We start from the raw sequence: 57,671 nt of genomic DNA, 5'->3' as shown, positions 1-57,671 counted from the left end.
TTCTAATCTCGGTTGGAGTTCCGTTCTTTGAAATCAGCAAAGGAATTTCAACATTTTCAACAGCTGTCAGAACTGGTATAAGATTAAAAAATTGGAAAATAAATCCCATGTTTTCAGATCTAAAAATTGTTTTTTCCTCTTCATTCATTCTGTCAAGCCTTTTCCCAAGAACTTCAACTTCACCTGATGTTGGCTCATCAAGTCCTGAAAGACAATTTAAAAGAGTAGTTTTACCACAACCAGATGGTCCCAAAATAGCTAGAATTTCTCCTTCATTTATTTCAAGATTAACACCTTTTAAAGCTTCAAATTTTTCCTTTTTACCATACACTTTTGTTAAATTTTTTGCCCTTACTATCATTATTTCATCTCCATGATATAATTTTCTTGTATATATTATAACATTAGGAGGGATATAGTGAAGTCAACAATTGTTTTAAATGGTAATATTGATGAAACATTAGTTTTAAACACAAACCATATAATAGCTGTTGATGGTGGAGCAAAGTTACTTAAAAAAAGAAATATATTGCCAGACATCGTAATAGGCGATCTTGACTCTATTGACAAAGAAACGATAGATTTTTTCAAAAAACAATCTGTGAAAATTATTGAATACCCCAGAGAAAAGGACGAAACAGATTGTGAACTTGCTATAAAATATGCTCTTGAAAACGGTTTTAAAGAAATAGAAATAATAAATTTTCAAGGTGAAAGGATAGATATGATATTTGCACTCTATGGGCTTTTAAAAAAATTTGATGCAAATATTTATTTAAATTCTGAAAAGTTAGAATCTGCAATTTTAAAAGAAAATAACGCACTTGAAAAAGAAGTTAAAATAGGTGAAACATGGTCTTTTATTCCTTTGTGTAATGCAACTTTTACGATAGAAGGCTTTAAATACCCCTTCAATGGTAACATGAGTATAGAAAATCCAATAGGTGTAAGTAACGAAACAACAGCTGAAAAAATAAAAATACATGTAGAAAAAGGAGAGGTGATTTATTTCAGATGGAAGAAAAAACCGTTGTAATATTAGGAGCAACTGGCTCAATAGGAATGCAAACTCTTGAAGTAATTAAAAAACTTGATAACTTTAGAGTGAAAGGTATAGCTTTCGGAAAAAATGCTGCTCTTGCTGAAAAAATTATAAAAGATTTCAAAATAGAGTACTTTTACTCCTCTGTAAAATCTAATGTAAGCTCTATAAAAGATATGGTGGCAAAAATCCGCCCTGATATTGTAGTTGCTGCAATACCTGGTTTTGAAGGTGTTCTTGCAACAATTGACTCTATACCTTACACAAAAAGACTTGCACTTGCAACAAAGGAAGCTTTAGTCTGTGCAGGTCCATTTGTAAAAAAAGCATGCAAAGAAAATAACGTTGAATTAATACCAGTTGATAGCGAACATTCTGCAATTTTTCAGATATTTGATGAAAATGTGGTAAAGATATTAATAACTGCATCTGGCGGTGCAGTAAGAGATAAAGAAAATATAGATGATTTATCAGTCGAAGATATATTAAATCACCCTGTTTGGAGTATGGGTAAAAAAATAACCGTAGATTCTTCAACAATGGTAAATAAAGCATTTGAAGTAATTGAAGCTTTCGAACTCTTTGAATTGGAAAATATTGAAGTAAAAATACATCCTACCGGAACAGTTCATGGAGCTGTATTTTTAAAAGATGGAACTGTAAAGATTCATTTTGGATTCCCAGACATGAAAATTCCAATTTCTTATTCACTAAGTTATCCGAATAGATTATACGAAAATAAAAACTGGCCAAATTTTGAAAGTAAAAATTTTATATTTGAAGATGTAAATCCATCAAAATACCCGGCATTTTTCTACGGAAAAAATGTAATTAAAGATCTTGCAAAAAGAATAGCCTTTAATGCAGCTGACGAAATAGCTGTAGAAAAATTCCTAAATGGGCAAATAAAATTTTCAAAAATAGCTGATATAGTTATAAACACATGCGAAAAAATAGATGGAAATATAAATGATTTTAAAGAAATCTTTGAAATAGACAAAATTGCAAGACAAATTGCAAAAGAACAATATTAGTGTTATAATCTATTTACAGGCAACTTAATATTTTCCCTTTCAAATAAGGGAAGCCGGTGAAAGTCCGGCACGGGGACGCCACCGTAACCGGGGACGAAATCCACAAAATGCCACTGGGATATTTCCTGGGAAGGCGTGGAGAGTAGGATGATCCGGAAGTCGGGATACCTTATTTGAAAGGAAAGCAATCCACCTTTGCGGTCCCTAAGGGTGGGCGTTTTTCTTTAAAATATTATATAGGAGGGATAAAGGATGAAAAGATGGGTTATTTTCTTAAGTGTCTTGTTAACTACATTTATATTTGCACTATCTATTGTTGATGATGCTGGAAGATTGGTAAACTTTGATAAAATACCGGAAAGAATAGTTTCTGCTGCTCCAAGTTCCACAAAATTTCTTGTAAAACTTGGTCTTGGAGAAAATATAGTTGGTGTTACAGATTGGGATTCTTTTAATGCTGAAAAAATTGGAAATATGGTACCGCTAAACATAGAAAAAATTATTTCATTAAATCCTGACATTGTAATCACTTTCGGGGGCTTTCAACTTCCAGAAGTTCAAAAGTTAGAAAAATTCGGTATTAAGGCACTTGTTTTAAATCCAACAACACTAAATGACGTTGCAAGAGATGTAATGCTCCTTGGAAATGTATTTGGTAAAGAACAAATAGCATCTGAAATTGCAAATAAAATAAAACAAACAATTTCAGAATATGGTGCAAAAAGCTCAAAAGTACCTCTTGAAAAAAGGCCAAAAGTCTTTTTCACAATAACGGTTCCAAATAATGAAACAAAAGATCTCTGGACTGCAGGAACTGGCTCTTACGTAAATGAATTGATTACATATGCAGGTGGGGTAAATATCTGTGCTCCTTATTCTGGAAATAATGGATGGTTCTCTGTAAATTGGGAATTTTTAACATACAATGATCCTGATATAATAATTGTTGCATCATACATTAGTCCAGATGAAACCATAAAGCAAATAAAATCGCATGAAATATTTAAAAATCTTAAGGCAGTTAAAAACGACAAAGTATTTGTTATTGATGGTAACGACATAAGCTCAATATCCCCAGATATAGTCAAATACCTTGAAATTTTCTATAATTTCTTTTATGGAGGAAAATAATGACTAAAATAAACATTTATAAGGCTGGAAGGATCATCCTTCCAGTCTTGTTCTTCTTAGTAATCCTTATAAACCTTTCTATAGGAACTGTGAAAGTTCCAATTTCTCAAATTTTTAATCCTGAAAATGAGCAAATAAAATTCCTCATATGGAACGTTAGATTCCCAAGAATATTAATGAGCCTTATAGCTGGTTCAGGTCTTGCGCTTGTTGGAAATATCTATCAAACAATAATGAAAAATCCACTTGTTGATCCATATCTAATTGGTACATCTTCAGGAGCTGGTTTTGGTGCTGTTTTAGCACTCTATGTTGCTGTGTCATTGAACAGAACTGTCAGTGTTAACGTATTTTCTTTTGCATTTTCATTACTTGCTTCACTATTAACAATTATTCTTGCAAAAAGAAAGAGAATAATTCCTATCACACACCTTATTCTTTCAGGTGTATTAATTAGTACTATATTTTCATCCGCAACAATCTTACTAATAAATCTCTCACGTAAAACTTTAACAAGCGCATATGTTTGGCTTTTTGGAAGCCTTTCGGGTACGACAATGAATGATTTAATAATTCCAGCAATATCGGTAATTGTATTGTTTTCTATTGCATTAATAAAAAACAGAGAACTCGATGCAATTGCTTTAGGCGAAGAGGAAGCTAAAATTCTTGGTGTTGAAGTTGAAAAAATAAAGTGGTTTTTTTATTTAGCTGGTTCTTTTGTAATCTCTGTGATTGTCTCAAAAACTGGAATAATTGGCTTTGTGGGATTAATAATTCCTCATGCAACAAGAATTCTCACGGGGGCAAAACATAAATATAGCCTTATTGGCAGTGTCCTACTTGGTGGAATTTTTCTCTCCTTTTCTGATACCATATCTAGAACTATAGCTTCTCCCATTGAAGTTCCAATAGGTGTTGTTACATCGTTTATCGGTGCACCATTAATGTTCATCCTTCTTAAAAAACAAAAATAATAGTATAATATCTTTTGAGGTGAAAAAATGAAAATTCTTACAAAGAATTCTCTTAAAAAGTTAGAGAATATTAAGTTATTTGTTCTTGACATTGATGGTACTTTTTCCTTAAGTGGAAAACTTTTTCCTGGTTCAATTGAATTTGCAAACACTGTTTTTAAAGCAAACAAAAAATTTGTTTTCTTAACAAACAATTCAAACAAATCAATTGATGATTATTTATTAGAATTTAAAAATGCTGGACTTTCAATAAATGCTGACCAAATTTTTACTGCTGGGATCGAAACTGCTGAATATTTGCTTGAAAAATTTGGACCCAAAAAAATATATCTTGTAGGAAACAAGGCAATTAAACAAGTATTTGAAAATATTGGACATAAGGTAGTAGATAGTGAAGAACCTGATATTGTTGTTGTTACATTTGATACTACTTTAAACTATGAAAAACTTGCAAAGGCTTGTAGTTATGTTTCAAAAGGAAAGCTATTTGTTTTAACAAACCCTGACCTAAATTGTCCATCAAAAGATGGGCCTATTCCCGATACAGGAGCAATTGCAAGTATAATCACAAAGGCCACCGGGAAAGAACCCGATATAATATTTGGAAAACCAGATCCATTAATTCTTGAAATGATCATGCAAAAAAATAATGTAAAAAAAGAAGAAACATGTGTAATTGGTGATAGACTCTATACAGATATTCTTCTTGGCAAAAGAGCTGGTGTGCTGACCATTTTAGTTTTAACAGGTGAAGCAAAAGAAAGTGATATAAAAAACATAAAACCTGATATAATTGCTCAAGAAATAGGTGAGATTTCAAAATATATTTAGGTGATAAATAATGATAAAGTACAATCTTAGAGGAAAAAGAATAGAAAAACTAGTTGAGCTTGCACAAAGTGGATTAAAAGAAGCACTAGAACTCATAATTGAAAAGTATTATCCAATGGTCATTAAAATTTCATCAAAATATTATGCGCCATGGGCTGAATTTGAAGACATAGTCCAAAATGGACTTATTGGGTTAATTAAGGCTGTATTTTATTTTGATAGCGAAAGAAGCTCTTTTAACTCATTTGCATGGAAAAGTATAGAGGGAGAGGTTCAAACATTTATTACTTATTTAAATAGAAAAAAAAATAAAATTCTCTCAGATTCATCAAGTATAGATGTTTTTGATGAAGAAGAAGGTGGGGAACAAGCCGATTACTCACTCCAAGACAAATCAACAAATATCCCCAAAAAAATATTCATTGATATAATTAAGGAAATAATTGTCAAGCATTTAAAGGACGTGGAAATAGATATTTTTGAAATGTGGCTAGATGGTTATTCATATGCTGAAATTCAGGAGGAATTAAATGTAAACTTTAAAAAGGTGGACAATACAATACAGAAGGCTAAAAGGATTGGGAGAACAAAAATTGATAGGTTTATAATAGAACAAGTCTTTAATAATTAATCTGGTGGAGGCGGCGGGAATCGAACCCGCGTCCGAAGACAAAATCCCCCAAGCTTCTCCGAGCGCAGTCCGTGTTTTAAACTTCGGATTTGGAACGCCCACGGACAGGCTTTCCAAATCCTAGCCTTTCTAAGATTTCGCGACTTTGGACGAAAGGCAAATCCAAAGTCGCTAGACCGGTTATGTCACGCCCTAGCCAGAGCCCCGGTCAAACCCTGGTAGGACGGCAGCTTTTTAAATTAAGCTGCTAATGCTAATTCTTCGTTGGCACTTATCTTTTTCCCGAGTTTTTTTACGAGGAACCCGGAAACCTCGGCTCGCTTCTTGGGGGATTTCATCCCCGTCGAAACCAGTTCGCCCCCGTATATATTTGACTTGTTTTAAAAGACCAAAGTTCAAAAAAAAGGTCCCGCATTCGGGACCTGGTGCCGAGGGCGGGACTTGAACCCGCACGAGCGTTGATGCTCACATGGCCCTCAACCATGCGTGTCTGCCAATTCCACCACCTCGGCTCGCGTAATTTATTATACCACAATTATAAATTTGGTCAAGTACTTTTTATTGAATTTATCTTTCTATTTATATTCGCCATCTCAAGTGCAACCATAGCAGCTTCAAAACCTTTATTGCCCATCTTTGCACCTGCACGATTAATAGCTTGTTCTAAAGTGTCTGCAGTAACAACACCAAATGAAATTGGAACTTTCCCTTCTAAATTTAATTGCATAACAGCTTTTGATATCTCATTTGAAACAACTTCAAAATGATATGTCTCACCTCTTATAATCGCACCAAGTGCAATAAGTGCATCAAAATCTAAATCTACAAGTTTTTTTAATACAAATCCAATTTCCATACTTCCTGGTACCTTTATTATTTCAGTATTTTTGACCCCATGTCTATTGAGACAATCAATTGCTCCATCTAGCAACATTTCAGTAATTTGACTATTAAATCTTGAAACAACTATGCCTATTTTTAAATCCTCACAATTTTGATATTGGCCTTCTAAAATCACTATTCCACTCCTTCCAATTTTAAATTATGTTTCATCTTTTTTGCCTTTGTAAAAAGATATTTTTTGTTATACTTATTAACCCTCCCATAAATATTAACTATTTCTTTAATTTTTATCCCATATCTTTTCAATTCTTCATATTTTTTCGGATTATTAGTTAAAATCTTAACTTCATTAATTTTCAAAGCTTTGAGTATTAAGTATGCTGCAAAATAATCCCTTTCATCATCTTTAAATCCCAGCTTTAAATTTGCCTCTACTGTATCATATCCTTCATCTTGTAATTTATAAGCTCTTACCTTATTATTTAAACCTATTCCTCTTCCTTCTTGGCGAAGATAAATTAACACACCACCTTTTTTAGAAATAATTTTCAATGAATTTTCTAGCTGATCTCCACAATCACAACGAAGTGAATGAAAAATATCGCCGGTTGCACATTCAGAATGAATTCTTAAATAAGGAATAGATTCTTTAAATGGCTTTTTTACAATTGCAATATGTTCTCGAGAATCGTACGGATTCTTAAAAGTATAAATTTTAAAATCTTCATCAATTGCCGTTGGAAGTTTAACTGATGTATCAATAGAAAACTTCTTTTTTACATACTCCTTATACAAATCTTCTATGTCAATTATTTCCAATTTGTGCTTTTTCGAAAGCTCTAAAATATACTCAAAATCATGGGAATCACCACTACTATTTAAGATCTCAATAATTACACCGTAAGGCTTATACCCAAGATACTCAGAAAAAAACACTGAAGCTTCTGTATGTCCCCATCGTCCTTTTCTTGCACCTAAAACATTTACATGACCTGGGTAAACAAAATGCTTAATACTTAACCCTTCTGAAATTTTTTGTATGGTGCAGCATCTTTCATTAACAGATATTCCTGTACCTTTCCCATAGTCTACCGTAATAAAAAAATTTGTTTTGGAACCATTAGAAGGTAATTTAAAAAAGCCTCTATTTAATAGATCATCTTCAGGAGCACTAACACATAAAAGTCCTTTGCCTTTTTCAATAATAAAATTTAAAACTTTTTCATCACAAATTTGAGCAGGAATAAAAAAATCACCTTCTAATTCATTCTTTTTATCAATTAAAATATACGGTTTCAAAACATTCACCCCCTATATCTTGCAAATACATCAATTTCATAATTTACAATATCTCCAGTTTTTAAATACTTTAAATTTGTATTTTCATTTGTAAACGGAATTACTTGAACCTCAAACGAATCAAGAGAAACATTTGCAATAGTTAAACTAATACCATTTAATGAAATAGAGCCTTTTCTCTTTATCGCATAATTTTCTTTAGGCATTGAAAACTTATATAAAATACCAGAATTCATTGCTTTTCTTCCAAGAAAAGTCACTACACCATCAATATGTCCAAGAACAAAATGCCCATTTAATCTATCTCCAATCTTTAAAGCTCGCTCAATATTTAAGTATTTAGCCTTTTTTATATTCGTTTTTTCAATGGTTTCATATCCCAAATCAAAATAGCAAACATCATTTTTTACTTCTTTTACTGTCAGGCATATACCATTTACAGACACACTATCACCAACATTACATGAAAAAGGTAGCTTAATCTCCAGTGTATTTCCAACAATTTTAAAATCCTTAGCTACATATTCAATAATTCCCGTAAACATTTTTTATTACCTCCAAATAAAACTCATTTTTTAATCGTCTTATTTTCCTAATCTTCAAATTAAACTCTTCATCAATGTATTTTTCAAATTCTGAAAATGCAGAAAGTCCTCTTCCAAAAATTTTTGGAGCATAAAAAAGATGGAGTTCATCAGAAAAATCATAAAACTGGGATAGCACACTAGCGCCTCCTTCAATCAAAACTGAGTCAATATTTAAGCTATGTAACCTTTCTAAAATATCCTCAGGGCGGGTTTCAGGATAGCATTCAACTCCATTGTATTTCTCACATCTACTTGAAAAAACAATTGTCCTAGAATGATTATCAAAAACATTAAAATTTTTCCCTGCAAGTTTTCCTTCATAATCTAAAATTATTCTGATTGGATTTCTACCACCATTTCTACAAGTAAGTTGTGGATTATCTTTTAACACTGTATTTGCCCCTACCATAATTGCAGTAAAAAAGTTACGTAAGTTATGTGAAATATTAAAATTACTTTTCGTTATCCACTTAGACCTTCCCAAATTATCGCAGATAAAACCATCAAGACTCATTGCAGCTTTTAAAGCTACATAAGGAGTCTTTTTAGTAATGTACTTTATAAAACCCCTGTTAAGATAACTTGCTTCTTTTTCAAGAAGTCCAACATGAACTTCTATTCCATTTTTTCTTAGAATGTCAATACCTTTACCATTTACTAAAGGATTTGGATCTAGGATGGAGACATAAACTTGAGAAATTTTGGACTCAATAATTAAATCAGTACAAGGTGGGGTTTTACCATGGTGGCAACAAGGTTCAAGATTTACAAACAAAGTACTTCCTTCAAGAGAAGTTTTTGCATTTAAAATAGCGTTCCTTTCTGCATGAAAATCACCATATCTTTTGTGATATCCTGTGCTAATAATCTTGCCATCTTTTACGATAACAGCGCCAACTAATGGATTTGGAGATACTCTTCCTACACCTTTCTTTGCAAGCTTTAGTGCAAGTTTCATGAATTTTTCCAAAATAAATCCCTCCTTTTTCAGGAGGGAGAGGAATAAAGCATAAATGTATTCATTTATGCTTGTCCTCTCCCATCCGGACTATTACCGTCGGCTCCGGAATTCCACCGGATCAACCCTTTTAAGGGCTCGCGGGCTTTCACCGCCGGTCGGGAATTTCACCCTGCCCCGAGGACATTTTCAACAATATTATATCATCATATTAACTTTTATCAACTACTTTAATTTAAATTTCCTAATTTCTTGATTTAACTTAAAGATCATTTCAGTCAAACTTGAAATATTAGTGTATAACATATTTGCAACTTCTTCATCTTCCTCAGAAAATTTCTGTACATCTTCTGATAACTTATACACATTATTGACCTGATTTAAAACCTCACTTGCTGCACTAGACATCTCTTCCACAGATGCATTTTGCTCTTGAGAGTGAGCTGCTAGAACATCAACAATAGAAGAGAGATTATTAAAAGACTCTAAAATTTCATTCAATACACTTGTCAACTTTTCTATCTCTTCTTGTGAATTTTCTATTTCTTCTTTCACTTGGCTTGTTTCATTTTTTATAACATCAGAACTTTCCGTTATCTCTTGAATAGTGTTTGTTATTACATCTGTAGCGCCTTTTGTTTCTTCAGCAAGTTTTCTAATTTCATCAGCAACTACCGCAAAACCTTTTCCTGCCTCACCAGCACGAGCTGCCTCAATTGCTGCGTTTAGTGCAAGAAGATTTGTTTGTTCTGCTATATTACGTATAGTATTAACTATCTCTCCAATATTTTGTGTAAAATTAAGAAGTTCAGATATCTTCTCATCAAGTCCAAGATACTTTGAAACAACCCTATCATTTGCATTTTTTACTTTTTCAAGATTTTCTTTTCCAAGATTTGTAGTATTTAATAGTTTATTGTTAATTTTCATGGTATCAGATGCCGTATTGTTTAAAGTTACTGCATGACTTGATAACTCTTCAAGACTTGCAGTAATCTCTTCAACCGCAGCACTTATCTTCTCAACCGATTTTGTTTGCTCAATTGTACTATTTCTAGTTTCCTCAATTGAAGAAAGCAATTTTTCAAAATTCTTATTTGCAATTTCAGTTACATCTTTAGATTTATATATCGTGCCTTCAAATTCCCTTATAATTTTTGAAATTTCATTAACCATATTTTCTAGATTTAAAGAAATTTCTCTAAATTCATCTAAAGATGAAATGTTAATTTTTCTTGTAAAATCACCTTGACCGTATTTTTTCATACTATTATTAAGTTCTTCTACTGGCCTTAAAATAAATCTAATCACAAAATACACCGTAAATGCCAAAATAACATTCAACGATAAACTGATATATGTTGCATTCCAACTGTTATGTTGATCCAAAATTCCTTTCGTATAAAGATATCTTATAATTATTGGCCCAATCCAAAGAGTAATTGATAAAACAGAAATTAGAATTTTCAAATTAACACCGATTTTAAACTTGTTGAATAAATCCCTTATTTCATCAAAATTAATAATTCTTGAATAAGTAAAAATAAATAATGCTATTATGTTCATATTTATTGCAAATGCTCCATTTAATCTCAATGCCAGTGTTTCACTAGGAAGATCCGTCATTTTAGAAGCAACTAAACCTACAACTGTTGCTGCAACAAAGTTTCCCAAAAATAAGACTATAGATGAAAAGGTTGGAACATTAAATCCTTTCCCACGTTTTACATTTTTCACATTTTTATAAATAAAAAAAGCTACTAAAGCTCCAAATGTAACAACAGCTAAAAGATAACCTATTAATAAATTTGTTACTGGATAATTTTTCAATCCAGAAAATACATAGTATGAAAAAAGAAGCGCAGGAAAATCCAAGACTAATAAAAAAAATAAAACAAGATTTAACAATTTTCTTTCAATTGACATTTTTTCACCTCACAAAAAAATATAGTGATTACTCGATTATCACTCTTAAAAACTTATAACATGAAATTTATAAAATTCAAGAAAATATTCTTTTTCAATTAAAATGATAAAAATTATGTATATGTTACAATTTATTTAAATGAAAGTTCTAAAGTTTTCCAAGCAAGTAAAAAACATTTAATTCTCATTGGATAATCTTTAATACTTTTGAATTCTTCAATCAATCCCAATATCGATTTGTCGTATTCTTCTCCACGCGTCATTTTATATACGTTATCTATTAATATTTTTACCTCATCAATTGATTTATCAATAATATTTTCTATCATCAAGTTAGCCGAAGCTTGACTTATTGCACAGCCAATTCCTTCAAATTTTGCATCTACTATCCTTTCATTTTCAATTTTTAAATATAAAGTTATTTCATCACCACAAGAAAGATTTTTACCTTCTTCTACTTTAGTGGCATCTTCAATCTTTCCCTTATACTTTTTAAGTTTAGAATAATCCATGATTAATTCATTGTACATTAAACCACTCCTTTATCCTTTTTATTCCTTCTATTAATATATCTATATCTTCATATGTGTTGTATATATAAAAACTTGCTCTACATGTACTGTTTGGAAATTGAGACAGTCTACTTTGTGACTTTAAAACATTCATCAAAGGTTGTGCACAATGATGACCGCTCCTTATTGCTACTCCAAATTTTTCATCTAAAAGGTGTGCAACATCATGTGGATGAACTCCGTCAATATTAAAGCTTAAAATACCGCAGTGAGATTTATCAAGTGGACCATAAACTTCTACATTTTCAATATTTCTAAACTTTTCAATAGCATATTTTGTAAGATCTAGAATATGTTTTTTTGCCTCATCAAATCCAATATTATTTAAATATTCAAGCGCATAATTTGCACCAACAATTCCACCAATATTTGGAGTGCCTGCCTCAAATTTGTATGGAAGCACATTAAAGGTAACATCTTCAACACTAACCTTATCAATCATTTCACCACCATACAAAAAAGGTTCAAGTGTTTCCAAATATTGGCTTTTTCCATATAAAACCCCAACTCCGCTTGGCCCAAGCATTTTATGGACTGAAAAACAAAGAAAATCAATATCTAAGCCCTTAACATCAATCCTTTGATGCGGAATAAGCTGCGCTCCATCAACTATTAATATTGAATTAGGAAAAATATTGCGAATTTTTTCTATATCAATTAACTGTCCCGTTACATTTGAATGTCCTGTAACAGCAACCACTTTAGGATTTATATCTTTTTTTAAAAAATCATCGATATTTATGCTTCCAAAACGCAAGCTTGGTTCAACAAATTCTACTCTAAATCCATGTAATTTAGAAAGTCTTAACCATGGGACAAAATTTGCATGATGCTCAACTAAAGTTGTTAAAACTATATCATTCTCGTTCAACATTTTACTTCTTACTAAACTTTCAACTATAAGATTTATTGACATTGTTGTTCCTGATGTGAAAATTATCTCATGTTCACTAGCATTCAAAAAATTTGCATAATTTTTTCTAGAAAACTCTAGCATCTGAGTTGACTCAGATGCTAGAGTATGAACTGCTCTATGAACATTTGCATAATTTTCTAAATAAAATCTAGACAATTTATCAATTACCTGTTTTGGTTTTAATGTACTTGCAGCACTGTCAAGATAAACAATACGATTTCCTTTTATTGTTCTTGAAAGTGCAGGAAAATCACTCAATATATTTTTTAAGAGCATTTTTTACGACCTCCTCAAGGCCAAATACTGAAAGCTCATTAATTAAATTTTCAAAAATACCGTTTAATATAAAGCTTTTTGCTTCCTTTCTATTAAATCCTCTACTCATTAAATAGAATATTGCATCTTCATCAAGTGGAGCAGAACTTGCCGCATGTGATGCAGTAACTTCATTTTCGTCTACTAACAAACTTGGGATAGCTTCCATTTTTGAATCTTTTGATAATAATATACATCTTTCCATCTCTTCTGCTTCACTATTTTTTGCACCTCTTTTTAAATCAAGTATACCACGAAATACTACTTTTGCTTCATCAGAAAGTGCACCTTCTGCCTTTATTGAACCTTTATTTTCAAGTCCTACAAACCTTAAAAGATATTGAAGATCAAAAATTGCATTTTTACTTCCCAAAAAGTAAGGTCTAACATCCACATTACTTTCATTACCGTTCATCTTTACTCCCAAATATCCTGCTACCTTTCCTTCACCAATATATATATCTCTAACTTTTACTTGTGCTTTATCTTCAACTATAATAAAAATATTATCAACCGAAAAAGAATTTTCTTCACTTACATGAATGTTGTAAATTTCAACTTCTGCATTATCATCTGCCACAACTCTCAATGTATTATTTGAAAAATTTTTCGTTTTCAAAATTCTTACAAGAACTAACTTACCATTAACCTTATACACATCATTTGTTATTCTATCAATATATTCAACTTTTACTTCTTTTTCCTTATCAACTTCTATATATTCACCCATAGATGAAAATATATCTGATAACAAAACATATTTTCTATGAGTTCCCTCAAAATCTATCAAATCTAAATCTTCTTCAACACCTTTAAAATATCCCTCATATTTATACTCTGGCAAACTTATACTATTAATTTTCAATCTTTTCCATATAGGAAAACCTACTTTTGTATATTCGCTATACTTTTCCAAAATATGCTTTCTAACAAATTTATTTTCAATACTTGAAAGTGCTTTTTCTAAATCTTTTTCAGTATAGTCACCTTCGAAAAATTGCTTTGGGGCACTCACCACTGCTTTTTCATTATCTAAAAATAATTCTAAATTTTTCTCCATAACTAACACCTCACCCTATTGATGATTCAATTTCCATTTCAATTAATCTATTAAGCTCAAGGGCATACTCAAATGGTAAACTACTAACAATCGGTTCAATAAATCCTTTAACAATCATACTTTTAGCTTCTGTTTCACTTAAGCCTCTTGTCATCAAATAAAAGATTTGTTCATCTTTAATTCTTCCAATTCTTGCTTCATGACCTACATCCGAATCACTATTATATACTTCAATTAATGGAACTGTATCACTTTTCGATTTATTATCAAGCATTAATGCGGTACATTGAACATGAGATTTACTTTTTTTAGCATCTTGTGCTATTCTTAATAGCCCTCTATAAAAAGCCCAGCCGCCACCAACACTGATACTCCTTGCATCAATTGTGGAACTTGTATAAGGTGCAAGATGTACTACTTTTGAGCCTGTATCCATATGTTGGCCTGGTCCTGCATATGTAATACCTAAACTTTCTGCTTTTGCACCCTTTCCTTTAAGGATCGTCATAGGATACAGCATTGTTTTCATACTACCAAGTGATCCTGAAACCCAAGACATCACTCCATTTTCTTCTACTATAGAACGTTTTGTATTCAAATTATACGTATTTTTACTCCAATTTTGAATTGTCATGTATTTTACTTTTGCATCTTTTTTTACGTAAATCTCAACCATTCCTGTATGCAAATTAATAACATTGTATCTTGGCGCTGAACAACCCTCAATAAAAGTTACCTCAGAGCCTTCATCGGCTACAATAACTGTATGTTCAAGCTGACTCATTCCAGGATTACTCATTAAAAAATAAGCTTGAAGTGGCATTGGAACTTTAACACCCTTTGGAACATATAAAAATGTTCCTCCACTCCAAATTGCACCATGTAGTGCCGCAAATTTATGATCATGGGCTGGAACAAGTTTCATAAAGTATTCTTTTACTAAGTCTGGATATTCTCTTACTGCACTTTCCATATCCATGAAAATTACACCAAGACCTTCAAGTTCTTTCTTTATATTTTGATACACTATTTCCGAATCAAATTGTGCTCCAACACCGGCAAAATATTTTCTTTCAGCTTCAGGAATTCCAAGTTTATCAAAAGCCTTTTTAATTTCTTCAGGAACTTCTTCCCAACTTGTCTGCTTGTTAGCCTTTGGCTTAATATATGGAATTATCTTATTCAAATCCAATTCAGAAATATCAACTCCAAATCTTGGATCATGCCATTTTTGAAAAATTTCCAAAGATTTAAGTCTAAGTTCTCTCATCCATTTAGGTTCACCTTTAATCTCAGAAATTTCTTCAATTATTTTTGGTATCAAGCCAGGTAAACTTTTATACTCTGGCTCAATATTAGCAATATAATTAAACCTATCTTCATTCTGTTTTATATCAAACATGTCATCACCCCGCAATTACAGAATAGCCATTTTTTTCTATCTCATCAGCCAATGAAAAATCACCGCTCTTTACAATCTTTCCATCTGTGTAAACGTGAACTTTATCAACATCTAAATAATTAAGTATTCTTTTGTAATGAGTTATAATAAGTATACTCGTCCCAGATTCTCTTATCTTATTAATCTGATTTGCAACAATTCTTAAAGCATCAACATCTAACCCCGAATCAATTTCATCTAAAATTAAAAGTTTGGGCCTTAAAAACCTTGCTTGCAAAATTTCTGATTTTTTCTTTTCTCCACCAGAAAATCCAACATTCAAAAACCTATTTAAGAAATTATCTGAAACAACAAGCTCACTTAATATTTCGTCTATTTGTTTATTTAATTGCGCAAAAGATTCATTATCTCCATGAATTTTTCTATATGCACTTAAAAGAAAATTACTGAATTTTACACCGTCTATTTCAAATGGATTTTGAAAAGTCATAAAAATACCTTTTTTTGCCCTCTCATCAGTAGTTAAGTCAACAATATTTCCACCTTCAAAAATTATTTCGCCTGAATCAACTCTATACCTTGGATTTCCCATTATAACGTTTGCAAGAGTCGATTTTCCTGAACCATTTGGTCCCATAATAGCATGTAATTCTCCATAACCTATATCCAAATTAACACCTTTTAATATTTTTAAGTTTTCTTCTTTCACAGATGCATGCAAATTTCTAACTTCAAGCAATTTTTCCATGATATTACCTCCTTAATTAGTTTTTCCTAATTAAAGTATAACATATTAATTTCAAAAGTCAATAATAAAAAATAAAGGCTTGGAAAATTCAAGCCTTTATTAAAAAAAATTCCCCGGAAAAGTTTCCGGGGAATTTGTCTATTAAAATGATTATTAATATTCTGGCATTTCTGGCATTGGTGCGTTATTCTTTGGTTCTGGTTTTTCAACTACAAGTGCTTCTGTTGTTAACAACATGCTTGCAATTGATGCTGCATTTTGAAGTGCACTTCTTGTAACTTTTGCTGGGTCAATAATTCCGCGTTCAAACATGTTGCAATATTCACCTTTTAATGCATCAAATCCGTATGCTGGATCATCATTTTCAAGTACCTTGTGAACAATAATCGCACCATCATAACCTGCATTCTTTGCTATTTGGTTAATTGGAGCTACCAATGCATCGTAAACAATCTTTGCCCCAATCTTCTCATCACCATCAAGTTCATTTACAACTTTTTCAACAGCTTTTCTTGCGCGAAGTAGCGTAATTCCTCCACCTGGAACAATACCTTCTTCAACAGCTGCTCTTGTAGCACTGAGAGCGTCTTCAATTCTGTGTTTCTTTTCTTTTAACTCGGTTTCTGTTGCAGCACCAACTTTAATTACTGCGACACCACCAGCAAGTTTTGCCATTCTTTCTTGTAATGTTTCTTTTTCGTATTCTGATGTAGTTTGCTCGATTTGCGCTTTAATTTGAGCAATTCTCTTTTTAATTTCTTCTTGATCACCATGTCCACCAACAATTATTGTTTCGTCTTTTTTAACTCTTACAACATCTGCTCTTCCAAGATCGTTTAATGTCAAGTCTTCTAAGTTAATTCCTACTTCTTCGCTTGCTACTATACCACCGGTAAGAATTGCAATATCTTGGAGCATCGCTTTTCTTCTGTCACCAAATCCAGGAGCTTTAACTGCTACTGTATTAAGTGTTCCTTTTAGTTTGTTAAGAACAAGTGTTGTTAATGCTTCACCTTCAACATCTTCTGCAATAATTACAAGTGGTTTTCCAGTTTGTGCTACTTTTTCAAGAATTGGAATAAGTGGTTTTATATTTGAAAGTTTTCTATCGGTAATAAGGATAAATGGCTCATTGTAAACTACTTCCATTTTTTCAGGATCAGTTACAAAGTAAGGTGAAACATATCCTCTATCAAATTGCATACCTTCAGTAAATTCAACATATGTCTCAATTGATTTACTATCTTCTACAGTAATTACTCCATCTTCTCCGACTTTTTCCATTGCTTCTGCGATTAATTTACCAATTTCTTCACTGTTTGCACTGATAGATGCTACATGAGCAATATCATCTGTACTTGAAAGTTTCTTTGATATTTTCTTAATTTCTTCAACACCTGCTGCAACTGCTTTTTCAATTCCTCTTTTTACAAGGATTGGGTTTGCACCAGCTGTTACGTTTTTAATTCCTTCTTTTATCATTGCTTGTGCGAGAACTGTTGCTGTTGTTGTTCCGTCACCTGCTACATCGTTTGTTTTACTTGCAACTTCTTTTACAAGTTGTGCTCCAAGATTTTCAAATTTATCTTCAAGTTCAATTTCCTTAGCAATTGAAACACCATCATTTGTAATTGTTGGACTTCCCCAAGATTTTTCAATAACTACGTTTCTTCCTTTTGGACCTAATGTAATTTTAACTGCATCTGCAACTGCATCTACACCTCTTTCAAGTGCTCTTCTTGCCTCTTCACTGAATTTTAACATCTTTGCCATGCGTGTCACCTCCCTATTAGTCTTCTATTTTTGCTAGAATATCTTCTACATCAATTATTATGTAATCTTCTTCCTCTATCTTAATTTCGGTTCCTGAATATTTGGAAAAGATTACTTTATCACCTACGTGAAGATCAACATCTGCATCTTCCAAGTTACCTACTGCAACAATTTCTGCTTTCATAGGTTTTTCTTTTGCAGTATCTGGAAGAACAATTCCTCCTTCAGTTCTCTTTTCCTCCTGAATTGGCTTAATTAAAAGTCTTGATCCCAATGGAATAACCTTCATAATCGTACCCCCTTTCAAAGTTTTTGTTGTCACTCTTATTCATCGACTGCTAATTTAAGTTTACCAAAAATATCAAAATTGTGAAGTCTGATTATTACCGATTATTACTTTTTAAAAGAAATTAAGTCAAAATAACATATATTTTCTTTTGTTTTCACACTTTTTATATCACAAAAAAAGGAAGGGAGGCATTTTCTGCCTCCCTTCTGGTGGAGCCGATGGGATTTGAACCCACTGCCTCTACCGTGCCATGGTAGCGCTCTCCCAATTGAGCTACGGCCCCTTACAATATATAATTTATCATATTTTCTATTTTCAGTCAACATTTAGCACAAAACAAAATTATATGGTAAAATTGTTAAAAATAGGGGGCGTATAAATTGAACATTTTTGAAAAAATTCATCCTAACCTTAATGTTAATGAACTATCTACAGATAGTCTTGCTTATCTAGGTGATGCAGTGTTCAATCTTTTCGTAAAGGTATTATATTTCAAAAATACAAGTGTAAAAAATTTACACAAAGATTCTCAACTCCTTGTAAACAGAAATTTTCAAGCTACCCTTCTAGATAAAGCCCTTCCTCTACTAAATGAAGAAGAAAAAGCATTTGTAAAAAGAGGTATAAACAGTAAAGGAGCCGGAAGGTATGGAAATGATCCCGCCTACAGAAAAAGTACTGGTTTTGAAGTTCTGGTAGGCTATTTGTATCTAACTAACCAAGAACGTCTTTACAATTTATTAATGGAGGTGTTAAAATGAGTCGCTCTGTAATCATTGATGGTTCAGTTATTTATACCAATTACAGTCAAATCATGGGGCACAGAAAATTTGAAGAACTTTTAAAAGAATTTATAACCATACTCTCTGAAAAAAATAGTCCACTCTTAGAAGCAATTTCACCCTTCAAATTTGGAAATGAATACGACATTAGAAGGTTATCTGAATATCTCCATCTTTTATCTATGAGAAATATTAGAGAATTAATTCACATAATGAATTACGTAAACCCTGAAAAACTTGAAAAATTTATTGAAGGCTTTTACTCATTCTGGAGATCAAAACACAGATTTATGGTAAGGCACGAAAAATACGTAAGTGATTACAATAGACGTGCAAGTATAGAATATACAATGACAATGATTGGTGATCAATTTAAAGCTGTTATTAAAAATTTATACAGACAACTAATTTCAAATATATCAAATGAGTTTCCAAAAGTAATGAGACAGCTGCCAAGCGGAGCTCAAGCAATGTTCTTATACGATTATATTGAGTGTGACGATTTTGGTGCAAATTGGATGAAAAATATTCCAACAATATGGGGTGCAATTTTTGATCCACCTGCAATTTTTTATACAAATTCAAACAAACGAAAAGGAATTATTCCTGTAGAAGAAAAAGATATTTTAGACAAAATAAATCTTTCTAGCAATGAGTGGTTTAGGATTCCAATATACGTAGGAAAATTATTATTCTTTAATTTTGTACATAAAGAATATCTTGCACATGGTGCTGGACTTGCGAATTTGTTTGAAATAGCCTCACCAAAGGATATAAAAAATAAAAAACCTGACGGAATAATAATATTTGGAATTGCTCCAGAAAAAATCCCAGATTATAATGAAAAATGGAAAAACGCAGTAGTTTTTAAAGACAAAAATTGCTACGTCGGTGTGATACCTGGAACAGACGAAAATGATTATTTTGGATACATGAAAAAAACTACCTTGACAGTTCACAATTTGATAATGATAGATAACGAAAGACTTCCAATCCATGGATCAATGGCACAAATAACATTAAAATCTGGGAAAAAAGCAGTAGCTATGTTTGTAGGCGATAGCGGCGCTGGAAAAAGTGAAACACTTGATGCACTAAATAGAATGAAAGAAGTAGCAGAAGTAAATATTATAATAGATGATATGGGAAGTTTAGATATATACAACGATTCCGTTGTAGCATATGGAACTGAGACTGGAGCATTTGTTAGGCTCGATGATCTACCACCAGGATATGCATATCATACAATGGATAGAAGTATATTCATGAACCCTGATAAAATTAACGCAAGAGTTATAGTTCCATTCAACAACTATAAAGATATTATTACCCCAATCAAAATTGACTTTCTATTCTATGCAAATAACTACACAGAAGTCAAAGAAGAAAACGAAAGAATAAAGTTCTTTGAAACATATGAAGATGCCTTAAAAGTATTCTCAGAAGGTAAAAGAATGGCAAAAGGAACAACCTCTGAAAAAGGATTAACTACATCATATTTTGCAAACCCATTTGGTGCAATCCAAATGAAAGAAAAACACGAAAAAATTGCGCAAAAATTCTTCAAAAAAATGTTTGAAACGGGGGTGAAGATTGGTGAAATAAGAACGATGCTTGGAGTTGAAGGGTACGAAAAGGAAGGAACTATGCTTGCAGCAAAAGCATTAATGAAAATCATTGAACAAAAGGGGTGAAATAGTGTTAAATCAATCTTTAATTAAAGATATTATTGGCACAGTATTAAAATATGGGGGAGACTTTGCAGAAGTTTTTGTAGAAAACAAATATGAAAACAGGATAGAACTTACAGATGGAAAAATTCAAAAAGCAAATACTAATAACATCTCTGGTGTCGGTATTAGAGGATTTCTTGGAAAAAAGGCAATATATGCATATACTAATGTTTTTGAAAAAGAAAATTTATTATCTGTCGCAAAAAGAGTAGGAGAAGCTTTATCTGAAGTTAAAATTAATGATTTAACTTTAGATTTTGATAATAAAAAATTAAAAAATAGACATGTTATATATTTATACCCAAAAGACGTTGAAAAAACAGAAAAAGTAAAAGTAATGAAAAGAGCATACGAATCAGCCAAAAATTATTCAGAATTAATTAAGCAAGTTCAAGTATGGTTCTGGGAATACGACCAAGAAGTATTAATTGCAAATTCTGAAGGTGTTTGGGCAGAAGATAGACGTGTAAAAACAAGACTTATGATTAATGCTATAGCCGAACATAATGGTAATATGGAAAGAGGCTTTTATGGACCAGGAGCAAGCATGGGATTTGAACTATTTGATAGAATAGACGTTGAAGAAGCTGCAAAAAGAGCTGCAAGAATCGCTGCAAGAATGGTAGATGCCGAACCAGCACCTGCAGGTAAAATGCCAGTAATTATTTCAAATGAATTTGGTGGTGTTATATTCCACGAAGCAGTTGGACATGCACTTGAAGCAACTTCTGTTGCAAAAGGGGCATCCGTTTTTGCAGGAAAATTAGGTCAGAAAGTTGCCGCTGAATGTGTATCAGCTGTTGATGATGCAACAATACCAAATGCTTGGGGTTCAGCAAATGTAGATGATGAGGGGACACCAACAAGAAGAAACCTTCTTATAGATAAAGGAGTGTTAGTTGGATACCTAATTGATAAATTAGGTGGAAGAAGAATGGGAATGGAAAGCACAGGAAGTGCTCGAAGACAAGATTATACATTTGCTCCAACTTCTAGAATGAGTAATACATTTATATTACCTGGCGATTACCATCCTGAAGAAATCATAGCAGCAACCGAATTCGGTCTTTATGCAAAAGAAATGGGTGGAGGCTCAGTTAACCCAAGTACCGGTGAATTTAATTTTGCAGTTAATGAAGCATATTTAATTGAAAAAGGTAAGATTACAAAACCCGTTAAGGGAGCAACACTTATTGGAAAAGGATATGAAATAATTCAAAAAATTGATATGGTTGGAAACGATGTTGGTAGAGGTCAAGGTGTTTGTGGATCAATTTCAGGAGCTGTTCCTGCAGATGTAGGACAACCTACAATAAGAGTTTCAGAAATAATCGTTGGGGGGCGAAACAAATGACATACAACGAATTTAAAGAAAAATTATTTTCTATTGCAAAAGAAAAAGGATTTGAAGCTCAGATTGATCTATCAGAAAGTTCAGAATTTTCACTAAGATATGCTAATGATGATATAGATCAATATACAGACGCTTCAAAATTTTCAGTTTCTATAAAAATTCTAAAAAATGGAAAGATAGGAAGAGTTTATACAGAACAACTAGAAGATCCAGAAAAATTATTTGAAGAAGCCCTAAAAAACTGGGAGTTAACAGATAGTGAAGATGAAGAATTTTTCTATGATGGAAGCGGCAAATATATTGAAATGGATCTTTACAATGGAAGTTTTGAAAAAACAAGCGTTTCAGAAAAAATAGAATTTGTCAAAAAGCTATATAACAGTGCAAAATGTGATGATAGAATAGTCATGGTTCCATATGCAATTTACAATAATTTCAAAGTTTCTAAAAAAATTTCAAATACTTTAGGGCTTGATGTTTCAACAACCGCAGATGGTGGATACAGCTATGCAATGGCAGTATCAAAAGATGAATCAACCCACTCTGGATTCTGGATGGAAGTTGGAACTAAATTCTCCGACCTTGATCCAGAAAAAATTGGAAAAACCGCTTGTCAAAATGCACTAAGTTTACTTGACGCAAAATCTGTTAAAAGCGGCAAGTACAGAGTAATAATCAAAAATACTGCTTTTGAAGACATGCTCAGCCTTCTTATTAGCATGATTTCGGCAGAAAACGTTCAAAAAAATATGTCCCCTTTAAAGGGAAAACAAAATCAAAAGATCGCAAGTACAATTTTAAATATTAAAGATGTTCCGTACTATAAAAACAGTATTTCAAATAGACCTTTTGACGATGAAGGAGTTCCAACAAAAGAAACACCAATTATAGAAAACGGAATATTAAAGAGTTTCCTATACGATTTAAAAACTGCAAAAAAAGATAACACTGAACCAACTGGAAATTCCCTTGGTGGCTCAATTAGACCAATAAATTTACTTGTAGAAAGTGGAGAATATGACTTTGAAAGCCTTCTAAAAAAATTAGATGATGGGATAGTAATCATAGGTGTAGATGGAATGCATTCAGGTGCAAATCCAATATCTGGAAATTTCTCACTCGGTGCAAGAGGCTATAGAGTAATTAATGGAGAAATCTCCCATCCTATAGAACAAATAACCATCTCTGGAAATTTCTTACAACTATTGGAAAAAGTTGAAGCAGTTGGAAATGACTCAAAAATCTTCTATGGAATTATAACCCCAAGTATCTTAATAAGTGAGCTTGATATTGCTGGTGAATAAGGCGGATTTCTCTCCGCCTTTTTTATTTACAAAAAACAAAAATTAGATTAAAATTAAGTTGTACCTTTAAAAATAGGGAGGGGGAAAAGTGTATTTCCCTAGGTTGTTTGTTAATCTAAAAAAAATTAGAGAAAATGCTGAAAAACTACTTGAAACACTCTCAAAACTTAAAATTGAACTTGTTGCCGTGACTAAACTAACTTTAGGTGACCCAATCATTGCAAAAACACTTAAAGATGCTGGGGTAATAAAGATAGGCGAATCGAGATTAAAAAATATTAAAAGAATGATAGAAAATAATGTACCTGGCCCTTTTCAACTTTTGAGAATTCCTATGCCTTCAGAATTGGAAGACGCAGTACTATTAACAGATGAGATATTAATTTCTGAAGAAAAAGTTGCTTATATGATTGATGAAATTGCAAAAAAATATGATAAAAATATTGAATTGATCTACATGATAGATGTTGGGGACTTAAGAGAAGGAATTTGGTATGAAAAAGCTGCTTATACAATAGAAAAAGTAGCTAAAAAGTTAAAAATGGCTAAAATTGCTGGAATCGGGACAAACGTTGGATGTTTTGGTGGAGTTTTACCAACAAAAGAAAATTTAAATATTCTAGTAGAAATAAAAGATTACCTTGATGACAGACTAAACACAAATCTTAAAATTTCCGGAGGAAGCACTGTAACTTTATCGCTTATAGAAAACAATGAACTACCTTCTAAAATAAATCAATTTAGAATAGGTGAAGGGCTATTACTGGGGACTGATGCAACTGGAAATAGAGACATTCCATACCTTTCACAAGATACAGTGATTTTAGAAGCTGAAGTAATTGAAGTTGATTATAAACCTTCTGTTCCTGTAGGAAAAATTGGAAGAGATTCTATGGGCAGAATTCCACATTTTGAAGATTTGGGATGGAGAAATAGAATAATATTAGCAATTGGTGAGCAAGATGTTGATCCTTCTGGACTCAAGCCATTTGATAAAAAATTAAAAGTACTACACGCATCAAGTGACCATACCATAATAGATTACACAGATTCTAATAAAAACTATTCTATTGGAGACACCTTAAAATTTCATCTTTCTTATGGTGCAGCACTTAGGGCTTTTACTAGTCCTTTTGTAAAAAAAGAGTATATAAAAAATGCCTGACCATACGATCAGGCATTTTTTATTTTATATATCATCTAACTCTAAAAATGCTACTCTCAACTTTCCAGCCAAGAAAATAAAGAAGTTATCGTTTGGTTTTCTTTTCACCTCATAGCCTAACTTTTCTATATATTCTTGCCATCCATCAAGATTTCTTACTACAAACAATGTATTTAACCTTGAAAATTTATCTCCTCTTTTAATATAAGCTGTTCTTGATACAATATATGCATTTTCTATCTTTCTAACAGGAATTGACAATTTATTAAAAAATTCCAAAACAGGTTCCATATCTTCAACAACTTCTATTGATAAAATTGTTCTCAAATCTCCACTCTCGGTTATATACCTTGCAATATCTTCTATTGTTTTTGTTGAGCTATATTTAAATAAGTCCATAACATATGGCAGTGAAGGCTGTGCAATAACCTGTCTTGCAACAGCAACATTTCTTAATATCTCAACCGACAATGGCCTTTTCAGACTTATATCAACCTTTTTTTGAAGTCCCCTTAGCATTAAAGCAAGGTAAGAAGGTTTTACTGCTTCTCCATCTCCAGTCGAAATTAAATATTCATCTTTTCCTTCGTATTTTTTTAACCACTTATCAATCGGTGGCACAATTTCTACTTCATAGTTTTCATCTGAGACATACAAATAGTTTCCTTTTATATCTGTACCTTTTAGCTTTACAATATCTCCAGATTTCAATCCCAAAATACCAGCGAGCCCAACCAAAAGTACATACTTTTCGTTGCCATGTTTTGCCATCTTTTCTGCTTCTTCATATAATTTCCAAAAATCTAAATAATTTATCATTTCATAATCTGCTTTTTTATAAGGAACTTTTAAATCTTCTACTACTTCTGAATAAATTAGTGGATAAAATCTTTGTAAAAAAGCTCTTAATGGAACAAAATATTGTCTCCACGCTGTCGATTTGTAATTTTCTTTTATTTTCGAAAGCCATTTCCTAACATTTTCACTCGTTACATTACCTTCTACAAATTTTAAAAACGAATCAACCATATTAACATAATTTTTTTTGGTGCTTTCTGATATATTTTGAGTGTTTATATATTCTATAAATCTTTCTAAATCTGAGTTTATATTCACTCTATATCCACCTCCAAAAAACTAAGAAATTTATTCGTATTTTGATTATAACATAAATTATATTTATTTTTCTTTTAAATAGTCTTACTAAAGTTACAATTCGCATTGCGAATTTTTAAATACTATTACATTTTAGTAAATAAAACATGCATCACCTAGTGAGAAAAATCTATACTTCATCCTTACAGCGGTATTATAAGCTTCTAGAATAAAATCTTTTCCTGCAAAAGCAGCAACAAGCATTAAAAGTGTAGATTTTGGAAGATGAAAATTCGTTATTATTGCATCTGTCAATTTAAATTCAAAAGGTGGATAAATAAATATATCAGTTTTTCCATGATAACTTTCTTGATTAGAAAGTCTTGCAATCGTTTCAAGAGTTCTTACACTGGTTGTCCCAACTGCTATTATTCTTCCTTTATTCTTCCTTATTTCTCTTATCTTTTTAACCGTTTCAGCTGGCACATAGTACCTTTCTGAATGCATTTTATGCTCTCTTATATCTTCAACCTTTACTGGTCTAAAAGTACCAAGCCCAACGTGTAAAATTAAATCTGCAAATTCCACACCTTTATCCCTTAATTTTTCAAGGAGTTCTTCTGTGAAATGAAGCCCAGCTGTAGGTGCTGCAACCGAACCAGTTTCTTTTGAATACACTGTTTGATATCTTTCAAACGGAACTTGCTGATTCTTTATATATGGTGGTAATGGTGCATTTCCAAGTTCAAATAATTTTTCATCACTGCAATTAAATTCTAAGATTCTTGCTCCTTGCTGTGCGTAATCTTTACATACTACTTCTACATCATTAGATAAAATAATTTTTGTTCCTTTTTTAACTTTACTGCCTGGTTTTACCAACGCCTCCCAAACACCTTCACTTATTTTTTCTAAAAGCAAAATTTCAATTCTAGCCCCTGTTTCTTTTACACCATACAGCCTTGCAGGAATCACTTTTGTAATATTTCTAACAAGCAAATCTCCAGGGTTTAAATACTCAATAATATCTCTAAAAATTCTATGCTCAATTGTTTTTTCTTTTCTATTCAACACCATCAATCTAGAAGAATCTCTCGGATCTGCTGGAGTTTGAGCAATCAACTCCTCTGGCAAGTAATAATCAAAATCGCTAAGCTTCATCTATCTTCCTCCTTCTAAAAAATTGGGGAGGTAATCTCACCTCCCCATTCTTTAATTATTTTCTTAATCCTAATTTTTGAATTACATTCTTGTATGATTCTGGATCTTTGTTTCTTAAATATTTCAAAATTTTTCTTCTTCTTCCAACAAGCTTCATAAGTCCTCTTCTTGAGTGATAATCTTTTGGATGTTTTTTCAAGTGCTCTGTTAAGTGTTTAATTCTTGCAGTTAAAAGTGCAATCTGTACTTCTGTACTTCCAGTGTCACCCTCGTGAATTTGAAATTCCTTAATGATTTCCTCTTTGTTCATATCTTTACACCTCCACACTTTATTCCCACTACCAAGTAGGGGACTCATCCACCTACCGAGTAGGGGTCACATATATGATACATTAATTTTGTTCAAAAGTCAATATTTACATCTCATTTATAGCATTTAAAATTTGCTCCATATTTGCATCAATTAATATTGCTTCTCTTCCTCTTTCTTTTATTTCTACTTTTCCTTCTTTTAATTTCTTACCCACAGTAATTCTTAGTGGAAAACCTATTAAATCTGCATCTTTAAATTTCACACCTGGTGATACATTTCTATCGTCAATAATTACATCTACACCTTTATCTAATAAATAACTGTACAACTTTTCAGAAAATTCTTTTTCCTTTTCCTTTCCAACTACAACAATGTCCACTTCGTACGGTGCAACTGAACGTGGCCAAATTATTCCATCATCATCATGGAGCTGTTCAACTATTGCACCTAAAGTTCTTGAAATTCCCCAGCCATAACATCCCATAATAAATGACTTCATTTTACCATCTTTATCCATATATTTTACATCCATTGAATCTGAATACTTTGTTCCAAGCTTGAATATATGACCTAGTTCAATACCTTTTTCTCCTTTCAAAGGTTTGCCACAAACAGGACATGGATCACCAATTTGAACTACTACCAAATCAGTCCATTCATTAACCTTAAAGTCCCTATCTAAATTTACATTTATATAGTGATAATCTTTTTCCATTCCACCTACGACAAAGTTTTTCATATATTTAATTCCATAATCTGCTACTATTCTAACTTCATCTGCTCCTACTGGTCCTAAAAATCCTATTGGAACTCCAAACTCTTCAAGAATCTCATTTGCTTCTGCCATTTGCAATGATTGATCACCTAAATATGCCTTTAACTTTTCAAAATTAAGTTCTCTATCCCCCGGCACAAGAGCCATAACAAATCCTTCACGTCCTTTAAAGACTAAAGATTTAACTATTTTTCTAATTGGAACGTTTAAAAATTCTGCTACTTGCTCAACAGTTCTTACATTTGGAGTATATACCTTTTCTAAAGTCTTTTCAGCTTCATCATCTTTTTCGTAATCACCCTTGTATGGTACTCTTTCATCACTTCCTGCATACCCACAATCACAATACAAAACATTACTCTCTCCAGTATTTGCAAAAGCAACAAATTCATGAGATTCATTTCCACCAATTGCTCCTGTTGCCGCTTCTATTACAGAATATCTTAATCCAATTCTTTCCATTATTTTTGAATATGCGTTTTTAAATAATTGATAAGTCTCATCCAGTGATTCCCATGAATCATGAAAGCTGTATGCATCTTTCATAATGAATTCTCTTGCACGTAAAACACCAAACCTAGGCCTAATTTCATCCCTAAATTTCGTAGTTATCTGATATAAAGAAACTGGAAGCTGTTTATATGAATTTAACTCATTTCTAATCAATTCAGTAACAAGCTCTTCATGTGTTGGGCCCAACGTAAAATCTCTACTGTGCCTGTCTTTTAACTTCATCATTTCAGGGCCATAATCATCCCAGCGCCCACTTTTTTGCCAAAGCTCTGCAGGCTGAATTATAGGCATAAGTATTTCTTGCGCACCAATTTTATCCATTTCTTCCCTAACTATATTCTCAATTTTCAAAAGAGTTCTTCTTGCAAGTGGAAGATATGTGTAAACTCCTGCTGCGATCTTTCTAATAAAACCTGCTCTTTGAAGTAGTGCTTGACTTGGAATTTCTGCATCTGATGGATCTTCCCTGAGTGTTGGTGCATAAAGTCTTGAAAATCTCATTCCTCCACCTCCAAAATCTCCCACTTTGTACCATCAGGAGTATCTAATATCTTAATATTGGAATTTAACAGTGCATCACGGATCTTATCAGCTGCTTCAAAATTCTTAGCATTTCTAAATTCCTGTCTTACCTTTAATATCTCTTCAATTACTTTATTTGTATTTTCACTTTCTGAAATTTTCACTCCACCTTCAAATAACCCAAGAATGCTTCCAAAAACTCTTGTAATAAGATGATATCTCTTTAATGCCTCATCATCATTTCCTTCATCCATAGCCTTATTTAATTCTTTTGAAAGATCAAATATAAGTGCAATTGCTTTTGGGGTATTAAAATCATCTTCAAGCGCTTCTACAAATTTTTGCTCAATATCATTCATATATTCATCACGCTTTGGAACTTTCGGAAACGGATACTTTTCTTCAAATCTATTTAGAGTTTTTAATACCTTTAAAGCTGCTTTTTTATTTTCCATCATAATTTCATCCGAAAATTCTATAGGAGTTCTATAATGCTTTGAAAGTAAAAATAGTTTTACTGCATCTTTTCCATATCTTTTAACAGCTTCTCTGACCAAAAATACATTTCCTATAGACTTACTCATTTTATCTCCACGAGTAATTATCATTCCATTATGCATCCAATATCTTGCAAAAGGCTTCCCAGTCAGCGCTTCGCTCTGCGCTTTCTCATCCTCGTGATGTGGGAAGATCAAATCTTCTCCACCGGCATGAATATCAAATGTATCTCCCAAAAGTTTTTGAGACATAACAGAACATTCTATATGCCAACCTGGTCTTCCACAACCCCATGGGCTATCCCAGTTTGGTTCTCCAGGCTTTACAGCTTTCCAAAGTGCAAAATCAAGAGGATCCTTTTTCAATGTATTTATTTCAACTCTTGCACCCGAAATTAAATCTTCAATTTTTTTACCAGAAAGTTTTCCGTAGTGCTCAAATTTCTTAACACTAAAATATACATCACCATTTTCGGCTGTATATGCATAACCTTTTGAAATCAACTTTTCAACAGCCTCTACAATCTCGTTAACATAATCCGTTGTTCTTGGATGAAAATTTGCTGCACGTATTCCCAAACTTTGTGCATCTTTCCAGTACTCTGCGATAAATGTATCTGCAACGTCTTTAAAATCAACGCCCCATTCATTTGCTTCGTTGATAATTTTATCATCAATATCAGTAAAATTTTGAACCATTATGACCTTATAGCCTCTATATTCTAAAAAACGCCTGAACGCATCAAAAACCACTGCAGGTCTTGCGTTTCCAATATGTATATAGTTATACACAGTTGGTCCACAAACATACATTTTTACAACGCCAGGTTCAATTGTTTTAAGCTCTTCTTTTTTTCCAGTTTCAGTGTTTGTTATGTATATAGCCATACTACATCACCCCAGTTGTTTTTGAATCCTTTTAACAATATTTTCCTTTCCTAGAAGATAAACTATATCAATCAATTCTGGACCTTCTTCTCTTCCAGTTAATATAATCCTAAGATTCATATAAAAGTCTTTTCCTTTAACTTTCCCTTTTTTCATTGCATTTTTAAATGCTTGGTAAATATTTTTTTCATCCCAACTCTCAATGTTTTCTATTTCTTTTACTAATTCACTATATACTTGTTTTACCTCGTCTGACAGCTCTACTTTAATTTCTGGTTCTACAAAGAAAAATTCTACTAGGTCTGGTATCTGACTTAATTCTTCAACTCTATCCTTAATCGCTCTAAGAAGTCTTATAAACCACTCTTTTCTTTCATTTATTTCTTCTTCTCTTGCAAACTTTTCCAAGTAAGGCTTTGAAACTTCAAGCATTTCTTCATCGTTTAAATGTCTGAAATGCTCTGCATTCATCCATTTTAATTTTTGCGGATCAAAAATTGCAGGATTTTTCCCCAATCTATCTAACGAAAATGCGTTAATTAATTCTTCTAAAGACATAATTTCCTTTCCTTCTGGGTGTGACCATCCAAGAAGTGCTAAAAAGTTTACTACAGCTTGTGGTAAATAACCTCTTTCCTTAAACTCTTCAACTGATGTCGCACCATGCCTTTTGCTTAATTTTTTTGCGTCTGGTCCAAGAATCATTGAAACATGTCCAAATTCTGGTGGATTCCATCCTAAAGCTTCATAAATAGCAAGCTGCTTAACCGTATTTGAAAGATGATCGTCACCTCTTATAACATGTGTAATTTTCATTAGATAATCGTCAATAACACATGCAAAGTTGTATATCGGAACTCCATTACTTCTAATAATCGCAAAGTCTCCTAATGTACCTTCTTTAAATACAACTTGACCCTTTACAATGTCATTTAAAACATACTCTTTTCTTGGCATTTGAAAATATATAGCCGGTTTTAAACCCTTTTCTTCATATTCCTTTATCCTTTCAGGAGTTGTAAAACTTTCAAGCATTTCACGTGTATAATGAGGTGCTTTTCCTTGTGAAAGAAGTTCTTCTCTTAATTTTTCTATTTCTTCAGGGTAAGCATATACTTTGTATGCTTTTCCTTCTTCTATAAGTTTTTTGGCATATTTGTTGTAAATATCAAGTCTTTCACTTTGTCTATATGGGCCATATTCGCCACCAACATCTGGTCCTTCATCCCAATTTAAACCTAGCCACTTCATTGATTCTATTAAACCTTCTTCAAATTCTTTTTCAGATCTTTCCAAATCTGTATCTTCAATTCTTAAAATAAACTTACCATTCATTTTTCTCGCGTATAAAAAGTTAAATAAAGCTGTTCTTGCACCACCCACATGTAAATATCCAGTAGGGCTTGGAGCAAACCTTAATCTAACCATTAAGACACCTCCTAATTAACTTTTACTTTGTGTTTTATTATACCACACTTCTATTATCTTATCTTGTCTTATAAATTAAATTATTTTCAAATTTAATGTAACAAAATTCTACAATAAAACATAGGTTGACAAAATCCATTTTTTGTGTTATAAATCCACAGAAGGCGCCTTTAATTTGGCCCAGCGAGGCCAGAAAGGAGGAATATGGTATGATTGACTTACAGGAAACTGTTGAGTTTTATTCTAAGGTAGAAGGTCCACAGAAGCTAGTTTTAGCTCTTCAACATTTCATTGCTATGTTTGGTGCTACTGTCTTAGTTCCCCTCCTCACAGGTTTTGATCCCCTTGTTGCTCTATTTACCGCAGGAATTGGGACTTTGATTTTCCACTTTTTAACCAAAAAAGAAGTACCGGTATTTCTAGGTTCAAGTTTTGCTTTTATCGGCCCTATTTTAATTGTTAAATCACAAACTGGAGATTTAAGATATGCAAGTGGTGGTATTGTTGCTGCTGGATTTGTATATCTTTTACTTGCAACACTGGTCAAACTAATAGGAATTAAAAAAATTAAAAAACTATTTCCACCTGTTGTTACTGGTCCAATGATTATGGTTATTGGTTTAAGCTTAAGTCCAGTTGCAATAAATTGGGCTTCTCAAAATTGGGGAATTTCAATAACAGTAATTGTTTCCGTAATTCTTGCTTCAACAGTTTTCAAAGGATTCTTTAACCTAATTCCAGTACTAATTGGTGTTAGTGTTGGATATTTAGTTGCTATAATTACAGGAAATGTTGACTTTTCTCCTATCATCAATAGCAGTTGGGTTTCTATCCCAAAGTTTATGTTCCCAAAATTTGATTTATCCTCAATTCTATTAATTGCTCCAGTAGCACTTGCAACTTTCATGGAACATATAGGAGATATAACAACAAATGGAGCAGTTGTTGGAAAAAACTTTTTAGAAAAACCGGGGCTACATAGAACTTTAATAGGAGATGGAGTTGCAACAATGGTCGCAGGTTTCTTAGGTGGACCTGCAAATACAACATACAGTGAAAATACAGGGGTTCTTGCGCTAACTAAGGTATACGATCCATCTATACTAAGGCTCGCTGCAGTTTTTGCAATATTTATGTCATTTTTATCAAAATTTGGAAGTATATTACAAACAATTCCACAACCAGTTATTGGAGGGGTAAGTTTAATACTATTTGGTATGATTGCCTCTGTTGGTATAAGAACAATTGTTAATGAAAAAGTAGATTTTTCAAAACCAAAAAATCTAATAGTTGCTTCATTAATACTGACAATAGGTATCGGTGGGGCAAGCATAAAAATAGGAACAGTTGAACTAAAAGGTCTTGCCTTAGCTGCTTTGGTAGGAATATTAGCAAATTTAATAATTCCTGAAAAAAATAATAACTAATAATATCAAATTAAAGCTCTAAAGTAGAGATAAATTTGAAAAAACCCCATTCTAGTATAATCAAGAATGGGGTTTTATTATTTAATTTTTTTGTTGAAACAATTTTAATCGTAAATAGTCAATCATCAACTTTGTTTTTGCATCTCTTTTGAATATTTCCTTTTTGGTTCAATAGACAAAAAACAACATTTAAAAACAGATGTTGCTTTATTTTTAACTATGCTCTTTTTTTAAACATCCATCCCTCATTAATATTTGAAGATTTTTTCAACAAATAAAATCTTCCTTCAAGTAAATAAATTAAATTCTCAGGAACAAGTTTTAAGAATAAATATAGTATAAAAACAGCTAAAATATAATAAAAAAACCAATACTTTTCTAAAAATTGCACGGGATCTTTTACAAATACTGCTAAAGTTCCTGGCAACACAATATGATAACCAAGCAGGAATATTGTATTTTTACCAAATAATTCAAAAAATCTTTTAATTTTATCAGATCTTATCATTTGTGCAATGGTAATAGTTAATATAATAGATGAAAATTCTCCAAAATAGGAAAGCAGAGGATAATTCCCATAGCTATTAATTCTCCAATCATCAAATCCGTTAAATGTTGCAACTACCGATAATAAACCTGAAAAAATTATAAAAAGTAAAAATGGATTTTTAAATTTAAATTTAAAACCTTTGTTTTTTAAGATGTACCCAAAATAAAACCAAATTAATCCATGAAGTGCAACTCCAATCTTAAAAAATTTAGTTTGCTCATTAATTAAAAGGGTTGACAAAATAGATAATATAGGTATAAAATGGATTATTCTTAACTTAATAAATAAAATAAAAATTAATTCAGCAACTGCAAACATATACAAGTACCATAAAGGAAGAACATTTACTGGAACATCAAATGTTGAATATCCAAAAATAACAAAATCTAAAAAATTTGAAAAAACACTATTGCTATATCCGATAAATATATTCAAAATGTAATAAATGATGTACCCAACTAAACTTAAAAAAACAAACGGAATCAAAAGGTTTAATACTATCTTTTCAAACTTTTTACTAAATTTTCCATCCTTGAATAAGTATCCAGAAATAAACATAAAACTGGCTAAAATATAAGAAAAATATACAGCCAGAGAATAAGGAATATAAGAATGAACAAAAATAATCATTAATATCAAAATACCTTTTGAAACATCAATTTCTCTAATTCTCATTTTTCTAATCCCCCTTTAATAATTCTAACATATTTAACACTTCTGTTAAATTTAATTTGTGGAAAGTTATTTTTAAAATGTTAAAATTATCTTGATAATTACTGTTAGGAGGGGGAAAATGAAATTCTTTATTAAGACATATGGCTGTCAAATGAATGAAAATGATAGTGAAGTTGCAAGATATTATCTTGAACAAGAAGGTTATGAATCTGCTGAAAATGAAAATGAAGCAGATATTGTAATATTAAATACATGTGTTGTTAGAAAAAAAGCTGAAGATAAATTTCTCAGCACCATAGGTGAATTAAGAAAAAAGAATAAAAAAATAGGAGTTATGGGATGTGGTGCTGAAAAACTAAAAGAAAACCTCTTTAAAAGAGGAGTAAATTTTGTGGTTGGAACACGCGCACTAGTAAAAATACCTGAAGCAGTGGAATTAGCTTTAAAAGGAAAAAAAACTGCAATATTTGATGATAAATTAGATGAAATAGATTATAAAAACATTTTAAAAAGAAATTCAAAACATCATGCCTGGATAACTATAATATATGGTTGTAATAGATTTTGTACTTACTGTATAGTTCCATATACAAGAGGGCGTGAAAAATCAAGGAAAATGGAGGATATTCTTCAAGAAGTTAAAAACCTCTCTCAAAATGGAATCAGAGAAATTACATACTTAGGCCAAAATGTAGATGCATACGGAAAAGATTTAAATGATGGTACATCCCTTGCAAAACTTTTAAATGAAACCAAAAAGGTTGAAAATATAGAAAGAATATGGTTTTTGACATCATATCCGACTGATTTTTCTTTGGATATTGCAAAAGAAATTGCAAGTAGTGAAAAAATTGCCAAAAGCATACATCTTCCTGTTCAACACGGGAGTAATAAAATTTTGAAAAAAATGAACAGACGTTATACAATAGAAGAGTACTATGAACTAATTAAAAACATTAGAGAAATAGTTCCTGATGCCTCCATCTCAAGTGATATTATAGTTGGCTTCCCTGATGAAACTGAAGATGACTTCCAGCAAACAGTAAAGTTAGTAGAAGATATAAAATTTGAAAGATTAAACCTTGCAATATATTCTCCACGTGAGGGTACTATTGCATGGAAATATTTTAAAGATAACGTGCCACGTGCAGTAAAAACAAGAAGAATGGCATATCTTTTAAATCTTCAAAAAGAAATAAACAAAATGCTTAACGAGTCTTACTTGAACAAAACAGTAGAAGTAATAGTTGAAGAACGTGCAAAATCCGGATTATTCTATGGAAGAGATATTAGAAACAAGATTATTGCCTTTGAAGGTGATGAAAACCTAATTGGCAAAAAAATTCTAGTGAAAATTAAAAAAACAAGTGCGGGTCCATTATATGGAAATATAATAAAAATCATATAAAGGGGGTAGAAGAATGTCAAAAAACATTCCATTAAAAGAAACCATTAAAGAGTATATTCTCTCAACAATAGGAGTTATACTAACTGCTCTTGGACTTGTTATATTTTTAATCCCAAACAATATAGCAGCTGGTGGTGCTTCAGGTCTTGCTATAATTTTACATTCGATTATTCCATTATCCGTTGGAGTATGGATGTATATTTTAAATGGAATTCTATTTTTAATTGCCTTTTTAATAATTGGTTTTGATTTTAGTTATAAAACAATATACTGTACATTTTTATTAAACTTTTTTATTGACCTTTTTGATAGAATTATTCATATTCCTACATACAATGGAGGAGACTTGATTCTTGCGGTATTTTTTGGAGATATTTTAACAGCAATTGGTATGGCAATAACCTTTTCACAAAATGCTTCTACAGGTGGTACTGACATACTTGCAAAGATTTTTAATAAATTCTTTTCAACACCAATGGGGACAACGTTGCTTGTAATAGACTTTACAATTGGTTTCTTTGCAGGTGTTGCTTTCAATCCAAAAATTGGTATGTACTCAATTCTTGCAATTATTATAAACGGTATTACAATTGACTTTGTCCTCAAAGGTTTAGAACTTGCAATAACAGTTACAATAATCTCAGATAATAATAAACCAATCGAAGAATTTATCTTAACAAACATGGGTAGAGGATTTACATATCTTAAAGGAAAAGGTGGTTTTACCAAAAAAGATAGAGACATCATCTTTGTCTCCATTAGAAGAAGAGAGCTTGGAGAATTAATAAATTTTGTTAAAAAGGTGGATCCTAACGCTTTTATGATAGTAAACGAATCAAGATATGTTCTAGGAGAAGGCTTCAAAAGAAATCTGTGAGGTGAGAGTATGAAAGCCTTAATGATCATTGACATGCAAAATGACTTTGCAAAAAAAGGTGGGGCACTTTACTTTGAAGGAGCAGAAAAAGTTATACCAAAAATCACTGATTTAATAAAAGAGTCAAAAAGCAAAAATTTACCAATAATATTAACACAAGATTGGCACGATGAAAATGACAAAGAATTTGAAATTTGGCCAAAACATTGTATAAAAAATACAGCTGGTGCTATGATTGTAAGCGAAATACAAGAATTATTAAATGACTACAACAACGTTTACTATATTAAAAAAACAAGATATTCTGCCTTTTATAAGACAGATCTTGAAAAAATATTAGAAAATCTTTCAATAGATGAAGTTGACGTTGTTGGCCTAGTTAGTAATATTTGTGTTCTATTCACAGTTGAAGAATTAAGAAACAGGGATATAAAAGTAAACTTATACAAAGATGGAACCGACTCATACGATAAGCAGTTACATAACGCTGCACTAAAAATAATGTCTCAAGTTTTACAGGCAAAGATTTTATAAAACTAGGAGGATTCGATGGAAAAAAACATTAAAATTGTAACAAGCATTGCTGTCGTAGTAAATACATTTCTTGCTGCTTTAAAAGTAATCATAGGTTTCTTATTTAACAGTATGGCTGTTTTAGCAGATGGGATTGACAGTGCTACAGATATTTTAACAGCATCAATTGTTTACTTTGCAACAAGACTTTCTTCAAAACCACCAGACAAACTACATCCATACGGACATAGAAAGATAGAAAACATTGGTGCAAAAATCATTTCATTCATTGTTTTTTATGCGGGTATTTCACTTTTAATAGAAAGTATCAAAAGATTAGTTACACATAATTACAATTTAATACAAGGAATAATTCCAATAACCGTAACACTTATATCAGTTATCTTTAAGACATTTTTGTTTATAATAGAATATAGAATTGGCAAAAAATACAACAGACCTTCATTAATAGCAGAAGCGTTAAATATGAGAAATGATATACTCCTTTCATCAATCGTGCTTTTTGGAATACTTTTAAACAAAATTGGTCTTTCTTTCATGGATCCTTTGGTTGGAATGATAATGTCTGTTATAATTATTAAAGTAGCGTTTGAAATCTTCAGTGAAAACGCTGTTGCACTCCTTGATGGAATTAAAAAAGACGAAGAGTGGATTTACGATGAAATAATCAATCTATGTAATGAATGTGAAGGTGTTAAAAATCCACATAAGATAAGAATTAGGAAAATTGGAGAATGTTTCGACATTGATATGGATATAGAAGTTGATCCTAAAATGAATGTTCAAAAATCTCATGAACTTACTTTATGTATAAAAAATAAAATAAAAAAACTTTTGAATGATAAAGTCTATGATGTTGTCATTCATGTTGAACCTTATCAAAATGTTGAAAATGAACCTTACGGTATCGGGGGGGAAAATGAAAAGTAAAGCTGTAGTCTTAATTTTATTATTTATAAGTATCATCGGATTTTCAGTAACAAAAGATGAAATAATAAATCTTTCCAAAGAAAATCCAAAAGAAGCTTGGAAACTTTACCTTGAATATGTGCTTGATAATCCAACTAATACTTCTCTTGAAACAATGGGAAAAGAATTAAAAACTAAAATTTCCCTAATGTATGATCCTAAACTTTCATTTTTAATCAAGCAGGATATAAAAGAACTTAAAAATTTTTTAAAGAATACAACACCAAGTGCGACAGAAGTAGAAATAATTTTTCAACTTTTTCCACAAATAAATGAAATATCTAAAAATACACTTGAAAAACCTGAGTATGACACTTTTCTTGATAATATAATTTTTCTAAAAATAGCAAATCCAGAAATTGATGAAAAAATAAGTGCTCAAAACCTTACAAATTTTTTTCTAAAATATCCTACTATGTTAACATATGACGTTATAAATATTCTATCCCAAAAAGACTTTTCAAAGGATCTTGGGTACAACATACTAAAATATATCGTAGATAACATTGAAAACTTTGAAGAAACTCAATATCCAATTCTTAACAGAATAGTAGAATTTGCAGAAAAAATTGGAGGAACATTTAGTTCAAAATATTTAAGTGATCTTAAAAAGTATGTAGAATTAAGTAATATCTTAAATGAAACATCTGAAAATATAGATATAAATAAAGCAAAATTAACGATAGAAAATCTTTCAATTAAAAAATATATTCTATCATCAAAACTAGAAAACATTTTAAATAATACACAAAAAGCCAATGTTAAAGACTCTTCTCAAAAAACAAGTACATCCCAAAATTCTAGTAATAATAAAAATTACATAATGATACTACTCTTAGTAATTCTTGCAATAATTGTTTTTTCATTTAAAATAGTAAGATTTTATCTTTTTTACATACTAGGGCTGAAAAAAATGGCAGCAAAAGTATATAAAAAAATTGTCGATAAGGATCCATTAAACGAAGAAAAGCATTTAAAGCTTGCGCAGTTATATGAAGAAGCTGGAATGTATGACAAAGCATTGGAAGAGTATAACATACTAAAGAGGATAAAAATATAAAACAACCGAAGGCAAATGCCTTCGGTTTTTTTTATAATTCAACATTTTTCAAGTATTTTGCCGCATCTTCAGGTGGAACAGGATTGATATAGAATCCTGAACCCCATTCAAAGCCTGCTACTCTCGTGAGTCTTGGCATTATTTCAACATGCCAATGATAATAGATCTTTCCTTCCTCGTAAGTTGGAGACGTATGAATTACAAAGTTATATGGTGGGTTATCAAGAACTTTATAAATTCTCTTCAAAGTATTTCTCAAAATAATCGCAAATGTTTTTACTTGGCTGTCTTCAATCTTTCCAAAATCATGAGAGTGAACCTTTGGAGCAATCCATACCTCAAATGGGAATCTTGAAGCATATGGTGCAAAAGCAATAAAATCCTCATTTTCTTCAACAATCCTACGATTTTCTATTTTTTCTTGAGAGATCATATCACAAAATACACATCTTTCCTTATAATCATAATAATCTTTTGCTCCATTCAATTCCTCTAATACCCTTTTTGGAACACTTGGAATTGCAATTATTTGACTATGTGGGTGTGGAAGTGAGGCCCCACCAAGTGCGCCATGATTTTTAAATATCAATATATACTTTAATCTTTTATCTTCTCTAAGTTGTCTAAACCTTTTTACATATGCCCAAACAACTTCTTCTGCCTGTTTGTCATCATACAATGCAAAAGTACTGTTATGCTCTGGTGTTTCAACTACTACTTCATGATATCCAAAACCAGCCATTGCATCATACATACCATGTCCATATTTTTCGATTTCTATATCTGGATTAACCGCTGGAAACTTATTTGGAACAACTCTTACCCACCAACCTGGAGAATTAGGTTCTGTATTTTCTGGTCTAAAAGCAAAAATTTCTGGTGGTGTGGTGTGCTCATTTCCATAATCAAAGGGACAAAAGCCACCTTTTGCTTCTTCCTTTGGAACTGTAAAATCATGAGGTCTTTTTGCACGTTCAGTTGCAATAATAACCCATCTTCTTACAACTGGATCTTTTCTATATTCTGGCATATCTAAATCCTCCCTTAACGCCTTTTATTCAAAGCTTTATTATATATCTTCACGTATTCATTTGCCGATCTTTCCCACGATAAATCTGTTTTCATAGCATTTTCAATCAATTTTTTCCAGTGACCTTTTTTGTTTTTGAAAAAGTCAACTGCCCTTGCAACTGCCTTTAGTAAGTACGCTGAATCATATTCCTTAAAACCGAATCCATTTCCTTTCATAGTTTCTTCATCATATTCCATAACCGTATCTGCAAGACCTCCGGTATACCTGACAACTGGAATAGTACCATACCTTAAACTATACATTTGGCCAAGACCACATGGTTCATACCTTGATGGCATTAAAAACATATCGCTTGAAGCATAAATTTTTTGAGCAAGTACTATATCAAATGTAATGTTTGCAGACATTTTATCTGGAAATTCCTTTTCAATCTCTTTGAACATTTCTTCATACTTTTTATCGCCTGTTCCAAGAAGTACAAATTGAACATCCATATTTAAAATGTATCTTAATACTTCAGATAAGATATCTAATCCTTTTTGATCCACAAGCCTTGTAATCATTCCAATAACTGGAACGTCATTAGTTTGTGGAAGATTCAATTCTTTTTGAAGCATTCTCTTGTTTTCATATTTTTTCTCGATCTCTTGTAAGCTATAATTTACATAAATTCTTTTATCTGTTTCAGGGTTATATTCATCATAATCTATACCATTTAATATTCCATACAAATCAGAACTTCTAAGTCTTAATACACCATCTAACTTTTCACCATATTCTTTAGTTTGAATTTCTTGTGCATAAGTTGGGCTTACAGTGTTAATAACATCAGAGAACAAAATTCCACCCTTTAAGAAATTAATTTTTCCATAAAACTCAATACCATCAATGTTATATAGATAATCAGGCAATCCTGAAAATTTCATATATGAGCTATCAAAAATTCCTTGATAGCCAAGGTTATGTATTGTTAATAGTACAACAGTCTTTGAGAAAAACTCATCATCTTTATACAACGTCTTCAAATACACCGGCACCAATCCCGTTTGCCAATCATTTATATGTAAAACATCAACTTTTTCCCCGAGCGTTTTTAATGTTTCAAAAACTGCTGCTGAAAAGTATATTGCCTGTTCTGCCAGATCAGGCCCTTCATATACTTGCTCTGCAGAAAAATAGTAATCATTTCCAATAAGATAGACAGGAATTTGTGTTCCAGGTATAAATGTTTGATAAATATCAAATTTTTCTTCCGTTTTTAAATATGGAACACTAATACCTTCTTTTATCTTTCTTAGACTATATGAAAACTTTTCTGCATTTTTTTCTACGATCTTATGCTTTGGCATTATAACAATTGGTTCAACTGAGAATTTTTTAAGGTATTTTGGTAAAGCCCCTACAACGTCAGCAAGTCCCCCTACTTTAGCAAATGGATATACTTCATAAGAAACAAGCGCAACCTTCACGGTTTTCACCTCCAATTTTCCAAAAACACCCCACTATCGTGAGTTAAAACCAAATAATCACATTTATTAACCATTTCTCTAACAAATCTCGCACAATCATCATCTCTTAACATTCTCATTATATCATAAAACTCTACTCTAGTCATAACAATATCTCCTGCAAAAAACACCTTTCCCATATTTTCTGTATCTACCACAAAAGAACAATGCTCCTTTGAATGCCAGGGCGTATGATACACATTAATTTTATCAAATAATATATCACCATCCTTAAATGTTTGGAACGCATTCCAAGAATCTATAATCATCTTGTATTGCTTTCCAACTATCATACCAAATTTCTCATAATTCTTCTTTAAAAAGTTTTCATGCAAATGAACTGTAGCATTTTTAAAAAAGATAGAGTTATAAGCATGGTCAAGATGAAAGTGGGTAAGTACAACATCTGTAATATCCTCTGTCTTTAAATTTCTTTTTTTCAATTCCTCTTCTAAAATTGAATGAGTTACATAATCTCCAGGTTCTATAAGGATTTTTCTATCACCATCTTCAAGCAACACAATAGTAGAAAATGTTGCTTTTGCTCTGCCTGGAACACTAATTATTCCACCCTCAAGTAGTATATCCATTTTCATAGCATGTTCCCCTCCTTTTTCTAAATCAAACCATATCTTTCCATCTTGTAGTACAAAGTCCTTAGGCTTATACCTAACTTTTTTGCTGTCAAATTTCTATCACCTTTATTTTCTCTTAATGCAGCTTCTATAACCTTTCTTTCAAAATCTTCTACAAGTGATTTTAAAGACCCCTCATACTTAGTTTGATTAGTATTTTCCAAAAAAAGTGTCGGAAAATGTCTTTTATCTAAAACATTTTCAGTAATTGACATATTAATTATTGCTCTGCCTATAACATTTTCTAGCTCTCTAACATTCCCAGGCCAATCATATGATTTTAGATATGAAATAGCATTATCAGTAATTTTTGTAATATGTCTTCTATACTGATTGCTTATCTTCTTAACAAAATGATTTGCAAGTTCATCAATATCCTCTTTTCTCTCACGAAGCGGTGGAATAAATATTGGAAAGACATTAAGTCTATAGTAAAGATCTGACAAAAATTCTCTTTTTTTAAGCATTTGCTCTAAATCCATATTTGTAGATGCAATTATTCTTACATTTACCTTTTTAATTCTATTTGAACCAACCGGAATAAATTCACCACTTTCAATAAACCTAACAATTTTTGCCTGTAACGAAAGTGGCATCTTACCAATTTCATCTAAAAATAATGTGCCACCATCTGCTTCCTCAATAAGCCCAACCTTTTCTCCTTTTGTACCCATAAAGGCATCTTCTATATATCCAAACAATTCAACTTCAAGCATATTTTCAGGAATTGCTGCACAATTAACGGTGACAAACGGTTTCTCAGATCTATTACTTGCGTTGTGAATTGCATGTGCAAATAACTCTTTACCAGTTCCACTTTCCCCCCTAAGTAATACCGTTGCAGGGGTCTTGGCAACCTTTCTAGCTTGCTCCTTTGCTATTAGCATTTTTTCACTTTGCCCAATAATATCATCAAAGGTGTACTTTGCCTTTATATGCCTTATATACCTTTTTACAGCTTCAAGTTCTTTGGTCAAATTTAAAATCTCAGAAACATCATGAACAACAGCAACACTCCCACGAAATTCACCTTTAACAAACAGTGGTAAAGCATTCACTATAACTTCTCTTTTGGAAGGGTAAACCTTTAATCTTGCGTTATAAATTGGCTTTTTAGTTTTAGAAATCATCATATGAATACTTTCACCTTCAGCAATATCTACTGTTGCAGGTTTTCCTATAACATCTTCAGGTTTTAATCCCGTAATTTTGGTATAAGCTTTATTTACTAAAACCACATTTCCATTTTCATCAGCAACTGATATTGCATCATATGTAGAATCAATTATTGCCTTCAGCCTTGCCTCAATTTGATGAAGGTTAGTAATTTCCTCTGCAAGTTTTCTCATACTAGTTATATCTCTAAATACCGCAACGGCACCAACAACATTATCATTTTCATCTTTTAAAGGCATTCTAGAAGTAATAATTATGTTATTTCCAACATTTTGTACCTCATCAACCTCTGGAATACCGGTTCTTACTACTATATGAAGTCTTGTATTTGGAATAACTTCAACCACGTGTTTACCTAAAAATCCATCTTTCAAATTTAAAAGACGCACGGCCATCTTGTTTATATACAAGATCCGTGCGTCACTATCAACTATTATTACACCTTCAATAATAGACTCTAAAACCGTTCTATAAAACTTCATTAATTCCATAATTATTCACCAATAACCTTCACAACTACTCTTTTTCTTCTCTGTCCATCATATTCGGCGTAAAAGATTTGCTCCCAAGGTCCAAGATCAAGTTTCCCATTTGTGACAGGTAATACTACCTGATGGTGTGTCAAAATTCTTTTTAAATGCGCATCTCCATTATCTTCACCTGTCCAATGGTGGTTATAATCTCCAACTGGCGCGAGTTTTTCAAGCCACTCCCATATATCTTTGTGCAAACCTGACTCATCATCATTTACAATTATACCAGCAGTTATATGCATTGCCGATACAAGACAAAGTCCCTCTTTTATACCGCTTTTTTTAACAATCTCCTCAATAGTATCTGTAATCCTAATTAGTTCTTTCCTTCTTTTAGTATTAAACCAGAGATATTCTGTATAACTCTTCATTTAAGTCCCCACCTTTCCATTGATATTTCTAAAATTTTCGAAATTAAATCATCATATTCATATCCTGCAGCTTTTGCCATTTTTGTTATATCTGAATATACTGGAACAAGCTGAGGAGCTGAATTAACTTCCAAGAAGTATATCTCATTGCCTCTAACTCTAACATCCATTCTTGCATAATCTCTAAGATTTAATACTCTAAAAAGCTTTTTGGCATAAAATTCAAGTTTTTCCTTTACATCATTTGAAATTCTTGCAGGACATATATAATTAGTCATCTCACCATAATTATGCTTTACATTGTAAGAATAAAATCTTTCAAGTCCTTCTGGCAGGGTCGAAAAATCTATCTCCAAAATTGGCAAAACTTCCAATTTATCTCCATTTCCTATTATACCAACACTTAACTCTGTACCATCAATAAATTCTTCTACAAGTGCTGGTTGTTTAAACTCTCCATGTATATACTTTACCATTTTTTGTAGATCTTTTAAATTGTTAACCACGCTATCTTTTGAAATGCCACGTGCACTTCCTTCACGTGGTGGCTTTACTATAAAGGTACCATTATCTATTTTTTCTGGAATTTGTCCCATATCATATACATAAAATCTTGGTGTTGGGATATTATAATGCTGCATAATTATCTTAGTAGTTATCTTATCAAGGCACAATGAATGTGAATATGCGTTTGAAGAAGTGTATGGTATATTTAACAAATCTAGGAGAGCAGGAACATGAACTTGTATTGTTTCTTTTCCACCCTTATTTGATAGATTAAACACAAAATCAAAACCTTTTATTTTATTGATAAAATTCTCATCAAATTGTACTACTTCACATTCATATTTTTTAGACACTGCATTTTTTACTGCCTCAACCATTTTCTTTTCTTCATCGTTGATATTCTTATCGCAAACAATTGCTATCTTCACATTCCCGCCTCCTTTCTTATAATATTCAACCTCTTTTCTTCAGTAAGTATTTTACCATTTTCATCCACCGCATAACATGCTCCATCTATAATTTGTGTTTCAAACCTTCCTCTTGCAACTGACATACCTTTTAATCCTGGAGCATCTAAAATTCCAAGCTTTACTGCATTATATATTACTTCAGGTTCTATTAAAGGATCATCAAATCCTTTTCCAATTTGCTTAATTGCATCAATTATCATCATAGCTTCATTCTTTAGCACTTCTACTCTATTTCTAATCGATTTGTCTTCCAGAAAATCGGGAAGGCCATTCATTGCGTTCCTCATCGCCTGTTTTACCATTTTTATACTTTCTATGATTTCTTTGCTGGTAGCACGCCTTATTGCTTCTGAATAAGAAACCACATGAATTATGTCAGGCTTTAAATACATTCCATAAAACATGGTGCTTACAAGCTGTCCCATTGCAGAATATTCATCAGCAGGGAATGATAAAAGTCCAGTTCTTATCATAGTATACGAAGTAAAGGTTTCATCCTCCAAAGCTTCAACTAATTGCTTTTTTGCAATCTGCTTTGCAAGATCAAATTTTGGTGAAAGACCTGGTGGTGTACTCAACATATATTGTGCAACATAATGTCTTACTCCTAACTTTTTGGCATTGTATGCTGCAAGATAAAACGTTGCAACTTCCATTGCATCATGTGCATACCTCAATGACCATTGGTGAGCTTCATTTATTTCTACTGAGACATTATTTTTAGCATTCCATTTTATCGCTTCTTGATTTTCTCTTATGGCATCAAGTAAAGGTCTATCGGATCTTCTATCAAGATCGGAATACCATGTTAAAGGTATAGCTGCCCATGCGTTATTAATCGTTTCTTTAAGCAATTTAGAAAATTCAACCAAATTTCTTGTCCCAGAATAACATCTCATTAGTGGGTAATTGCCTGTTCTTGAGGCATTATAGAGTCTAATAAAATCTTCTTTCGTTCTAATTGGTGCCCCACCAGCACCGTCTTGTTTTCTATCCATCTTTTCAGGTTCAAAAAAATACTGCTGACAATTTTGGTCAGGTGCAAGTGAAATAATATCAAGCAGGCCAGATTCTGCAAGAATTCTTATATGTTTTTCCGTTTCTTCAAGGCTTGCAAGCCCTATATGATGCCTAATAAGAGGATAAGGTCTTTTGTAAATTATCCTCTCAGGTAAAAATTGTGGAGGTATTTCTTTTTGGCCTTTATCGTTCTTTGCATTCCTGAGCCACAAAATAACTTCATCTATGTCTTCTGAGCCATCAAAAACTTTGGAAATAAACTCAAATTTTCTTGCAACAGCTGCCGTTTCAACTGTTCCACCAAATATGTAAACCTTATCAAGTAAATTCTTTTCTTTTATCATTTTATAAAACTCATTTAAAAGCTTTTCAAGTGCTTTTGGATCAAGTCTATATGAAATAGCAACTATATCAGGATCACTCTCTACAATTGCACCAACAAATTTCTCTAAAGGAACTGCCCCGCCAAGGTAAATTGACTTATAGCCTTCTTTTTCTGCAAGCTTTAAAAAATTCAAGACCCCAGCAACATGTACACAGCTGCCTATTGAACCACCTAAAATTTTCTTCACCATTTCACACCCCCTTGTATATCAGATTCTTTATCTCATCAAGGCTTAATTTACTAATTCCTAAACGTTCCAAGGTTCTACCTTCTCTATAAAAATCACGTCCCATCATTATTGAAGATAGGTAAATAATCGAATCTATCGCAGGAGTATTTATACCTAATTTTTTTGCCATTTCAGATATTGGAACAAGACTCATAGGAACATCTTCAAATATATATCTATTTTGAAGACTCGGTGGTGCTATAATTCCTTGATAGCCAGCATTGTTATGTATAGCTTCATACAAATTATTACCCAAAACATCGTATGCATAATTTAACCAATCTTTTGCCGTCATTGGCTCAATTCCAAGCGTTCTTGCAACAGAACACCTTTCAGCATCTATCTTTTCTAGAACCCTTGCAACTGAAGGAGTAATTCCTTCAAGATAAAATTCAAACTTTCCAAACGTGCTTTCAACCCGTCCAGAGTTAAGAATAAGGGTTGCTGGATGAAAAACCGCACCAATGTTATTAAAACTAGTATAAATTATAGAATCCACTACCTGAAACTCGGGGACTATATCTTCAATAACCTTCTTCAATTTTTCATTCTTTGTCGATGGAATCGCAGAAATTGGAACAGCATTTTTAACCCTAAATATGTGAGAAACTCCAGGATTGGAAGTTCTAGAGGCAAAAAGAAAGGTCTGAGTTTCTGCTATTATAACATCTTTATCTACCTGATTCTTTTTAAATATGTTATAAAATTCAAGTGCACCAAACGTTCTACCTGGATTTAAGATAAAAATTTGACCATCTTTTACATATTTTGAAACTTTTTCTGCAATATCTGCATGTGCAAAAGCAGGAACAACGATCATTACTAATTCTGCATCTTTTAAAGCTTCTTCCAAGTTATTTGTAACATTCTTTATTTTTACGCTACCAGTAATTTCACCTTCCAATTTTATAACCCTAGATTTGATAAAGGATGAAATTCTTTTTAAGCTTCTGTTATATAAAGTAACAGCAAATCCCCTCATAGCTAAAAAACCAGCTAGAGCAAGTCCTCCGTTTCCTGCTCCAATAACTGTGATGTTCATTTTTATCCCCCCTAAATATAAATTCACTTTAACAATTAATACATCAATTCAGGATCTACAACTGTTTTTGGAAAGCCTTTTTTCAGGAATGATTCTATATTTTCAAATAGATCATCTATTCTTCCTCGCTGACCCTCTATTGTAAATCCTCCAACGTGCGGAGAAAAAACAACATTTTTGAACATATGAAATGGGAAATTAAAAGGTAAGACAACTTGCTCATCTTTTGAAGGATACTTATACCAGACATCAGATGCAAAACCTCTTAATATCTTATCTTCAAGCACCTTAAAAAGCGCATATTCATCTATCAATTCTCCTCTTCCAACATTTATTAAAAACTTTCCTCTCATTTTTTCAAGCATATTTTCATCGATAATTTTGTAAGTCTTTTCAGTCAAAGGTAGTGCAAGATATATTACCTGTGCATCTGATATTGCTTCTTCTATTGAAGTTACAATCCTATCAAATCCTGCTATTTGTTCTTTGCTTCTTTTAAAACCTGTTATATGACAATCAAAACCTTTTAAAAGCTTTGCAAGATGTCTTCCAATAACTCCAGTTCCAAGTATCGCTACTTTTCTTCCTTGAAGCGAGTACCAATAATCCTCTTCTTTAAATCCTACAGCAAATCCATGCCATATTCCCTTTTCAAGGTCGCTGTGAAATTCTACTATTCTTCCAAGAAGGGCAAGGGATAAAGATAGCGCACGTTCAGCTACCATTTTTCCGTTACCGTGTGAATTTGAAACAATTATATTTCTTTCTTTTATCTTTTTCCACGGAAGTTTATCTGCACCGGTCCAAGGAATAAAAATAGCTTTTAAATTTTTTGCTTTATCTACTTGCTCTTCACTTAAATGTCCAGTAATTATTATTTCTACATCTTCTAGGACATTATCTATATCTTTTGGAGTATACCAATCAATCTCATTAAATTCTTCCATCTTTTTTCTAAAATAATCAGTTATCTTTGTTAAAACAAGTGCCTTCACATTATCACCCCTTGAGTATAAATCCTATATCATTTAAATTAGTTCCCGTTGGCCCAGTTATTAGAAGATCTCCAGAAAGTTTTAAGGCATTATAGGTATCGTTATTTAAAAGAAATTCATATGGATCATCCGAAAATTTTCTGACCTTTGAGATAGTTTCACCATCAACAATTGCACCTGCAGCATCTGTTGGACCGTCCGTTCCATCTGTTCCAACACTTGCAATGACAACATCTTTCATATTTTCTATTTCAAGTGCTGCTGAATAACACAGCTCTTGATTTCTACCACCTTTTCCATTCCCTTTTACCTTTACAACCGTTTCTCCACCAAAAATAATACAATATGGTGTTTTTAATTTACTACTTTTTGCTATACTTGCAATAAATTTTCCGGCTTCTTTTGCCTCACAATCAAGTCTTGTAGTTAAAACAAGTGTGTTTAAATTATACTTTCTTGCATGTTTCTCTAGAATATCACATGCTATATCAATACTTCCAATTATGTAATGCTCTACATCAATTTGCCTGTTGACTTTTACATCTTTTTTTAAAGCATTAATTATATTTTCATTAAAATCTAATTTGTACTTTTTAATTATTTTGTCAACATCTTCAAAGCTACTACATGTTTCATAAGTTGGACCGGATGCAATGTATCTTAAATCATTTTCAAGTACATCTGATAAAACTAATGTAATTACCTTTGATCTAACAAAATTTAAAAACCTTCCACCTTTTACCTTTGAAAGTCTTGAGCGAATAGTATTTATCTCCTTAATATCTGCACCACTTTTTAATAGCTGCGTCGTTACATCTTTTAAATCATCCAATGAAAGTCCATCTTGCAATAGCTCAAAAGTAGATGAACCTCCACCAGATATTAGAAACAATAGGATATCATCTTTTGATAATTTTGAAAATTTTTCAACGGCAAATTTTGTAGCAGAAAGTGAGTTTTCATCTGGTAGGGGGTGTCCTGCTTCAAATATATCAAAATTTTCAATATTTCCAAAATTATATCCATATTTTGTTATAACTATTCCATACTCTATATCCAATACATTATTTGCAGCCTTTGCCATCTTCCATGCTGCTTTTCCAATTGAAAGAACATATACTTTCTTATCAACCCTTAGCTCTTTTAACTTTTCTTTTACTAGTTTTTCAGGTTGGATATCATCTAAAGTATCAAAAATCAGCTTTTTGGCTAAAGTTTTAAGCTCCATATGAATCATCTACCATACTTATATTTCTTAATGAATTCCTCTTTTTTCCAATTTGATAAAGCCTCTTAACTAGTTTAACCTTTTCAGGATCTTCATCATCCAAATTTTTGTTATTTAATAGCTTATCTAATATCCTATCAAGAGTAGAATAATCAAGCCCAAATATTTCCTCATCGCTAAGTCCTGGAATTAAATCTGGTGAAGCTGGTTTCATAATTATTTTTTCAGGAACATTCAATTCTTTTGCAAGCTCGTATACCTGAGTTTTATAAAGATGCAAAATTGGTTCAATATCTGTTGAATCATCTCCCCACTTTACATACAATCCTGTTAAAAATTCTGTTTTATTAGTAGTTCCAACAACAGCGTAATTTCTTCTTTCTGCCTCTTTATATAGATAAACCATTCTCACTCTATGTTTTGCCCTATAGTAGCTTATACCTTTTAAAAACTCTTCATCTTCAATTCCTTCTATATCAAATTCAAAAGGATTGCCTTTTTCTTTATACTTTTGCCATCTTTTCTTTGCAAAATTTTCTTTTACCTTCCATGGCACAAAAAATACTGGTGGATAATACTTGTATATCCCAAGTCCTCGAAGAATTTTTGTAATATTCTTTATTTCATATTCAACCCCAAAGTGTTTGCAAACAAGAACTGCATCTTTTACTGAATCTTTAGGACTATCTCTTTCAGGTAAAATAAAACACTTTATCTTATTTCTATCAAACGCTTTTACAAGAAGTGCTAAAACTACAGCAGAATCAAGTCCCCCACTAACTCCAAGAACTACTCCTCTAAAATTGTATTGTGCAACTGTCTTTCTTAAAAAATTAACAATCTTTTCACTATTCGTCGTAAACATCCTTTCCCCTCAATTTTGCAATTTCCTTTAATAACTTTTTCTCAGAGCGAGATACTCTTTTTGGAATTTCTACTTTGACCTTTAAAATCAAATCTCCTCTTCTTCCCGTTCTCATATCTGGTACTCCTTCTCCATATACATAAATGTTTTCTCCATCTTGAACTCCAGATGGAATCTTAACTTCTTTAACTCTACCATCTGGCATCTTAATTTTCACTTTGGTTCCAAGTATCGCTTCGACATAATCTATTTTTATCTCTTTAATTAAATCATTCCCACGCCTTTCAAAGTCAATATGTCCTGTAATTCTTACATTTACATATAAATCGCCATATCCACCACCGTTATACCCAGCATTACCTTTGCCTTGAACTCTAATAACGGTTCCGTTGTCAACTCCAGCTGGAATTTTTACTTCCACTCTATGTCTTTTTCTTATTCTTCCACTGCCACCACATACATGACATGTCTCTCCAGGTATCTTTCCTGTACCACCACATTGATTACATGTGTATTGGTTTACAATAACTCCCAGAAACGTTCTTCTTTCTTCTCTAACTACCCCTGTTCCATGACATTTCGGACAGCTTACCCATCCACTTCCTGGCTCTACCCCTTCACCATTACAATGATTACATACCTCATATCTATCGTATTCAATTGGAATAGTTGTTCCTGTAAATACCTGTTCAAAAGGTACATCAACGGTTATATTTATATCTTCCCCGCGTTTTGCTCTTCTTTGTTTTTGTCTTGAAGATGTTCTTTGATCACCAAAGAATATGTTAAATATATCGTTATTAATAAAATCACCAAAGTCTTTGAATATATCTTCAAAACCACCAAAACCACCAAAGCCACCAAAACCGCCTCCACTACCAGCGTTTGGTGGGACATCACCTACATATCCGAACCTATCGTACATTGCTCTTTTTTCAGGATCAGAAAGAACTTCGTATGCTTCTTGTATTTCTTTAAATTTTTCTTCCGCTTCTTTTCTATTTTGATGATTTCTATCTGGATGCCATTTTTTTATTAATTGTTTATATGCCTGCCTTATTTCTTCTTGAGACGCATTTCTTGAAACACCTAGAATCTCATAATAGTCTTTTTTGGCCATATAGTTCACCTCCTAGGCTTAATCGAGACCTTCACCTTCACAGGTTTTAGAACTCGTCCATTGAATTTGTAACCATCTTCTACAATTTCAACAATTGAATATTCTTCTTTTTCTTCATCCTCAACTCTTTCTACAGCCTCATGCTCAAACGGGTCGAATTTATCTCCAACTTTAATTTCCTGCAAACCAAGTCCTTCTAGTATTTTAAATAAGTTTTTGTATATAATTTCCATTCCTTTGAAAAATTGTGTTTTCTTAGTCTCATCATCAACATTTTTAAATGCCCTTTTAAAATCATCAATTATAGGAACTAATTTTTCAACAATTCTACCAATTGTTGAAATAGAAATTTGTTCCTTTTCCCTTGTAACATCTTTTTTATAATTTTCAAATTGAGATTTTAAAATTCTAGCGTAATTTTCAAATTCTTTTAACTGGTTTTCAAGTTCTTCAATCTTTTTTGATTGTTCATCAATTATTTTCTCTAAATCTTTTTCCTTTTCTTTCTTTTCTTTATTAGCATCCTCTTTAACATTTTCAACTTTTTCATTTTCAATCATTTTTTCTTTTTTAATTTCCTTTTTTTCCATATCTTCCACCTCCATTATTCAACATTTCTTGCAACAACAGTAAAGTATTCAGTTAATCTATTCACAACATATTCCACGCTATCGAATACTCTGTTGTAATCACTAAATTTATCAAAAATAACAGCTATTTTTCCAACTTCTCTGTTAAAGACAAAGTAAGGCATTATCAAAATTGAATATTGCTCGAAGTTTTTAATATTATGCTCTTTTCCAATGAATACTCCTTCTCCAAGTTCAAAAATCTTAGAATAATATTCTTCATTCGTTGAAAATCTAACAATCTCTTTTAATTTGTCTTCATCGAATCTTTTTGCATTAACAAGATTAAAAACACCCTCTGTTATATATTCTTCATACTTTTCAGAAGCTATCTTTTCTGAAAGTTCAATAAATTCCTTCAACCTTCCTCCAACCCATGAAAATCTTTCAACAACCTCTTTCAGCTTAGCCCTAAATTCACTAAGCAAAATTCCATCAAGGCTTTTGTTTAAAAATTCTTCAATTTCTTGGATATTGTAAATTTCTGAATGCTGAATTGGAAGGACTGATGTAAGTCCAAGCTCGGTAATTATATTAACAATGGAAAAGTTTTTAGTTACCGGTGTTAAAACAACTCTTCGAATTCTTAAATACATAGGATTAGGTTTTTCAATTATAACGAAAGCTTTAACTGTAGTCGCAAGTAGCTTTGCGGCACCTTGAATAATCTTATCCAAGTCACCTATTGGAAAATCTATACTGACATCCATAGAACTTCCTGATTTTTTTGTTTCTTTTCTAAGTTTTAATATTTCATTTACGTAAAATCTTAAACCTTTATCTGTCGGAACTCTTCCCGCAGAAGTATGTGGCTGAAATACGTATCCAAGATAATCTAACTTCCTCATATCATTTCTTACAGTTGCACCACTCCACTCAAGATTTGTAGACTCTAAAATCTTTTGAGAACTTACCGGGGCTCCAGATTTTACATATTCTCTTACAAGACAATATAAAATCTGCTCTTGTCTTGTAGACAATTCTTTCATTTTCTCACCCCACTTATCAGCTATCTTATCACTCTATCTTTTTGTCTGATAATAGTATATCACAAAACGATTTTACAGTCAAATAAAATAAAGGCTCCATATTTGGAGCCCAAATTTTTAAAAATATTACCTATATTTAATTTACTGCTTTATCTTTTGTCTCTACTCCCAATACAAGAGTTATAACTGCTGCAAATATTGCAAATAAAGAAACAAACGAAAGGGCCGCAACTATAGATTTGTCAACAAAATAACCGGTAAAGTATGGTGCAATAATTCCTGCTATTCTTGCAGTTGCACCTGCAACACCATTTGCAGTTCCTCTAAACGAAGTTGGAAACAGCTCGGGAGTATATGCGTACACAAGTCCCCAAACTCCCAAAGTGAAAAATGAAAGAACCAATACTATAAACAGAAAGCTCAAATTGCCAGTTGCGAGTAACAAAAGGAAAGAAGATAAACCCATACCCATGAAATATGTCGCAAGAGTTTTTTTACGTCCCCACTTTTCAATCAAATAAGCAACAGAAAGATATCCTGGAAGCTGTGCAAGATAGACAAAGAATGTATACCATTTTGCCTTTGTTATAGTTATCCTTAAACTTGCAATAAATATCTTTGGTGCCCATGAAAATAATGCATAATATATAAAACTAACCACAAACCAAGATACAATAACTAAAATAGTTTGTTTTATATGTTCTTTTCTAAAAAGTCCACTGAAAGTTACCTTCACTTTTTCTATCTCTTCAATATTTTCAGGTACTTTGTCAAAAATCTTTTTTAAACCCTCTATCCCTCTTTTTTCAAATATATACTTTGGTGTATCTTTTTTTCTAAAAAATGGGATTAAAGCAAAAATTCCAAGTGAAAAAATATAAAAATCCCATCTCCAGCCTAATTTTTCCCCCAATGTAACTGCAAAAAGCGCTATTAAAATGCTACCAACAGCCCAACTTGCCTCTAATAACACTAAATATCTTCCTCTAAGTCTAATAGATGTATACTCTGACAGATAAGTATTAACTGAGGGTAGCAAACCTCCATATCCAAAGCCAGAAAGAAGTCTAAATACATACGCATTACCAAAAGATTTTGAAAAACCAAATAAAACAGTAAATATTACAGTAACAAGCAAATAAAATATTACACCAGTTTTTCTTCCAAAATAGTCTAGTATAATCCCCGAAAATAATGCACCTAATAACATACCAATAAAAACCGAGCTAATTAAACTACTTGCTTGTACTGTTGTTAAATTCCACTCAGAAATAAGGTTTGGAACAACAAATGGCATTACCATTACACCTGCTGATCCGATTATCCAAAGAATCGAAGTTAAAATCAACAAATTTTTTTGTTCTTTCTTTGAGACAATTAAATCAACCACTTGATCTATCTTCATTTTTCCACCCCCAATAAATATTTACTTATTGCATCCAAAACATCATTCATTATTTTTTTGTTGGGTGCTTCAATAGTATGTATATGAACTCCTCCAGACAATTTTAATAAAGGAGTAGCATTAGAACTCTCCATCAATGCCATAAATTTTGAGATATCATCCATAGTTTCTATATCAAGCCTCCCCTTTATTTCACCATATAGAGGATGCTCAACAATAACATCAATTACCTTCCCACCGGCTCTAACAATTCTTAACAGCTCATCATATATTTCATCTTCACTATGTTTTACCGCAACCATCTTTCTTACCACATCTTTCTTCTTTTCTAAAATATATCCTTCCCGCGTCGAATAAATCTTATATCCTTTTGTCTTTAACACAGATATATCCTGAACGATAACTTGTCTACTTACTTTTAAAATTTCGGCCAAATCCCTTCCTTTAACTGGTTTACTTGAATTTTCCAATATACTTAATATCTTTTTTAATCTTTCTTTCATATCATCACCTCAATACAAGTTTACAAAAATTTACAGCAGATGTCAATTGAATTGTATAAAGCATACATAAAAATATTAAAACTTTTGAAAAACAACTAATTATTTTTTTTTACATGTCGAGAGTGCATCTACTTCCATTTTTAAATGATATACAAAAATCATATATAAATTTTTATCATGTTTTCTTTTGATTTACATAAACCTATATATTATCTTATTTATCTTGCTGCTAATTCTTGTATCATAAAAGCAATTTTTTACCCGATCTCAAACTATCTTGGCTGGACCACTAAATAACATTAGAAAAATTATATTAACAAAACAAAAATTTATTATTAACAATCAAAAATCACAAAAAATATTTTAAGATAAAACGTCATATTAACGCTTTTGTAACTAATTTCGAAAAAACTCTTTTTTACTAGTTTCCTGTTTTTATATTTGTAACTTTTATGTTAACAGATTAAAATTAGACAAATTTTTAGGAGATGTTTCCGAAAATGAAATTAAATGAAAGCTCATAAATTCTAGATTTAACTTACCGTTTACTTCTACTCAATGGTTTTGTTACTTTTTCCTGTTATATTTATTTATGAGGATATTTATAGGGTTTAGAATCTACCTATGAGGAATGAAAACACAAATCTTCGCGAAACTGTAATCGTCCAATTTTATAAATGCGTTTAGAATCTACCTATGAGGAATGAAAACCCTCCCTAATATGGGAATACCTAAATTAGCTTTTAAATTAGTTTAGAATCTACCTATGAGGAATGAAAACAAGCGCCCCACAGATCAAATCCAATCAAAAGTAAAACCCTGGTTTAGAATCTACCTATGAGGAATGAAAACATTAATTGATCGTTGTCAAAATCATCAACATCTAAAGTTTAGAATCTACCTATGAGGAATGAAAACACTTCCCTTCGGCTTCTGCCCATTCCGTGCTCCAAAATTTCATGTTTAGAATCTACCTATGAGGAATGAAAACCCATAATTGGGCTTTCTAAACCCACCGAGGGGCTCGAACCCTCGTTTAGAATCTACCTATGAGGAATGAAAACCCTGTATCCTTTCAGGTTCAAGCGGGTGCCCGCTTCGAACCTTGGTTTAGAATCTACCTATGAGGAATGAAAACAATCGGCCTCCACTAAAGTTTCTAGAAATTCTTCAATTTGTTTTCGTTTAGAATCTACCTATGAGGAATGAAAACATGATTTCATCTTGGTGCTTGTCAATTTCTTCGATTTTGGTTTAGAATCTACCTATGAGGAATGAAAACTTTTTCCTCTAATTCAATAAGCCTTTTCATCATGTTTAGAATCTACCTATGAGGAATGAAAACAAAAATGTAGCTTGAGACGTCTTGCTGCACTCTTAGCTGTTTAGAATCTACCTATGAGGAATGAAAACAAAAAAAAGAAGAGGCCTTAATCGGTCTCCACTAAAGAGTTTAGAATCTACCTATGAGGAATGAAAACTAGAATTGGCATAATTAAGTTCCGTTGGCTTTGACTCGTGTTTAGAATCTACCTATGAGAAATGAAAACTCCATTCTGATAAACATTTATACTGCTCCCCTGAAAAATTGGACAGAGAAAAAAGAGAGAGTATAATTTTTCACGAGGGGGAGTGAAAAGTATGAGAAGAAAGTTTTCTGCTGA

53 protein-coding genes, 2 tRNA genes, 1 other RNA gene, 1 CRISPR repeat array and 2 riboswitches (1 of these 59 running past the window's edge) are annotated in these 57,671 nt (G+C 31.9%); of the genes, 17 read left to right on the top strand and 39 right to left on the bottom strand.

Features of this window, described 5'->3' with window-relative positions; translation table 11 throughout:
* Positions 1-361, bottom strand: the 5' portion of a protein-coding gene (locus EO083_RS04405; protein ID WP_126992974.1) for an ABC transporter ATP-binding protein. Its footprint begins 329 nt before the window's first position; only the first 361 of its 690 coding nucleotides appear in the window; it begins with the start codon at positions 359-361; the stop codon falls past the left edge of the window.
* Between the two features lie 57 nt (positions 362-418).
* Between EO083_RS04405 and EO083_RS04400 the strand changes: the two genes are divergently transcribed.
* From EO083_RS04400 to EO083_RS04375, 6 genes are all read left to right on the top strand, one after another.
* Positions 419-1,036: a thiamine diphosphokinase gene (locus tag EO083_RS04400; RefSeq protein WP_126992973.1), complete on the top strand. Its 618-nt coding sequence runs from the start codon at positions 419-421 to the stop codon at positions 1,034-1,036.
* Entirely contained in the window at positions 1,015-2,076 is a 1,062-nt protein-coding gene (locus EO083_RS04395; protein WP_126992972.1) for a 1-deoxy-D-xylulose-5-phosphate reductoisomerase, read from the top strand. The genes EO083_RS04400 and EO083_RS04395 overlap by 22 nt, the downstream gene beginning before the upstream one ends.
* 24 nt (positions 2,077-2,100) lie before the next feature.
* Positions 2,101-2,266: riboswitch (cobalamin riboswitch) on the top strand.
* Between the two features lie 62 nt (positions 2,267-2,328).
* Positions 2,329-3,207, top strand: coding sequence for an ABC transporter substrate-binding protein (locus EO083_RS04390; protein WP_126992971.1), 879 nt, complete (start codon positions 2,329-2,331; stop codon positions 3,205-3,207).
* On the top strand, positions 3,207-4,184 hold the full coding sequence (locus EO083_RS04385; protein WP_126992970.1) for a FecCD family ABC transporter permease: 978 nt from the start codon (positions 3,207-3,209) through the stop codon (positions 4,182-4,184). The genes EO083_RS04390 and EO083_RS04385 overlap by 1 nt, the downstream gene beginning before the upstream one ends.
* Before the next feature lie 27 nt (positions 4,185-4,211).
* A complete protein-coding gene (locus tag EO083_RS04380; protein ID WP_126992969.1) occupies positions 4,212-5,015 on the top strand; it encodes an HAD-IIA family hydrolase in 804 nt (267 codons plus the stop codon).
* A gap of 10 nt (positions 5,016-5,025) precedes the next feature.
* Entirely contained in the window at positions 5,026-5,646 is a 621-nt protein-coding gene (locus EO083_RS04375; RefSeq protein ID WP_126992968.1) for a sigma-70 family RNA polymerase sigma factor, read from the top strand.
* A 2-nt stretch (positions 5,647-5,648) separates the two neighbouring features.
* Here EO083_RS04375 and ssrA read toward each other — a convergent pair.
* The 15 genes from ssrA to EO083_RS04300 all read right to left on the bottom strand — a co-directional run bounded on the left by ssrA (position 5,649) and on the right by EO083_RS04300 (position 18,617).
* Positions 5,649-6,008: a transfer-messenger RNA gene (gene ssrA, locus EO083_RS04370) on the bottom strand.
* Between the two features lie 61 nt (positions 6,009-6,069).
* Positions 6,070-6,158, bottom strand: a tRNA-Leu gene (locus tag EO083_RS04365).
* A 35-nt stretch (positions 6,159-6,193) separates the two neighbouring features.
* Positions 6,194-6,667, bottom strand: a complete 474-nt coding sequence (gene ribH, locus EO083_RS04360; RefSeq protein ID WP_206512271.1) for a 6,7-dimethyl-8-ribityllumazine synthase — start codon at positions 6,665-6,667, stop codon at positions 6,194-6,196.
* Positions 6,664-7,788 (bottom strand): bifunctional 3,4-dihydroxy-2-butanone-4-phosphate synthase/GTP cyclohydrolase II, encoded by a 1,125-nt coding sequence (locus EO083_RS04355; protein WP_126992966.1) that lies wholly within the window; start codon positions 7,786-7,788, stop codon positions 6,664-6,666. Before EO083_RS04355 ends, ribH begins: the two co-directional genes overlap by 4 nt.
* 5 nt (positions 7,789-7,793) lie before the next feature.
* Positions 7,794-8,333, bottom strand: coding sequence for a riboflavin synthase (locus EO083_RS04350; RefSeq protein WP_126992965.1), 540 nt, complete (start codon positions 8,331-8,333; stop codon positions 7,794-7,796).
* Positions 8,314-9,345, bottom strand: a complete 1,032-nt coding sequence (ribD, locus tag EO083_RS04345) for a bifunctional diaminohydroxyphosphoribosylaminopyrimidine deaminase/5-amino-6-(5-phosphoribosylamino)uracil reductase RibD (RefSeq protein ID WP_126992964.1) — start codon at positions 9,343-9,345, stop codon at positions 8,314-8,316. Before ribD ends, EO083_RS04350 begins: the two co-directional genes overlap by 20 nt.
* A gap of 57 nt (positions 9,346-9,402) precedes the next feature.
* A riboswitch (FMN riboswitch) is annotated at positions 9,403-9,522 on the bottom strand.
* A gap of 36 nt (positions 9,523-9,558) precedes the next feature.
* Positions 9,559-11,259 carry a methyl-accepting chemotaxis protein gene (locus tag EO083_RS04340; protein WP_126992963.1) on the bottom strand — a complete coding sequence of 567 codons (1,701 nt, stop codon included), beginning with the start codon at positions 11,257-11,259 and terminating at the stop codon, positions 9,559-9,561.
* A 131-nt stretch (positions 11,260-11,390) separates the two neighbouring features.
* The gene (gene sufU, locus EO083_RS04335) at positions 11,391-11,789 is read right to left on the bottom strand and encodes a Fe-S cluster assembly sulfur transfer protein SufU (protein ID WP_126992962.1); all 399 of its coding nucleotides are present in this window, start codon (positions 11,787-11,789) and stop codon (positions 11,391-11,393) included.
* The gene (locus EO083_RS04330; protein ID WP_126992961.1) at positions 11,779-13,023 is read right to left on the bottom strand and encodes a SufS family cysteine desulfurase; all 1,245 of its coding nucleotides are present in this window, start codon (positions 13,021-13,023) and stop codon (positions 11,779-11,781) included. The genes sufU and EO083_RS04330 overlap by 11 nt, the downstream gene beginning before the upstream one ends.
* Positions 12,998-14,122 (bottom strand): SufD family Fe-S cluster assembly protein, encoded by a 1,125-nt coding sequence (locus EO083_RS04325; protein WP_126992960.1) that lies wholly within the window; start codon positions 14,120-14,122, stop codon positions 12,998-13,000. Before EO083_RS04325 ends, EO083_RS04330 begins: the two co-directional genes overlap by 26 nt.
* 10 nt (positions 14,123-14,132) lie before the next feature.
* Positions 14,133-15,524: a Fe-S cluster assembly protein SufB gene (gene sufB / locus EO083_RS04320; RefSeq protein WP_126992959.1), complete on the bottom strand. Its 1,392-nt coding sequence runs from the start codon at positions 15,522-15,524 to the stop codon at positions 14,133-14,135.
* A gap of 4 nt (positions 15,525-15,528) precedes the next feature.
* Positions 15,529-16,272 (bottom strand): Fe-S cluster assembly ATPase SufC, encoded by a 744-nt coding sequence (gene sufC / locus EO083_RS04315; protein WP_126992958.1) that lies wholly within the window; start codon positions 16,270-16,272, stop codon positions 15,529-15,531.
* Positions 16,273-16,425: 153 nt separating this feature from the next.
* Positions 16,426-18,045: a chaperonin GroEL gene (gene groL, locus EO083_RS04310; RefSeq protein ID WP_126992957.1), complete on the bottom strand. Its 1,620-nt coding sequence runs from the start codon at positions 18,043-18,045 to the stop codon at positions 16,426-16,428.
* A gap of 16 nt (positions 18,046-18,061) precedes the next feature.
* Complete coding sequence (groES, locus tag EO083_RS04305) at positions 18,062-18,334, bottom strand: co-chaperone GroES (RefSeq protein WP_012579460.1); 273 nt, start codon at positions 18,332-18,334, stop codon at positions 18,062-18,064.
* Positions 18,335-18,541: 207 nt separating this feature from the next.
* Positions 18,542-18,617 (bottom strand) — tRNA-Ala (locus tag EO083_RS04300).
* A gap of 97 nt (positions 18,618-18,714) precedes the next feature.
* Between EO083_RS04300 and EO083_RS04295 the strand changes: the two genes are divergently transcribed.
* The 5 genes from EO083_RS04295 to EO083_RS04275 all read left to right on the top strand — a co-directional run bounded on the left by EO083_RS04295 (position 18,715) and on the right by EO083_RS04275 (position 24,672).
* Complete coding sequence (locus EO083_RS04295) at positions 18,715-19,095, top strand: Mini-ribonuclease 3 (protein ID WP_126992956.1); 381 nt, start codon at positions 18,715-18,717, stop codon at positions 19,093-19,095.
* Complete coding sequence (locus EO083_RS04290) at positions 19,092-20,810, top strand: phosphoenolpyruvate carboxykinase (ATP) (protein WP_126992955.1); 1,719 nt, start codon at positions 19,092-19,094, stop codon at positions 20,808-20,810. The genes EO083_RS04295 and EO083_RS04290 overlap by 4 nt, the downstream gene beginning before the upstream one ends.
* 4 nt (positions 20,811-20,814) lie before the next feature.
* Positions 20,815-22,203 carry a TldD/PmbA family protein gene (locus EO083_RS04285; RefSeq protein ID WP_126992954.1) on the top strand — a complete coding sequence of 463 codons (1,389 nt, stop codon included), beginning with the start codon at positions 20,815-20,817 and terminating at the stop codon, positions 22,201-22,203.
* Complete coding sequence (locus EO083_RS04280; RefSeq protein ID WP_126992953.1) at positions 22,200-23,507, top strand: TldD/PmbA family protein; 1,308 nt, start codon at positions 22,200-22,202, stop codon at positions 23,505-23,507. The genes EO083_RS04285 and EO083_RS04280 overlap by 4 nt, the downstream gene beginning before the upstream one ends.
* Positions 23,508-23,595: 88 nt before the next feature.
* The gene (locus tag EO083_RS04275; protein WP_126992952.1) at positions 23,596-24,672 is read left to right on the top strand and encodes an alanine/ornithine racemase family PLP-dependent enzyme; all 1,077 of its coding nucleotides are present in this window, start codon (positions 23,596-23,598) and stop codon (positions 24,670-24,672) included.
* Positions 24,673-24,696: 24 nt separating this feature from the next.
* On the opposite strand, the gene EO083_RS04270 is transcribed toward EO083_RS04275, so the two are convergent.
* The 6 genes from EO083_RS04270 to gltX all read right to left on the bottom strand — a co-directional run bounded on the left by EO083_RS04270 (position 24,697) and on the right by gltX (position 31,864).
* Complete coding sequence (locus EO083_RS04270) at positions 24,697-25,788, bottom strand: site-specific integrase (RefSeq protein ID WP_126992951.1); 1,092 nt, start codon at positions 25,786-25,788, stop codon at positions 24,697-24,699.
* 132 nt (positions 25,789-25,920) lie between these two features.
* Positions 25,921-26,928 carry a tRNA preQ1(34) S-adenosylmethionine ribosyltransferase-isomerase QueA gene (gene queA / locus EO083_RS04265; RefSeq protein ID WP_126992950.1) on the bottom strand — a complete coding sequence of 336 codons (1,008 nt, stop codon included), beginning with the start codon at positions 26,926-26,928 and terminating at the stop codon, positions 25,921-25,923.
* A 55-nt stretch (positions 26,929-26,983) separates the two neighbouring features.
* Complete coding sequence (gene rpsO / locus EO083_RS04260; protein WP_004103868.1) at positions 26,984-27,238, bottom strand: 30S ribosomal protein S15; 255 nt, start codon at positions 27,236-27,238, stop codon at positions 26,984-26,986.
* Positions 27,239-27,344: 106 nt separating this feature from the next.
* The gene (locus tag EO083_RS04255; RefSeq protein ID WP_126992949.1) at positions 27,345-29,030 is read right to left on the bottom strand and encodes a proline--tRNA ligase; all 1,686 of its coding nucleotides are present in this window, start codon (positions 29,028-29,030) and stop codon (positions 27,345-27,347) included.
* Positions 29,027-30,436 carry a cysteine--tRNA ligase gene (cysS, locus tag EO083_RS04250; RefSeq protein ID WP_126992948.1) on the bottom strand — a complete coding sequence of 470 codons (1,410 nt, stop codon included), beginning with the start codon at positions 30,434-30,436 and terminating at the stop codon, positions 29,027-29,029. The genes EO083_RS04255 and cysS overlap by 4 nt, the downstream gene beginning before the upstream one ends.
* 6 nt (positions 30,437-30,442) lie before the next feature.
* The gene (gene gltX / locus EO083_RS04245; RefSeq protein WP_126992947.1) at positions 30,443-31,864 is read right to left on the bottom strand and encodes a glutamate--tRNA ligase; all 1,422 of its coding nucleotides are present in this window, start codon (positions 31,862-31,864) and stop codon (positions 30,443-30,445) included.
* A 209-nt stretch (positions 31,865-32,073) separates the two neighbouring features.
* On the opposite strand from gltX, the gene EO083_RS04240 reads away from it, so the two are divergent.
* Entirely contained in the window at positions 32,074-33,291 is a 1,218-nt protein-coding gene (locus tag EO083_RS04240) for a uracil-xanthine permease family protein (protein ID WP_126992946.1), read from the top strand.
* A 217-nt stretch (positions 33,292-33,508) separates the two neighbouring features.
* Here EO083_RS04240 and EO083_RS04235 read toward each other — a convergent pair whose 3' ends face one another.
* Entirely contained in the window at positions 33,509-34,516 is a 1,008-nt protein-coding gene (locus EO083_RS04235) for an acyltransferase family protein (RefSeq protein ID WP_126992945.1), read from the bottom strand.
* Between the two features lie 118 nt (positions 34,517-34,634).
* On the opposite strand from EO083_RS04235, the gene miaB reads away from it, so the two are divergent.
* From miaB to EO083_RS04210, 5 genes are read left to right on the top strand one after another with little or no spacing between them, the layout of a single operon-like run.
* Positions 34,635-35,924: a tRNA (N6-isopentenyl adenosine(37)-C2)-methylthiotransferase MiaB gene (gene miaB / locus EO083_RS04230; protein WP_126992944.1), complete on the top strand. Its 1,290-nt coding sequence runs from the start codon at positions 34,635-34,637 to the stop codon at positions 35,922-35,924.
* Between the two features lie 13 nt (positions 35,925-35,937).
* On the top strand, positions 35,938-36,801 hold the full coding sequence (locus tag EO083_RS04225; RefSeq protein ID WP_126992943.1) for a YitT family protein: 864 nt from the start codon (positions 35,938-35,940) through the stop codon (positions 36,799-36,801).
* 9 nt (positions 36,802-36,810) lie between these two features.
* Complete coding sequence (locus EO083_RS04220; protein WP_126992942.1) at positions 36,811-37,335, top strand: cysteine hydrolase family protein; 525 nt, start codon at positions 36,811-36,813, stop codon at positions 37,333-37,335.
* Positions 37,336-37,350: 15 nt separating this feature from the next.
* A complete protein-coding gene (locus tag EO083_RS04215) occupies positions 37,351-38,265 on the top strand; it encodes a cation diffusion facilitator family transporter (protein WP_126992941.1) in 915 nt (304 codons plus the stop codon).
* Positions 38,255-39,364: a tetratricopeptide repeat protein gene (locus EO083_RS04210; RefSeq protein WP_126992940.1), complete on the top strand. Its 1,110-nt coding sequence runs from the start codon at positions 38,255-38,257 to the stop codon at positions 39,362-39,364. The genes EO083_RS04215 and EO083_RS04210 overlap by 11 nt, the downstream gene beginning before the upstream one ends.
* Before the next feature lie 31 nt (positions 39,365-39,395).
* Here EO083_RS04210 and galT read toward each other — a convergent pair whose 3' ends face one another.
* The 16 genes from galT to EO083_RS04130 all read right to left on the bottom strand — a co-directional run bounded on the left by galT (position 39,396) and on the right by EO083_RS04130 (position 56,007).
* Positions 39,396-40,394, bottom strand: coding sequence for a galactose-1-phosphate uridylyltransferase (gene galT, locus EO083_RS04205; protein ID WP_126992939.1), 999 nt, complete (start codon positions 40,392-40,394; stop codon positions 39,396-39,398).
* Between the two features lie 14 nt (positions 40,395-40,408).
* A complete protein-coding gene (locus EO083_RS04200; protein WP_126992938.1) occupies positions 40,409-41,866 on the bottom strand; it encodes a glycogen synthase in 1,458 nt (485 codons plus the stop codon).
* A gap of 5 nt (positions 41,867-41,871) precedes the next feature.
* On the bottom strand, positions 41,872-42,501 hold the full coding sequence (locus tag EO083_RS04195) for an MBL fold metallo-hydrolase (RefSeq protein WP_126992937.1): 630 nt from the start codon (positions 42,499-42,501) through the stop codon (positions 41,872-41,874).
* A gap of 20 nt (positions 42,502-42,521) precedes the next feature.
* The gene (locus tag EO083_RS04190) at positions 42,522-44,207 is read right to left on the bottom strand and encodes a sigma-54 interaction domain-containing protein (RefSeq protein WP_126992936.1); all 1,686 of its coding nucleotides are present in this window, start codon (positions 44,205-44,207) and stop codon (positions 42,522-42,524) included.
* 2 nt (positions 44,208-44,209) lie between these two features.
* Positions 44,210-44,620, bottom strand: a complete 411-nt coding sequence (locus tag EO083_RS04185; protein WP_126992935.1) for a secondary thiamine-phosphate synthase enzyme YjbQ — start codon at positions 44,618-44,620, stop codon at positions 44,210-44,212.
* Complete coding sequence (locus EO083_RS04180) at positions 44,617-45,555, bottom strand: D-alanine--D-alanine ligase family protein (protein WP_126992934.1); 939 nt, start codon at positions 45,553-45,555, stop codon at positions 44,617-44,619. Before EO083_RS04180 ends, EO083_RS04185 begins: the two co-directional genes overlap by 4 nt.
* Complete coding sequence (locus tag EO083_RS04175) at positions 45,552-47,192, bottom strand: cobalamin-dependent protein (protein ID WP_126992933.1); 1,641 nt, start codon at positions 47,190-47,192, stop codon at positions 45,552-45,554. The genes EO083_RS04180 and EO083_RS04175 overlap by 4 nt, the downstream gene beginning before the upstream one ends.
* A gap of 1 nt (position 47,193) precedes the next feature.
* Positions 47,194-48,273 (bottom strand): NAD/NADP octopine/nopaline dehydrogenase family protein, encoded by a 1,080-nt coding sequence (locus EO083_RS04170; protein ID WP_126992932.1) that lies wholly within the window; start codon positions 48,271-48,273, stop codon positions 47,194-47,196.
* A gap of 35 nt (positions 48,274-48,308) precedes the next feature.
* Positions 48,309-49,268 (bottom strand): 2-hydroxyacid dehydrogenase, encoded by a 960-nt coding sequence (locus tag EO083_RS04165; protein ID WP_126992931.1) that lies wholly within the window; start codon positions 49,266-49,268, stop codon positions 48,309-48,311.
* 4 nt (positions 49,269-49,272) lie between these two features.
* Positions 49,273-50,505, bottom strand: a complete 1,233-nt coding sequence (locus tag EO083_RS04160; protein WP_126992930.1) for a glycerate kinase type-2 family protein — start codon at positions 50,503-50,505, stop codon at positions 49,273-49,275.
* Positions 50,486-51,361, bottom strand: coding sequence for an NAD(+) synthase (nadE, locus tag EO083_RS04155; RefSeq protein ID WP_126992929.1), 876 nt, complete (start codon positions 51,359-51,361; stop codon positions 50,486-50,488). The genes EO083_RS04160 and nadE overlap by 20 nt, the downstream gene beginning before the upstream one ends.
* Positions 51,345-52,481, bottom strand: coding sequence for a molecular chaperone DnaJ (gene dnaJ / locus EO083_RS04150; RefSeq protein WP_126992928.1), 1,137 nt, complete (start codon positions 52,479-52,481; stop codon positions 51,345-51,347). The genes nadE and dnaJ overlap by 17 nt, the downstream gene beginning before the upstream one ends.
* A gap of 5 nt (positions 52,482-52,486) precedes the next feature.
* The gene (locus EO083_RS04145) at positions 52,487-53,071 is read right to left on the bottom strand and encodes a nucleotide exchange factor GrpE (RefSeq protein WP_126992927.1); all 585 of its coding nucleotides are present in this window, start codon (positions 53,069-53,071) and stop codon (positions 52,487-52,489) included.
* Positions 53,072-53,085: 14 nt separating this feature from the next.
* Positions 53,086-54,099, bottom strand: coding sequence for a heat-inducible transcriptional repressor HrcA (gene hrcA, locus EO083_RS04140; protein ID WP_241229965.1), 1,014 nt, complete (start codon positions 54,097-54,099; stop codon positions 53,086-53,088).
* Positions 54,100-54,235: 136 nt separating this feature from the next.
* Positions 54,236-55,504 (bottom strand): MFS transporter, encoded by a 1,269-nt coding sequence (locus EO083_RS04135; RefSeq protein WP_126992925.1) that lies wholly within the window; start codon positions 55,502-55,504, stop codon positions 54,236-54,238.
* A complete protein-coding gene (locus EO083_RS04130; RefSeq protein WP_126992924.1) occupies positions 55,501-56,007 on the bottom strand; it encodes a transcription repressor NadR in 507 nt (168 codons plus the stop codon). The genes EO083_RS04135 and EO083_RS04130 overlap by 4 nt, the downstream gene beginning before the upstream one ends.
* Before the next feature lie 609 nt (positions 56,008-56,616).
* Positions 56,617-57,557: a CRISPR direct-repeat array (repeat unit 30 nt; unit sequence GTTTAGAATCTACCTATGAGGAATGAAAAC).
* Positions 57,558-57,671: the final 114 nt, after the last annotated feature.

This window comes from Thermosipho globiformans, assembly GCF_003990895.1.
GTDB lineage: Bacteria > Thermotogota > Thermotogae > Thermotogales > Fervidobacteriaceae > Thermosipho > Thermosipho japonicus.
This window is presented reverse-complemented; position numbering and strand designations above follow the sequence as displayed.

Coding starts and splice junctions, on each gene's coding strand:
- sufC (WP_126992958.1), bottom strand. CDS start 16,272: ATGGAAAAATTGCTTGAAGTTAGAAATTTGCATGCATCTGTGAAAGAA.
- EO083_RS04280 (WP_126992953.1), top strand. CDS start 22,200: ATGACATACAACGAATTTAAAGAAAAATTATTTTCTATTGCAAAAGAA.
- galT (WP_126992939.1), bottom strand. CDS start 40,394: ATGCCAGAATATAGAAAAGATCCAGTTGTAAGAAGATGGGTTATTATT.
- EO083_RS04190 (WP_126992936.1), bottom strand. CDS start 44,207: ATGGAATTAATGAAGTTTTATAGAACGGTTTTAGAGTCTATTATTGAA.
- groES (WP_012579460.1), bottom strand. CDS start 18,334: ATGAAGGTTATTCCATTGGGATCAAGACTTTTAATTAAGCCAATTCAG.
- EO083_RS04195 (WP_126992937.1), bottom strand. CDS start 42,501: ATGAAAATGGATATACTACTTGAGGGTGGAATAATTAGTGTTCCAGGC.
- EO083_RS04225 (WP_126992943.1), top strand. CDS start 35,938: ATGTCAAAAAACATTCCATTAAAAGAAACCATTAAAGAGTATATTCTC.
- sufB (WP_126992959.1), bottom strand. CDS start 15,524: ATGTTTGATATAAAACAGAATGAAGATAGGTTTAATTATATTGCTAAT.
- EO083_RS04135 (WP_126992925.1), bottom strand. CDS start 55,504: ATGAAGATAGATCAAGTGGTTGATTTAATTGTCTCAAAGAAAGAACAA.
- EO083_RS04340 (WP_126992963.1), bottom strand. CDS start 11,259: ATGTCAATTGAAAGAAAATTGTTAAATCTTGTTTTATTTTTTTTATTA.
- EO083_RS04325 (WP_126992960.1), bottom strand. CDS start 14,122: ATGGAGAAAAATTTAGAATTATTTTTAGATAATGAAAAAGCAGTGGTG.
- EO083_RS04220 (WP_126992942.1), top strand. CDS start 36,811: ATGAAAGCCTTAATGATCATTGACATGCAAAATGACTTTGCAAAAAAA.
- EO083_RS04240 (WP_126992946.1), top strand. CDS start 32,074: ATGATTGACTTACAGGAAACTGTTGAGTTTTATTCTAAGGTAGAAGGT.
- EO083_RS04290 (WP_126992955.1), top strand. CDS start 19,092: ATGAGTCGCTCTGTAATCATTGATGGTTCAGTTATTTATACCAATTAC.
- EO083_RS04255 (WP_126992949.1), bottom strand. CDS start 29,030: ATGAGATTTTCAAGACTTTATGCACCAACACTCAGGGAAGATCCATCA.
- miaB (WP_126992944.1), top strand. CDS start 34,635: ATGAAATTCTTTATTAAGACATATGGCTGTCAAATGAATGAAAATGAT.
- groL (WP_126992957.1), bottom strand. CDS start 18,045: ATGGCAAAGATGTTAAAATTCAGTGAAGAGGCAAGAAGAGCACTTGAA.
- EO083_RS04385 (WP_126992970.1), top strand. CDS start 3,207: ATGACTAAAATAAACATTTATAAGGCTGGAAGGATCATCCTTCCAGTC.
- EO083_RS04330 (WP_126992961.1), bottom strand. CDS start 13,023: ATGCTCTTAAAAAATATATTGAGTGATTTTCCTGCACTTTCAAGAACA.
- gltX (WP_126992947.1), bottom strand. CDS start 31,864: ATGGTTAGATTAAGGTTTGCTCCAAGCCCTACTGGATATTTACATGTG.
- EO083_RS04175 (WP_126992933.1), bottom strand. CDS start 47,192: ATGGTGAAGAAAATTTTAGGTGGTTCAATAGGCAGCTGTGTACATGTT.
- EO083_RS04235 (WP_126992945.1), bottom strand. CDS start 34,516: ATGAGAATTAGAGAAATTGATGTTTCAAAAGGTATTTTGATATTAATG.
- rpsO (WP_004103868.1), bottom strand. CDS start 27,238: ATGAACAAAGAGGAAATCATTAAGGAATTTCAAATTCACGAGGGTGAC.
- EO083_RS04185 (WP_126992935.1), bottom strand. CDS start 44,620: ATGAAGAGTTATACAGAATATCTCTGGTTTAATACTAAAAGAAGGAAA.
- cysS (WP_126992948.1), bottom strand. CDS start 30,436: ATGGCTATATACATAACAAACACTGAAACTGGAAAAAAAGAAGAGCTT.
- EO083_RS04210 (WP_126992940.1), top strand. CDS start 38,255: ATGAAAAGTAAAGCTGTAGTCTTAATTTTATTATTTATAAGTATCATC.
- EO083_RS04160 (WP_126992930.1), bottom strand. CDS start 50,505: ATGATTCATATGGAGCTTAAAACTTTAGCCAAAAAGCTGATTTTTGAT.
- queA (WP_126992950.1), bottom strand. CDS start 26,928: ATGAAGCTTAGCGATTTTGATTATTACTTGCCAGAGGAGTTGATTGCT.
- nadE (WP_126992929.1), bottom strand. CDS start 51,361: ATGTTTACGACGAATAGTGAAAAGATTGTTAATTTTTTAAGAAAGACA.
- EO083_RS04145 (WP_126992927.1), bottom strand. CDS start 53,071: ATGGAAAAAAAGGAAATTAAAAAAGAAAAAATGATTGAAAATGAAAAA.
- EO083_RS04170 (WP_126992932.1), bottom strand. CDS start 48,273: ATGAACATCACAGTTATTGGAGCAGGAAACGGAGGACTTGCTCTAGCT.
- EO083_RS04215 (WP_126992941.1), top strand. CDS start 37,351: ATGGAAAAAAACATTAAAATTGTAACAAGCATTGCTGTCGTAGTAAAT.
- EO083_RS04375 (WP_126992968.1), top strand. CDS start 5,026: ATGATAAAGTACAATCTTAGAGGAAAAAGAATAGAAAAACTAGTTGAG.
- hrcA (WP_241229965.1), bottom strand. CDS start 54,099: ATGAAAGAATTGTCTACAAGACAAGAGCAGATTTTATATTGTCTTGTA.
- EO083_RS04350 (WP_126992965.1), bottom strand. CDS start 8,333: ATGTTTACGGGAATTATTGAATATGTAGCTAAGGATTTTAAAATTGTT.
- dnaJ (WP_126992928.1), bottom strand. CDS start 52,481: ATGGCCAAAAAAGACTATTATGAGATTCTAGGTGTTTCAAGAAATGCG.
- EO083_RS04380 (WP_126992969.1), top strand. CDS start 4,212: ATGAAAATTCTTACAAAGAATTCTCTTAAAAAGTTAGAGAATATTAAG.
- sufU (WP_126992962.1), bottom strand. CDS start 11,789: ATGTACAATGAATTAATCATGGATTATTCTAAACTTAAAAAGTATAAG.
- EO083_RS04395 (WP_126992972.1), top strand. CDS start 1,015: ATGGAAGAAAAAACCGTTGTAATATTAGGAGCAACTGGCTCAATAGGA.
- EO083_RS04390 (WP_126992971.1), top strand. CDS start 2,329: ATGAAAAGATGGGTTATTTTCTTAAGTGTCTTGTTAACTACATTTATA.
- EO083_RS04130 (WP_126992924.1), bottom strand. CDS start 56,007: ATGAAAGAAAGATTAAAAAAGATATTAAGTATATTGGAAAATTCAAGT.